Here is a 55,206-nt window from a genome sequence, read left to right as displayed (position 1 = left end):
ACACCGACCCGCCGACCCGGCCCCGGCGCGAATTCGGTCAGCCGCTCGGCCAGATTGTCCAAACCCTCGAGATGTTCGACCACCACGCCCTCGACCCGCAGATCGTGCCCCCAGACCCGCTCCACCAATGCGGCGTCGTGCACACCCTCCACCCAGATCCGGCTGGTCTTGGCGACCTGGGCGCGCAGTCCCTGCACTCGCGTCGAGCCCGATGCCGACCGGGTTTGCTTCTTGGGCGCCGCGGCTTTGGGGCGGACCAGTGTCACCGGCTCACCGTCGATCAGGAACGCGGCCTCGCGCAATGCGAACAACCGCACCGCACCGTGCGCGTCCTCCAGTTTGACGAACTCGCCGTCGTAGCTGCGATCGAATCCGACAACGGCGCCGCAGAATCCGCTCGCCGCATCCTCCACTACGAGGTCGCGTTCTGCCGACACTGTCGGCACCGCTGGCCTCTTCGCTCGCGAATGTCCGGAGAAGATATCGCCGCCATACATGTCACGCCCGCTCACCCGCCGAAACTAGCACTGCCGCTTCGGTTGATCTCGGTTTGTCGCGCCACAGAAGTGCCACGGACAACTACAGTGGGCATGTGGCCGCAATCGTTTGGCTGGTCGCGGGTCTGCTGCTCGCGGCAGCGGAGATGCTCACCGGGGACCTCACACTGCTCATGTTGGGCGCCGCCGCGCTCGGCACGGCGGGCGTGAGTGCGGTGGCGGGTACGGGTCTGGTCGTCGACGCGGTGATCTTCGCGGTGCTGGCGCTGGTTCTGCTGCTCGGGGTGCGCCCAGTTCTGCGGCGCCGCTTCGGAACTCCGCCGCCGATCCCGACGAATGTGGACGCGCTGATGGGCAAACAGGCGCTGGTGCTCGAACAGGTGGCCGAGCACAGCGGCCTGGTCAAAATCGGCGGTGAGGAATGGACCGCACGGCCGTTCGATACAACGGTCGAGTATCCGAAGGGAACCACGGTGTACGTCATGAAGATCGACGGCGCGACCGCGGTCGTCTGGAAGGGGCCGTAATGGCTGTACTGATCGTTGCCGCCGTCTTGGTGCTGTTGGTTGTGGTGGTGGTCTTCAAGTCGATCGCCCTCGTCCCGCAGGCGGAGGCGGCGGTCATCGAGCGACTAGGTCGATATTCGCGCACCGTTTCCGGCCAGCTGACCTTCCTGGTGCCGTTCGCCGATCGGATCCGGGCCAAGGTGGACCTACGCGAGCGGGTGGTGTCCTTCCCGCCGCAGCCGGTGATCACCGAGGACAATCTGACCCTGCACATCGACACTGTCGTGTACTTCCAGGTGACCAGCCCGCAGGCGGCGGTGTACGAGATCAGCAACTACATCGCGGCCGTCGAACAGCTCACCGTGACCACGCTGCGCAATGTGGTCGGCGGTATGACCCTGGAGCAGACGCTGACCTCGCGCGATCAGATCAATGGACAGCTGCGCGGTGTGCTCGACGAGGCCACCGGTCGCTGGGGGCTGCGCGTCGCGCGGGTCGAGCTCAAGAGCATCGATCCGCCGCCATCGATCCAGGAGTCGATGGAGAAGCAGATGAAGGCCGACCGCGAGAAGCGCGCCATGATCCTCACCGCGGAGGGCACCCGGGAGTCGCAGATCAAGACCGCAGAGGGTGCCAAGCAGGCGCAGATCCTCTCCGCCGAGGGTGCCAAGCAGGCCTCGATCCTGGCGGCCGAAGGTGAACGGCAGAGCCGCATTCTGCGCGCCCAGGGTGAACGTGCCGCATCCTATCTGCAGGCGCAAGGTCAGGCCAAGGCCATCGAAAAGGTGTTCGCCGCAATCAAATCCGGTAAGCCGACGCCGGAACTGCTTGCCTACCAATACATGCAGACCCTGCCGCTGGTCGCACGCGGCGATGCGAACAAGGTCTGGCTGGTGCCGAGCGATTTCGGCAAGGCCCTGGAAGGTTTCGCGCAGAACTTCGCGACCAAGGGCGAGGACGGTGTATTCCGGTACGAGCCCGCTCCGGCCGACGATGTGCAGAGCAAGCCGGAGGACGATTCCGATGTGGCGGGCTGGTTCGATACGGCTCGTGACCCGGCCATCGAACAGGCGGTCCGTGCCGCGGAGGCCGATGCCCGTGCGTCGGTGGAGGGCATGGCCACCCCGGTGACCCGCCAGCCCCAGCCCGCGCCGTATCAACAGGTCGTGCCACCACAGCAGGCGATTCCGCCGCAGCAGGTGCCACCGCAGCAGCAGCCATACCATCCGGACGGGCCCGGGTCCCAGGGCCGTCCCTGGCAGCCGCCAGCACAGTAGGAAGTCGACACGAAACGCCCCGGATCCCAGTGATCCGGGGCGTTTCGTTCTGCGAGGTCCGCGCAGGTCCGGTCGGCGTCAGGGCGCGAGATCGATGGTCAGCGTCGCCAGTTGCAGTGCCATGGCGCAGGGGTCTGGTGTTGTGGTGTGCGAATGGTTTTGTACCCGCCAGACGATGGTGCCGTTATCGGCGGCGGCGACCGCGCAATCACCGGGGTCGTGCGGATTGCGGATGTAGAAGCCGGTCGCGGTGACCGTGGTGCCGAATATCTGTCTGGTGATGGTCAGATGTTCGTTCTGGAAGCCGTCGTTCTCGGCCCGCTGCCACGTCTGTTGCAGTGATTCGCGGTCGGTGTAGGTGAAGGTCAGGTCGGATTCGTCGTCGCCGCGCTGCGCCTGCCAGACGCAGACCGGCGGACGATGGTGTGCGGTGAGGGTGTCGGCCTGTGCGGTGCGGCTGATCTGCTCATCGGTCAGCGGCGTGCAGTTGGCCAGGGAGTTGGCGGCCGGGGTGGCGGTCGGACCCGCATCCGGTGTGCCATGGCCGGAACAGGCGGTCAGCAGTCCGGCGACCGCGAGAAAGGCAAGTCCGCTGCCGCGCGTGCGGAATGCGGCCACGTCCGCTCCCTTCCCAAGAATCCAGCCGGGCGAGTATGTGCCAAGGCTACCGGCGCTCGCTTGGGCGGCAGTCCGGTGGAACCGCACCCCTCTCTGATCATCGACAGGCGTCGACCTTAGGCCGGAAAATCATTCGGCACGATACGGCCGCGCTGGAATACTCACGGATCCGAACCGACAGGAGGGAACGCGCGTGGGTAATTCCGGGGTGCTGCCATTGCTGGGCCAGGCTGTTGCCGTGGTATCGGCGGCGATCGGGCGAGTCCGCCCCGAGGTGGCTGGCGCGGATCCGGTGGTGCGACGCTCCGAACGCGCGGACTTCCAGTCGAATGCGGCGCTCGCGGTGGCCAAGCGGGTCGGGATGCGGCCCGCCGAATTCGCCGCGGAGTTGGCCGGGGCATTGGCCGATCCGGGCGACGGGCTGTTCACGGCAATGGTTTCGGGGCCCGGATTCCTCAACATCACGGTGGCGGATCATGTGGTCTGGCAACAGGTTTCGGCACGACTGGGCGATGATCGGCTCGGCGTAGCGGCAGCCGAGGCCGGCCGCCGTACCGTGGTCGACTACTCGGCGCCCAATATCGCCAAGGAGATGCATGTCGGCCATCTGCGGACGACGATCATCGGCGACAGCATCGCCAGGGTGCTCGACTTCCTCGGCGCCACGGTAATTCGGCAGAATCACCTGGGGGACTGGGGAACTCAGTTCGGCATGCTCATCCAGTACTTGGACGAGCACCCAGACCTGAGCTGGCGCCACGATGAGCTGAGCGGCGATGTCTCGGCGGTATCGGCGCTGGACGGTTTGTACAAGGCGGCTCGCGGGGAATTCGACGGCGATCCGGCATTCGCGGACCGCGCCAGGGCCCGGGTGGTGGCGCTGCAGTCCGGCGATCCGGCCACCTCGCAGCGGTGGCGGGAGATCGTCGCCGAATCGGAGCGTGCGTTCGGTGATATCTACGACCGGCTCGGCGTACTACTCACCCCCGACGACTATGTCGGGGAGTCGTTCTACAACCCACTGCTGGCCGACACCATCGCCGAGTTGGTCGACAAGGGTATCGCCGTCGACAGCGACGGCGCACTCGTGGTGTTCTCCGAGGCGGTGACCGGCCCCGATGACCAGCCGGTCCCGCTGATGGTGCGCAAGCGTGACGGGGGATATGGCTATGACACAACGGATTTGGCGACCATTCGCTACCGTGTGCACACCCTGCGCGCTGAGCGGTTGCTCTATGTCACCGATTCCCGTCAGGCCCTGCACTTCCGGCTCGTCTTCGAGGCCGCGCGGCGGGCCGGATGGTTGACCGATGACATCGATGCCGAACATATCGCCTACGGCACGGTGCTCGGCCCGGACGGACGGCCGTTCAAGACCCGCGCGGGTGGCACCGTACGGTTGGCCGATCTGCTGGACGAGGCCGTCGCCAAGGCCAGAGCCGTTGTCGCCGAACGGAACCCGGACCTGCCCGCCGCCGAACTCGACGCAATCGCCGAACCCACCGGCATCGGCGCGGTCAAATACGCCGACCTGTCCACCTCCCGGGTCAAGGATTACACCTTCGACCTGGACCGCATGGTCGCGTTGCAGGGCAATACCAGTGTCTACCTCCAATACGCGCATGCGAGAATCCGGTCCATTTTGCGCAAGGCCGAAGACCGCATGTCACGCATCGATGTGAGCGTCGCGCTCGAACCCGCCGAGCGGGCGCTGGCACTGGAACTCGACGCCTACGGCACGGTCGTCGCCGAGGTGGCCGCGACCCTGGAACCGCATCGACTGTGCGGCTATCTCTACGACCTCGCCCGTGACTTCACCGGTTTCTACGAGAGCTGCCCGGTGCTCACCGCGGCCGACCCCGTCCGTGGAAACCGCCTCGCACTCTGCGAATTGACCGCAAAAACGCTCGCGCACGGACTCGGTCTCTTGGGCATCGCGGCCCCTGAGCGCATGTGAACCACCTGCACAGTGCAGACGCGAGCGCGGCTGTCCGAGCTCAGGTGCAGAGTTCGCGCACGCGCGGTACTACCTCCGCGACCCACCGGCGCAACTGGGTCTCATCCGGTGACTCCGGCCAGTACACGAAGGTATCGAATCCGGTATCGGTGGCGAGATCGGCCAGGATGCGTGACCATCCGGCCGCATCGGTGCGAATCGGCTCCTCGCCGCGCAATGTCACCGAGCCGGGCGCCTCGGTGATATCGCCGACCAGTTGCGCCATCCGCATGATGTCGCCGGGATCGCGTCCGGCATCGCGGGCGCTGGCCGAGATGATCTGTTGCGCGCCTTGCCATTTCTCGTAGGGCAGGTAGTGCGGGATCGGCGCCGCCCAGCCATCGGCGATCCGCCCGGTCAGGGCATTGGCCTTCGGTCCGACACTGCCGAACCAGATGCCGACCGGATGCACCGGCGCCGGACCGGATTGCACACCGTGCACGGCGTAATGCGCACCCGACACCGTGGCCTTCGCGCCCGGCACCCACATGGTCCGAATGATCTCGGTGGCCTCGGCGAGCGCCTGCAGCGCTTCGGGATTCGTCCGCGATGGACCACCCATCGCGCTGATGGCGGGCCAGAAGGCCCCGGCGCCCAGGGCCAGTTCGAACCGTCCGCCGCTCAGCAGATCGAGTGTCGCCGCCTGTTTGCCGAGTAGTGCCGGACCGCGCAGCGGCAGGCTGGCCACATCGGGAAAGACCCGGAGCCGCTCGGTCTCGGCGAGGACGGTCGCGATGACCGCGAAGGTATCGGCGAGCCCACCGGCGTACGGGTGGTCCTGAATCCCGAGCAGATCCAGCCCTTCCCGATCGGCGAGTCGGGCGAGTGCGCGAAGACGCGGGAGTTCGTCGGCGGTCGGCGCCAGCTGAATTCCGAAACGAAGGTTCACAGATCGCATGATGCCAGCCCGTCAGCGCGCATCCGGACGCGGCGGTCCGCTGCGCAGTTGGTGGTGGCGGAATGCGAGTCGCACGATATCGGCGATATCGGGATCGGTAATGGTGTAGATGCTGCGTCGACCGAGCTTTCGGACGTGAACCAGACCAGCGAGTTTGAGTTTGCTCAGATGCTGGCTGACCGCGGGCACGGTTTGGCCGATTTCGGCGGCTAGGGTGCCGACATCGCGTTCACTCTGGCTGAGCAGCCACAGGATCTGGAGGCGGGCGGTGGCGGCAAGCATGCCGAAAACCGCTGCCGCGTTTTGTAATCGGTCGGCCGGGATAGGGCCCGGCGGTTCGCCACGCTGAGTCACGTCTGCCTCCACCTGTTGCAAGAGTTGCACGATTGCGCATACTTGCGCAACTGATTGACGGACCGCCGCGGCAGGTTTCTAATGATTGATGGCGCAATTCGTGCGCCGGGATCAACCAACGAAGCGGGGTGCCCCGCCAATGGCGTTCGCCGGTGCATCGTGGCGAGCGCGGCCACTGCACGAACGGACGTATTGGAGCCCGCCATGGCGACGCTGTTCAACAAGGTCGAATCTCCGTACCGCACACCGAATCTCGAGCGACAGGCGATCTGGTTCACCATCGGTCTATATCTGTTGATCAGCGCCGGACTGCTGACGATGCACTATGCGCATCCGCAGCAGCCGGTCGGATCGTCGTCGGTGTCGCCAGCACATACGTCGTTCGGGCGGTAGCCGATGACGACGACTACCGCCGCTCCGAGCGACCACTTCGATACCGAAATCCTTCAGCAGCATTGGATTCCGCTCTCAGTGACCGATTCCGACACCGCCGCGGTGCTACACAACCGTTTGGGTGTGGATTTCGCGACGGCGCGGAATCGGGTCTTCGAGACCGACAAGTTCATCTATCTGCCCGTCGTCCTCAGCTATAAACGCGGCGACACCATCGAACGTGACACCATCGTCTTCGCACTGGGCAGCGATTTCCTGATCACCCTGCAACCGGACGAGCATTTCACCCCGTTCGACAAGGCCGTCGCGAAAATGCGCCGCAATCCGAACCTCACCGGATCGCCGCACGGCGTCATGTACGCGCTGCTCTGGGCGATGAACGAGGCATCGGAACGGGTTATCCACTACGCCAGCGACGCGCTGGAGGCGATGAACGAAGATATCGAGATGGCCACCAACGGCTATGACCACCGTGGCCGCGAAATCGGCGTCGCGGATATGCGCGGCACCATGTCGCGGATGAATGCGGCAGAGGAGATCGTCTCGCGGGTACAGGAGACCCAACTGCAATTGGCCCGCGCGGCCAGACATCTGATGGCCGATACACCCACGGGCGATCTGGAGGGCCTGATCGCCATCCTGATCGCCGATATCGATGGCGTGAAGCAGCACGCGGGTTTCGAACACGATAAGGTTCGCTATCTGCAACAGTCGGTGATGACCTGGCTCGATGTGAAACAGAACCAGATCGTGAAGGTCTTCACCATCATTACCGCCGTCTTCCTACCGCCGACGCTGATCGCGACCTTCTACGGCATGAACTTCACCTGGATGCCGGAATTGGAGTGGGAGCACGGCTTTCTCGCGACCACACTGATGACCCTGGTGGCGGCGGTGATTCCGCTGGTCTATATCAAACGCAAGGGCTGGTTGCGTTGAGGCGGTGACGGCGGAGCGGAACTGGCTCGGATTCCCTTGGATCCGAGCCGGTTTCGGGTCGGTGATACACGGCTCGCCGGGGTGTCCATCGAGCTGTGCGCGCGGAATCGCTCCGGCCCGGCGGAGTTGATGGAATAATCCTCGGCGACTGTCACAAGACACTGTCGGGAGAGCATGGGGACTAGACGAGCACTGCTGCAAGCGGGTTTGGTGCTGCCGTTGGCCGCCTGTGCTCCCCAGTTGCTGTGGGGTGATTCGAGCCTGGTCCGGATCGGAGTGTCCTGGAGCGGGACGGAATTGTCCGCGTTCCGAACGATTTTGGCGCGTTTGCCGTTCGCCGGGTCGGTGGAGGTGATCCCGCTGGGCGACGAAATCGGCACCGCATTCACGGCGGGCGGGAAGTCGGCGCCGGATATCGTCATGCTGCCGCAGGCGGGACAGGTCCGCACCCTCGTCGAAGACGATAAACTGCGTCCGGTCGCCGAGGGGTTCTGGGCCGATGAGAACGGGGCACGCTATTCAGAACCGTGGCGGCAGCTGCTGTACCACGGAGGAAAACCGTACGGTGTGCCGTTCAAGGCCGCTGATAAATCGCTGGTCTGGTACGACCGGCAGGCGATCGACCGCTATCGTCTCGGCGATCCGGCCAATTGGACGATCCCGGACTGGATCGACCGGATGGAGGTGCTCGCGAACACGCCGATCCGGCTGCTCGCCCTCGCCGCTGGCGACGGTTGGGTATTGACCGACGTCTTCGAGAATGTGCTGCGCGCCGAATCGCCGCGCACCTATGACGAATTGGCGGGCGCGGGCAAGGATCGGACCTGGGATCGTCCCGCCGTGCGCGCCGCCTTCGGATACCTCGCCCGGCTGTGGGGGCAGCGCCACACCTTCGCAGGCGGTGTCGCGGTGGCCCTGACCAGACAATTCCCGGATGCCATCCGGGATGTGTTCGAACGCAGTCGCGCCGCCATGGTGATCGCCCCGGATTTCGCCGAACCCATTGTGCGCGACAGCCTTCGGGCTGCCGGACGGCGTTCCGAAGACGCTGTCGGCATCGCGCAGTTCCCGTCGGTCGGTCTGGGCGGCGAGCGCCCGAAGATCGTCGGTGGCGATGTCCTGGTCGTGACCAAACACGCCGACCAGCGGGCCGACGAGGTGGTGGCGGCGCTGGCCGCACCCGAGGCGCCGCTGCCGTGGATCGAGGGTGTCGGCGGCTTCATCGCGCCGAATCTGCGGACCTCCGTACGATATTCGGCATTGCTCGAACCGATCGCGCGATCGCAGACCTCGTGGAGCGCGTTCGACCTGTCCGACCAGCTCGGGGCCGTTGGCGGCCGAAACGGCCTGTGGCGCATCCTGACCAGCTTCCTCACCGCGATCGGCGACGGTGCGAACGAGCATCCGGATGCCGCGATCGATGCCGCGATCACCGCGCTCGACGCCGCCGAGCGGAGCCGTCGATGACGGGTGTCTCCGACTTCCGGGCTAATGGTCTGCGCCTGGAACTGGCCACCCGGCGGATGCGCGGGCCGCTCGTACCCGGTGGCCGCCCACGCCGCTGGTTCGGCTGGGCGGGTCTGCTCGCGGTCGGGCTGATCGTGGTGCTGCTGGTGGCTCCCGCGCTGTGGACTGTCGCGATCGCGGTGCAGGCCCGCCCGCGAATCGTGTTCTCCTGCACCGTCGTTGCCGTCGCCGCCGTGGCGTTCACACTGATATCCCGGCATCGCCGCCGCGATGGCCTCCGACTGGCGCTGCGGTCGGCTTTCGCCCTAACCGCCGCGCTCGGGCTGTGGTCGCTCGGCGCCGCGCTGACCACGGACGGAGCCTGGGCATATGCGCGCACCCTGCTGTGGGTTGTCTACGGCCTGATGCTCCTGTTCGCCGCGCTGGTGATCGCGTGGTGGTCGCGGAACTCGCGCGCGCTGTGGGTGCCGCTGATCGTCCCGTTCGGCATCTCGGCATTCGTCTCGGGCGTCGCGTTCCGGCTGATCTTCGAATATCTCGCCGACCGGTTCGGTATGCAGAGCGTCGGCGGGTACCGGATGTGGTACGCGGTAATGCTCGGCTCGGCCTTCCTGTGGACCTGGCTCGGCTTCCTCACCGGACTGCTTCGCGCCGATATCCGAGCCATCGAGGCCGACCCGGTGCGCTCGGGCCATCTGCACGGACAGGGGCGGCGATTCCCGTTGCTGCGCCTGCTGGAGTTGGTGCGTCCGGTATTGCTGATCCTCGGTCTGGTGGTTGGGGTGGCGGCGGCTCGCGTCTTCGATGTGGTGCTGATCGGGGTGCCGGGGTCGATGCAGTATCAGCTCGATAGCGCGACCGTGCAGTGGTGGCGGCTGGTTACGGACTCCGATCTCGGCGCGGGTGTGGCGGCCGCCTACGCCCTGCCGCTGGCGGTGCTGGTGGGGTTCGTGGCCTGGCTGCTGCAGACCGGCGTGCGCAGGTATCGCACCGGATGGACGTCCGCCACGGTGGTGTCCGGGGCGGTGGGCAGGCCCCGGATCGGCCTCGTCCGCGCGACGGGTATCGCGCTGGTGTCGGTATTCGCATCGATTCCGATCTTGGTGCTGCTCGTCGTATGTTTCGACGGCCCTTCCGGATTCGACCTCGCCGCGCTCACGGGCATGTGGCAGGACCAGACATTCCGTCATGCCTGGCAGACGACATTCCTGGTGGCCGGGCTGGCCACCGTAGTTGTGGTGGCCGCGGCGCTGCCCGTGGCACATCGACTGGCCGCGGTCGGCCCGGATCGAGCGATGGCGCGGATCGCGGTGGTGGCGCTGGTCGTGCTGTCGGTGCTGCCCGCGCAGGGCTATCTCGGTTCGCTCGACGCGTTCATCGACGCATTCGGTCTGTCCGGCACCAGAATTCCGTTGATCTTCGTGCACGCCGCCGCCGGATTGCCGGTCGCGATCTTGATTCTGCGCGGTGCCATGCTGGCTCCGCTGGACGGTCCGGCCGATGATGTGCTGCACGGGCTGGCCAGTCCGGGCACCATCATTCGGCGGTTGCTGGACGCCGCGGGTCCGGCCGTGGTCGCGGTTGCGGTGCTGGAATTCATCCAGGTGTGGAACGACTTCTTCATCGGGCTGATGATGAACGGCGCTGGTGCGAGCCCGTGGTCGCTGCTGCTCTGGGGCGAGGCACGGCAATTCAATGAGAATGCCGCACAGCTCGCGGCGGGCTCCCTGCTGTCGGCCGTGCTGCCGGTGCTGCTGTTGCTCTCGACATGGCGGCGCTGGCTGGTGCCCGGACTGACGGGTGGAACGCTGCGATGACCCAGCCACGCGGGCACGAATCGCCCCAGCAGACCACACCGCGGTCGACTATCTGGGAGGGCGTGCTCGGCACCGCCGAGGTGGTGGCCTGGGCCGTGGTACTGGAGCTCGCCCGGAATATCGTGGTGAATTCGCTCGGTGACAATGATGCCGTCAAGGTGGTCAGTGGACTGCTGCGTGGACTGACTGTTGTCGGAGTGCTGGCGGTAGGGGCCTACGTCGCCTATCGGCGCATCGAGAAATTTCGCGAAAGAGTGCGCACCGAACGGGAACTCGCCCTGATCGCGGAACTGATCGAACCGGGTGAGCCGGTCCGGTTTGTCGGTGCCACCAGCTGTCCCGATGAGCCGGAAGAGCTCACCGAACTGGACCACGATCCGATCCTGGCGGCACTGCGGGACCTGCCGGTTCACGAATTCGAGACGGCCGCACTACTGGCCGTGCTGTCGGCGATTCTCGACGCGCCGACCCGGTTGCCGTCGGATTCGGCCGCGGAGCGACGCACCGCGGCATTGCTGCTCGAGGATCTCGAGGTGCGCGGGATCGTGACATATCTCGGAGCCGACCGGTACTGCCTGCGCAAGAAGCCCCGACTGCCCGCTACGGCGGAGGTCGTCGCCGGGCCACGGTGGCAGGCCGCCTTGCCCGCGCTGCTGCACCACTATGCCGACCGCGCGAGCCGGTGGGCGATCGCCCTGGAAACGGTCCGTTTCGCCAGGGGGGCGCGCCGCTGGTTCGAAGCGCAGGAACCGTATCTGCGCACGCTGTTTCCGGCACCGACGGTGCCGGTGCCGAGGGCCGCGGTGCACGAGCTCGCGCGGATCGCCGACGCCCTGGACGTGTGGTATGCCCGAAAGGGCCTGCCGGAGAATGCGTCCGGTGTGGCCGAGGCCCTGTGCCACCTGACCGAATCGGATGAGTTCCCGCTGTCCCGCGATCTGGCCCTGCTGCGCGCCGGGCGCCTGCGCGTGCGGCCGTCGAAGTATCGGCCGCGTGGCCTGTCGACGAGTCTGTCTGCGCGCTGGGCGCATTACACCGCACTGCATTCGCTCGATACCGCGCCACCGAGCCCGATCGTGCTGAGCGAGGCGGAGAATCAGCTGGAGGTCGCCTGGTGGCTGCTGCCCCGCACGGATGTGCCAGCGGAGGTCTGCGCCCTGATCAACCTGGCGGTTGTCCATCTGCATCAGGGCCGCTTGGACGCCGCCCAGGGCCACCTGGAACTGGCCGAATCCCTCACCCGCGACGGCCGCGATCCCGCGGGGCGCGCGCATACCCGCGAAACGCTCGGAATCGTCTGGTGGACACGCGGTGAACCCCGGCGCGCGCTGCGGCACTGGCAGCGCGCCCTCACCGCCTATCGCGACCTCGACGACGATCTCGGCACCGGGCGCTGCCTGCAGCATCTCGGGTCCGCCGCGATCGTCGCCCCGGAACACGGCGCCCTCCTGCTCGGCACCGACCCGCCCCTGACCCGAGCAGAGGTCCTGCGCCAGGCCGGTGGCTGGCTGGCCGCATCGCGCAGACTTCACCCGGGCGCACTGCACGCCGAACACTATGCCCAGCAAGCCGGTTCGACCCTGCATACCGTGGATCGCTGGCCCCTGCCCGCCCCTGATCCATCCTGAACCGGCCCGATGTGCACAGCTGTGACGGCTGTCTCGGTGATGGGTGCCGGACCCGTGATGTGACCAGCAGCAGACCCACGCCGGATCGGTACCGAAACTCCGCCCGACGGATTACGGTGCGCCCATGACGACTGCCGACACAGCCGCCCGCCATCTGCGGCCGCGGGCCTGGATTGCCCCGATCGCCGTGGTCACCCTGCTCATGTCGCTACTGGCCACCATGTACCTCGCGTACGTGGTCAATCCGACCAAGAATCTGCACGATTTCCGCGTCGCACTGGTCAACCAGGACGACGGCGATACCCTCGGCGGTAAGCCGACCAACGTCGGAAATCAGATCACCGAGGCGCTCATCGCTGGCATACCCGCCGACAAGATCGACCTGCAGGTCGTCGGATTCGCCGAGGCACAGCGGCAACTGCGCCAGGGCCGGGCCTATGGCGCGATCGTCATCCCCAGTGACTTCACCAAGCGGCTGGCCATTCTCGGCGCGGCGGGGGTGGTACCCGGCAAGGTCGAACAGCCGATCATCACGGTGCATACGAATCCGCGCGCGGGCAGTTTCGCCACCGGGGTGATGCAGCGCATCGCCGAACAAGCGCTGAGTCGCGTGGATGAGACCGTCGGCAGACAACTCACCGATACCGTGCAGGCCCAACTGCGCCCAGCCGGCGGCGGTGCGGCGCCCGAACTGGCCGGAGCCAGCCAATTGATGTTGGCCCACCCGATCCAGGTGGTGGTCGCACCGTATCGGCCGCTGCCCGACGGCACCGGGCAGGGCCTGTCCGCGTTCTTCTATACGATCATGGTGCTGCTCGCCGGATTCACCGGCGCGATGATCATCCATTCGATGACCGATTCCGCGCTCGGATTCGCACCGACCGAATACGGCCCGTGGTACGTGCACTATCCGCCCGCACCGATCTCCCGGTTTCGCACCCTGCTGCTGAAGTGGGCGATCCTGATCGTCACCGCGCCCATCGTCTCCGGAGTATTTCTCGGCGTCGCAGCGGCATTGGATGTGCCGCTGGATCATCCGCTCGCGCTGTTCCTCTATTGCGTGCTCGCGATCGTCGCGGTCGGGCTGACCGCGCTATCGGTGCTCGCCGCACTCGGCACCGCGGGTCTGCTGGTCAATCTCATCCTGTTCATCGTGCTCGGTTTGCCCTCCTCGGGCGGCAGCGTGCCGATCGAAGCGACGCCGAGCTACTTCGCGTGGCTGGCCACCTTCGAACCGATGCACCAGGTCTATCTCGGTGTGCGCGCCATCCTGTACTTCAATGCCAATGGTGACGCCGGGCTCGCGCGCGGTAGCTGGATGGCGGTGCTCGGTGTGGGTATCGGCCTGGTGCTCGGCGCCGTGGTGACTCTGTACTACGACCGAAAGGGTTTGCAACGCAAGCCCGCCGAGCAGGCAGCTGCGTCGGAGTGAGCGTTCGGGACATCGAAGTGAGCGGTCGGGCCATTGGAACGCTCACCTCCGGTATCTAACGTTGTGCTCATGACCTTGGAAATCGGCGTTATCCTCCCGACCTCGACACCCGATCCCGCGCAGCCGATCCTCGGCGATGTGCGGGCCAGCGCCCGGCTCGCCGAACAGCTCGGACTCGAATCGGTCTGGTCCACGGACCATCTCGTGGCGAGTGCGCCGATGTTGGACAGCACCGTGACGCTCGCGACGGCGGCGGCCGTCACCGACCGGATCCGGATCGGCTACAACGTCATGCTGCTCGCGCTGCGCCCGGTGGCCTGGGCGGCCAAGCAGATCAGCACGCTGCAGAACGTATCGGGGAACCGGTTGATGCTCGGCATCGGCACCGGGAATCCGGCGCACGGCGATATCGGTTGGCGCGCGGCCGGTATGGCCTTCGAGGATCGTGGGCGCCGCACCGATGAGGCGCTGCGGGTGCTGCCCGATCTCGTCACGGGGTCGAGTGCCGCGGTCAACGGTGTGGATGTGACCTTGTCGCCCGGATCGGAAATGCCGCCGATCCTGGTGGCGGGCAACGGGACTCGGGCGCGGCGTCGGGCCGCCGAGTACGCCGGGGGGTGGATCACCCTACAGCCCGGCCTCGCACAGCTGGCGACCGAGATCGACGAATTGCGTATGCTTGCAGCACAATTCGATCGTCCGGTGCCTGCGGTCACCGTCGTCGCGCCAGCGTTGCCCGAAGATCACGCCGCCGCCGTCGAACTGCTCGCCGCGCACCGGGATGTGGGAGTCGAACGTGTAATCCTCGCCCCGACCGGCCCGCAATGGCAGCGCGATTATGAGAATGCCGCGAAACTCAGTGCGGCACTGTAGCCGCACTACTGAGGCAGCCGCTGCTTCAGCGCGTCGGTGATCATGGCCCGGGCGGCTTCGCCATAACGTGCCTGCCGGTGCAGCGCCGCCCAGGTCTTCTCGTAATACGCGAGTTCCCGCGGCTGGGTGATGGTCAGACCCGCCGAAATCGTCTCCACCTCGGCGACGCGTTTGTCGAGCAGTACGAAACAGGTTGTGGTGTAGAGGAAATCCGCCGTCCGGGGAATGATGCCGAGTCCGAGCCGCGGCAGCGGCATCACATCGATCAGCCGCTCGAGCTGACCGGTCATCACATCGTCGTCGCCGACAGTGGTGTAGAGCGCCTGTTCGGCCAGCAGGATGCAGATGCGATGGGTGCCGCGGTGCAGAATCCGCTGGCGCGCAACGCGTGCCGCCACCGCGCGGTCGATATCGTCGATGCCGCCGACGAAGTCGATGCAGCGCTGCAGGACCGCCCTGGCATATGGTTCGGTCTGCAACAGCCCGGGGACGACCGCGTTCTCATAGTTGCGGATCGTGCTGGCGCGCGCTTCCAATTCGATGCGGCGGCGCTGCTGCTGGGCATGTCCGGTCGCGGCGATGCGCCGCCACTCCTGCCAGAGTGCCTCGATATTCGCCAGTGCCGCACGCAGATCGGGCAGCAGCAGTTCGGCGCCGCACAATCGGCACCATTCGGCCAGGTCGTTATCGCTCGGCGTCTGCTTGCCGTGCTCGATGCGCGACACCTTCGCCGAATGCCAGCCCGCATCGGCGGCCAGCTGCACACCGGTCAGATGTGCGGCTTTGCGCAGTTCACGTAATCGCGCCCCGAAGGCTTGCCGGGACTGTTCGACACCGGTCATCCACTCCGCCCGCCGGGCATATAGTCGTGGTGTGGAATTGCTTTGTTCCACAGCGTATCTCGTACTGTCGTGCATCGTGCGACCAAGACGGGGTCGGTGGTTACCGCGGCACCCGCCAGATCGCCGGACTTGGTGAAGATCGTAAAGGCGACCGTCTCGTCGAGTAGCCACCACTCGTCGTCGGTGTACTCCGAAGGATCCGCGAGATGCCTTGGCAGCCAGCGAATATCCTCGCCGTAGTGCTGATTTCGGTCGGTGAGTGCGTGTAGGAATCGAACATAGTCGGTGAGCGGTTCCGAGACCACCCGAACGCGCCGGATCGGCACGCCGCGTCCCGAGACCTCGCTGGTCAGCTTCTCCCAGGCCCGCCACGATGGCGGATAGGCCTGCTCTTCGAAGGGCGGTAGCCCCGCCAGTACCCGGCGCATCGGTTCGGTCTCGTCGGCGACCTGGGAGTGATCATCGGACACCTCTAGATGGAAAGCGTCGCTTCGGGTCTCACGAATGAGATCGTTGGTTTCCTCGATGGTGAAGTAGAGCATTGCATTACCATTCCCACGGGCTCTGTCCGACCGGGACCGCGATCGCGGTTTCGTGATCGGGAATCCGCATGTGCGCCAAGGCATCCGGATCGGTAACCGGTTGGCCGGCGAGAGTGAAGGATCCGTGCCCGGAGTCGTGCAGTGGAACGCCGATATAAGTGCCGGGTTGTAGCCAGCCCAGCAACATATGGGGTATTTCAACGTGGTTGGCGTGATGGGCCACCCGGTAGCCCTGGACTAGATACAGATGTCGATCCTCGTCGATCCACAGCCGCGGTGAGCCGGTGTTGTTGGTGGGTCCGCCGAGCAGTTGTATACGCATCAGAGTGGCCTCGTCTCGCGTGGAAAATTGCGCTGGCTATGACCAATCGTCGCCGGTCAGCGCGATGAGGGTCAACAGATTCCGCAAATCCCCGCAAAACCATGGTGTCGCGGGAGCCCGGTTTCCTACCGTTTCAGTTAGGTGCTGGCAGACAGGGTGTGCAAGATGAGCGGGTCCGAGCCATGGGAGGTTATCGCGGGATTGGGAGGCGAAACGGGGGCATGTGGCAATGGGGTGGCGACGAAACCTTGGGCGATCGGGTTCGTGCGGTGGGACATTTCCGGATCCATGGTGGACCACGACGTGCGGGGCATCCGCAACTGTGCCGCCCGGCTCGGCTACGACCTGGTCCCGATGACGGTTGGTCCGCAGGGTGATCCGGTCGCGCGGTTACTGGCGGCGATAACGCGTTGTGGTGCGCATGCGGTGCTCGTGCCGAACTGCGAGCACATCTGGGCCTCGAGGCGTGCGGTCACCGAGGTCTGCGACCTCATCGTGGTCTGCGGAGACACGGTGTGGGAGCGCGGCCATCAGTGGCCGCGCTGGTTCGCCAGGTGATTCTTACCTCGCGCGTAATCGACTCCGCGATCGGCAGCGGGCAAGGTTGGGGTATCCGCTTCGGAACTTCGACGGATGACCGAAATACCTTTCAGCAGAGGATGATTCACGATGTCGAACTATGAGGACGCGGTCGGCCGGTACTTCACCGCGTGGAATGCCACCGACGATGACGTGCGCGCGCGGGCGGTGGCCGCGGCCTGGCACGAGGACGGCTTCTACGCCGATCCGCTGGCCGACGTCGCCGGGCACGAGCAGTTGAGCGCCGCCATCGGGGGAGTGCATCAGCAGTTCCCCGGCTTCGAGTTCCGTCAGCTCGGCCCGGTGGACGGGCACCACGACACTGCCCGCTTCTCGTGGGAGCTGGTATCGGTGGCCGACGGCAGCGCGCCGGTCGCCGGGACCGATGTGATCACCTTGGCCGAAGACGGCCGCATCCTCGGTGTGCACGGCTTTCTGGATCGGGTGCCAGGGGCGTGAACACCACAACGCCATGACCGCCGCTTCACGAGCGCTTCGCGTGGCACGACTCCGGCCGCGTCGCGCGCCGATGCTCGCACCGAACGTTGGCGCGAGCATCGGGAGCGGGTGTCCGGGGAATTCGTCGATGCCGGCCTGTACCTGTGCATCTCGCCTTCGCGGCGAACTGAATCCCTATCGGTCGAAGGCGATGTGCACGCGGGGGATGCCGAGAGGGTTTGGCAGGCGAGAAATGTCAAGCCGGTGAGGGTCGGCGCTGTTGACGTGAGCACGCCAAACCGTGAGTTCAACCGCCGTTGGCACGCGAGCAGCGACCGGTCAGTGGTCGGTGGTGAGGGTGTCTCCGTAGAGTCTGGACACGTGGAGCCTGATCACTAGTCGGTTGTCGTGGACCATGTTTGCGAGGAAAGTCGCTTCGTCGGCGGGGTTGTCGAATTCGGGGAACATCGAGAGCATTTCGCGGCCCGTGGCGTCTCCGGGAGTGGTGCTGACGGGGGAGATCTCGGCCGTGCCCTCGGCGACCGCGAAGGTGAGCTGGTCGGCGCTGCTCACATAGAGTGCGGCACGCGGGTCCTGGGTGAGCTGGCGCACTTTGACGCGATCGGCGGTCGAACCGATCGAGATCATGCGCGCGGCGGGATCCCATCTATAGGCAACCGTTGATAGATGCGGGTGCCCGTCGCGCTTGACCGTTGCCAGTGCCCCCATCCGATGGTCGCCGAGGAAACGCTCCAGCCGCGGGGCGGGCAGTCGTATCGGTGCCGCTCCGCGGCCTGGTTCGTACGAGGTTTCGTGGATGTCGGTCATGAATGCCCTCCGCTGCCATGGTGCACGGCTATCGCCATCCTGCTGCTCACCACGCAGCGGCCGATGCGGTTCACCCAGCTCGAGCGTGATATCAGAGGTGTGAGTCGGCGCATGTCGACCCTGACCCTCCGTAACCTCGAGCGTGACGGTCTGGTGGTCCGGACGGTCTATCCGACGGTGCCTCCTCGGACCGAATACGAAGCGACACCGATGGCCCGAGAGCTCTACGAGACGCTGCTGGCGTTGACGGGCTGGGCCGACCGTCACCGAAACGAGATCGATTCTGCGCGTAAAACTTACGACCGTCAGTCGAGGTCCGGGGGCATGGCAGCCTCGTCATTGTCTCGGACCTGATAACTCGACCTGGCGAGAGTCGCTCGTGGTTGACCGCGACGATCGGCAGCGGGATGACACTGGCCGCGCCGATCTCACGCGGTGTCGGGCCGGTCGGCGTCGGACCGCCGTCGGCACATCGGGCAAGCAATGCGGTGGCCCTGGCCAGACGTCGACCGCCGAAACCAGTGGCCCACCCGCTTCTGCAGCACCGGATCAGTGATCTGATCGGCGAATTTGCGGACCGATCTGATGAACGACTCCTCGCCAGGCGGGAAGCCTGCCGCAAGTCCGGCGATGAAATGGCTGAAGACCATATCGCCGTCCGCGAAGTACTTGGACATGGGCTCCGGCTCGCCGAGCGGAAGGTGACTCGTCGGATATCCGGGGGTCGTGCGGCCCTGTGCCCGCACGGTCTGCTCCGTCATGCGCACCTCATTGGGCTCGGTGCCGTAGGTATGCGGTACTGCAAGTACGATACCGTCTCAGACGGTTGAGCAAAACTGTCGTGCGGATTGATACGAAGGCGCTGTTTTCGAACGCGTCGGCAGCGTTCTTCGGCGGCGGATGAATCCGGTTGCGCCTGTGGCGAACACGGTGCACGGGCGGTGGCGGCGGGGCATGCTGGAAAGGGCGCCCTCGAATCGAGTGCGCGCCCGATGAGCAGGATGGTGGTCAGCGTGGACGACGAGTCGGTCCCGTTGTCGGGCCAGGGCGACGCCGCACGACAACACAATCTCGACGAGTCCGCAATGGACGCGTATTCGCGCACCGTCATCGCGGTGGCGGCGTCGGTCACTCCGCATGTGGCGAGCGTGCGGACCCGGCGGGGGAGTGGATCCGCGGTGGTGTTCACCGATGACGGATTCCTCTTGACCAATGCGCATGTGGTCGGCTCGGCGGGCAGCGGTGATGTCGTGTTCGCCGACGGTGTGGAATCACGCATCGATATCGTCGGCGTCGACCCACTATCGGATCTCGCGGTGCTGCGGGCACGCGGCGGCGCTCCGGGCGCGGTTGTCCTCGGCGACGCGGACAAGCTCGTGGTCGGGCAGTTGGTGGTCGCGGTCGGGAGTCCGCTGGGGTTGGCGGGCTCGGTGACCGCGGGCGTGGTGAGCGCGCTGGGCCGCGCGGTTCCGGTCGCCTCCCGACGCGCCGGACGGGTGATCGAGGATGTGATCCAAACCGACGCCGCGCTGAACCCCGGCAATTCCGGTGGTGCGCTTGCAGATTCGGCGGGTCGAGTGGTCGGCGTCAATACCGCGGTCGCCGGAGTCGGTCTGGGCCTTGCGATTCCGATCAATGCCACCACCCGGCGCATCATCGGCACGTTGCTCGAGGACGGCCGGGTCCGCCGCGCCTATCTCGGCCTCGTCGGCGTCCCCGCGCCGCTTCCCGCATCCGTGGCGGAGCGCACCGGCCAGCCCGCCGGTGTCCGTATCGTCGAGGTGGTTCGCGGCGGCCCCGCCGACCACGCGGGCCTGCGCCGCGGCGATCTCGTGCTCAGCGTGGCTCGTTCCGAAGTGGCCGATGCCCAGGGGATCCAACGCCAGCTCTTCGGCGACGCCATCGGCGTCTCCATGCCAGTGACCGTCCTTCGCAACGGCGCGATGGTGGACGTGTTCGCGATTCCCATCGAACTAACCGTCGACTAGCGCATCGCTGACGCTCAGGCGAGGGGAGCGCGGTGAGCAGGCTTGTGCGGTGTCGGATGTGGTGTCGCGCGGGTATTCGATCAGTCGGTGCTCGAGGCCGGTGCCGCGGTGGTGGGTTCCTGGGCTGGCTGATGGGTTTGCGACCAGCGCGCATCGACTATCAGCCCGATGATGCCGATGGCGATCAGCGCTCCGGAGACCACGAGCATCCCTGGATGGGTGCCGCCGGTGAGGGCGTCACCGAGGATGACGGTGCCGATGGTGCCGGGGAGGATGCCGATGACGGTGGCGATCAGGTAGGGCCAGAATCGGATCGAGGAAAGCCCGCAGCTGTAGTTGATGACCGAGAACGGGGCGAAGGCGATCAGGCGCAGCGAGCCGACGGCGAGCCAGCCGCGGCGTTCGAGGCGCTCATCGATGGAGCGCACCGCCGGGTGGGTGAGGTGGGCGGCGACGCGGTCGCGGTCGAGGGCGCGAACGAGCAGGATGGCCAGTGCGGCACTGACGGTCGTCGCGCAGGCGGCCAGGACGATGCCGAGCGCCGGGCCGAACAGGACGCCCGCGCTCACCGTGAGCACCGTTCGCGGTATCGGCGCCACCGTGACCAGCGCGTGGACCACGAAGAACAGCAGCGGGAAGATGGGACCGACCGAGGTGGCCCAGTCCTGCATCTGCTGTGGCGTCGGCAGCGGGGCCAGCATCGCCGCGATGAACAGCGCCGCGCCGCCGACGAGCACTGCGACGACGCGTGGGTCACGGATCAGCCTTGTCACCCGCGAAAGGTTACCGGTTGGTAGTGGCGGCCACGGTCAACCGGCTGCCGCGCTGCCGCTAGCATCAAAAGAAACGGGACGAATGCTCGTTAACTGATGTACACGCTGAGCTGGGCGAATGCAACGGTTTCGGGCGCACGCAAGGCGTGCGTCGAGGAGAAGAGGAACAGCAGCTATGCCGATTGCTTCAGAGCCGGTGGCCGGAGCGGAGCCCGCGGAACGACCGGATGTTCCCGACTATGCCGCATGGCGCAAGGGTGTGGCCGGGGTGCTGGCGAAGGCCAGCCGGGTCGGGGTCGCCGAACTTCCCGAGGAGCCCGAGAAGCTGCTCGAGGAAAAGACCTATGACGGGCTGACCATTGCCCCGCTGTACACCCGCCGGGACGAGCGGGCCGAACTGCCGCTGCCGGGCGAATATCCATTCGTGCGTGGCCGCGACGCCACCCGAGACGTGCATCGCGGCTGGTATGTGAGCGCTTTGGTCAATGCGCGAGATGGCGCCACAGCGAATCGGGAGATCCTCGCGGGTCTGGAGAACGGGATCAGCGCACTGTGGCTTGCCGTCGGCGAGCGGGGTGTTCCGGTCGCCGAACTGCCCGCGGCGCTGTCGGGGCTGCTTTTCGAACTGGCGCCGCTGACCCTCGATGCCGGTACCGCGGCTTCCGATGCGGCCCAACAGGTTTTCGCGGTGCTCGACGGCTACCAGGTGGCCGACCGGTCCAGTATCCAGGTGGCACTCGGTGCGGCCCCGCTGACCAGTCGCTTCGCCGGAACCGCCGATGTCGAGCTGGCCGAGGCGATCGGCTTGGCCGGTGCCGCGGTGGCGCGGTCGGAAACCGTGCGCGCTATCACCGTGGACGGCACCGTCTTTCACAATGCCGGTGCCTCGGACGCACAGGAACTCGGTGCCGCGGTGGCCGCGGGTCTGGCCTATCTGCGCGCGCTCACCGCCGAACACGATATTGCGGATGCCTTCGACCAGTTGGCATTCCGCTTCGCCGCGACCGACGACCAGTTCGCCACCATCGCGAAATTCCGTGCCGCCCGCCAACTCTGGGCCCGTGTCGCGCATGTGTGTGGTGCGCCCACCTTCGGTGACGCACCCCAGTACGCGGTGACCTCCGCGGCCATGATGACCCAGCGCGACCCCTGGGTGAATATGCTGCGCACCACCCTCGCCGCATTCGGCGCCGGCGTCGGCGGCGCGGATACGGTGACCGTGCTGCCCTTCGATTCGGCATTGCCGCCGGGCGAACTCGGTGTCTCGAAGTCGTTCGCGGACCGCATGGCACGCAATACCCAGCTGCTGTTGCTCGAGGAGTCGCATCTCGGACATGTGCAGGATCCGGGTGCTGGCTCCTGGTACGTGGAGGATCTCACCGCCGCGCTCGCCGCCAAGGCATGGGAGTTCATGCAGGAGATCGAGGCGGCGGGTGGATATGCGACCGCACTGGATTCCGGCCTGCTCGCCGAGCGCATCGCCGCCACCCGGTCGGCCCGGGATGCCGATGTGGCACACCGCAAGACGGCGGTCACCGGCGTGAACGAATTCCCCAATCTGGCCGAGGCACCGCTGTCGGAAGCCGCGCGGGCGGCCGGGCAGGTGGCCCGCTACGGCGCAGCCTTCGAGGCGCTGCGCAACCGCTCGGATGCCTACCTGGCGGCCAAGGGTGCGCGCCCGCGTGCGCTGCTGGTGCCGCTCGGCACGGTGGCCGAGCACAACGTGCGGGTGACGTTCATCGCGAACCTGCTGGCCTCCGGCGGTATCGAAGCGGTGCATCCGGGCCCGTTGGAGGTAACCGGAATTGGCACGGCCGCAACGGAATCCGGTGCGACGATCGCCGTACTGTGTGGTTCGGACAAGCGCTATGGCGAACAGGCGGGTGCAGCCGTCGAACAGTTGCGCGCCGCCGGAATCGAGACGGTACTGCTGGCCGGTGCGGAAAAGGCCGTTGCCGAGCTGAGCGGTGCACAGCGTCCGGACGGCTATCTCGCGGCCCGCATCGATGCGGTAGCCGCACTGTCCGACCTGCTGGAGAAGGTGGGAGCCTGATGACACTGAGTCATATCGACAACCCGGGGCACATCGACGAACCCGGTGGTATCGAACATCGGATCGGCAGTTTCGCTGAGGTGCCGCTGTCCGAGCGTCCGGCCGAACCCGCCGAGGTGGACGCCGCGCAGGTCGATGTGTACGTGCGCGCCGCCGCCGAGGCGAACAACTACACGCCTGAACAGCTGGTGTGGTCGACGCCCGAGGGCATCGACGTGCCACCGGTTTTCACCAAGGCCGATCGCGATGCCATTGCCGCCGAGGGGTATCCGCTCGACAGCGTGCCCGGTATCGCCCCGTTCGTGCGCGGTCCGTACCCGACCATGTACGTCAACCAGCCGTGGACCATTCGCCAGTACGCGGGCTTCTCCACCGCCGCGGACTCGAATGCCTTCTACCGTCGCAACTTGCAGGCGGGCCAGAAGGGTCTTTCGGTCGCCTTCGATCTGGCGACGCACCGCGGCTACGACTCCGATCACCCGCGCGTACAGGGTGATGTCGGCATGGCCGGTGTCGCCATCGATTCCATTCTCGATATGCGTCAGCTCTTCGACCACATCCCGCTGGACCAGGTGAGTGTGTCGATGACCATGAACGGCGCGGTGCTGCCGATTCTCGCGCTCTATGTCGTCGCGGCCGAGGAGCAGGGCGTCGCGCCGGAACAGCTCGCCGGAACCATTCAGAACGACATTCTGAAGGAGTTCATGGTCCGCAATACCTACATCTATCCGCCCAAGCCCTCGATGCGGATCATCTCCGATATCTTCGCCTACACCAGCGCGAAGATGCCGAAGTTCAATTCGATCTCCATCTCCGGCTACCACATTCAAGAGGCCGGAGCCACGGCCGATCTCGAGCTGGCCTACACCCTCGCCGACGGCGTCGAGTACATCCGCGCGGGTATCGACGCTGGTATGGAGGTCGACAAGTTCGCGCCGCGGCTGTCGTTCTTCTGGGCCATCGGCATGAACTTCTTCATGGAGGTCGCCAAACTCCGTGCGGGACGGCTGCTCTGGAGCGAACTGGTCGCGAAGTTCGAACCGAAGAGTGCGAAATCGCTATCGCTGCGCACCCATTCGCAGACCTCCGGGTGGTCGCTGACCGCGCAGGACGCCTACAACAATGTGGCGCGCACCTGCATCGAGGCCATGGCCGCGACCCAGGGTCATACCCAGTCGCTGCACACCAACGCCCTCGATGAGGCGCTGGCCCTGCCCACGGACTTCTCCGCGCGCATCGCGCGCAATACCCAGCTGCTGATCCAACAGGAGTCCAACACCACGCGGCCGATCGATCCCTGGGGCGGTTCGTATTACGTCGAATGGCTCACCCACCAGCTGGCCAACCGGGCCCGCGCGCATATCGCCGAGGTGGAGGCGCACGGCGGTATGGCGCAGGCGATCGGCGAGGGCATCCCGAAGCTGCGCATCGAGGAGGCCGCCGCGCGCACCCAGGCGCGCATCGATACCGGCCAGCAGCCGGTGATCGGCGTGAACAAGTACCAGGTCGAAGAGGATCAGCAGGTCGAGGTCCTCAAGGTCGAGAATTCGCGGGTGCGGGCCGAGCAGATCGAGAAGCTGAATCGGCTTCGGGCCGAACGCGATGCGGGTGAGGTCGAGCGGGCGCTGGCCGAATTGACCCGTGCGGCAGCCTCCTCGGAGGGTGGCATGGAGAACAACCTGCTGGCGTTGGCCATCAATGCCGCTCGGGCCAAGGCCACCGTCGGCGAGATCTCCGACGCGCTGGAGCAAGTGTACGGCCGCCATCAGGCCGAGATCCGTACCCTCTCCGGTGTGTACCGCGACGAGGCCGGGAAGGTGACCAATATCAGCAAGGCGATCGAACTCGTCGAGGAGTTCGCCGATGCGGAAGGCCGTCGACCGCGCATCCTGGTCGCGAAGATGGGCCAGGACGGGCACGACCGAGGACAGAAGGTGATCGCGACGGCCTTCGCCGACCTCGGCTTCGATGTCGATGTGGGCCCGCTGTTCCAGACCCCGGAAGAGGTGGCGCAGCAGGCGGCCGATAACGACGTGCACGTCGTCGGTGTGTCCTCGCTGGCGGCTGGCCACCTCACGCTGGTGCCCGCCTTGCGGCAGGCACTGGCCGATGTCGGGCGTCCCGACATCATGGTCATCGTCGGCGGTGTCATCCCGCCCGGTGATTTCGAAGAGCTGTACGCGGCGGGTGCGGCGGCGATCTTCCCGCCCGGCACCGTGATCGCGGACGCCGCGATCGATCTGCTGAAGAAGTTGGCGGGCGAACTCGGTCACGAGATCGGCGGCGGCAGCGGCAAATGATTGCAGCATCGCGTAGCGATTCGATGAGGGGCGGTGGTCGGGCGATGGGTGGGCGTCCAGCATCGCGTAGCGATTCGATGGGGGTAGCCGGGTGACGGCCGGGTCGAAGCGCGTCATTGATATCGATGCACTCGCGCAGGCGGTCCGCTCTCAGGAGCGGGCCGCCATTGCCCGGGCCATCACCCTGGTCGAATCGACCAGGGCCGATCATCGGGAGCTCGCACAGCAATTGCTGCTGCAACTGACCCCGCCCACCGATACCGTCACCTCGAATCGTGTTGGTATCACCGGTGTTCCCGGCGTCGGCAAGTCGACCTTCATCGATGCCCTCGGCATGGATCTGATCGGCAAGGGGCATCGGGTCGCGGTGCTGGCCGTCGACCCGTCCTCCACCCGCACCGGGGGTTCCATTCTCGGTGACAAGACCCGCATGGCGCGACTGTCGTTGGAGCGCAATGCCTATATCCGTCCGTCGCCGACCGCGGGCACGCTCGGCGGGGTCGCCAAGGCGACCCGTGAAACGATCGTGCTGCTCGAGGCCGCGGGCTATGACGTGATCCTGGTGGAAACCGTCGGTGTCGGCCAGTCCGAGGTGACCGTCGCGAATATGGTCGACGTGTTCTGCTTCCTCACCCTGGCCCGCACCGGAGATCAGTTGCAGGGCATCAAGAAGGGCGTCCTCGAACTCGCCGATCTGGTCGCGGTCAATAAGGCCGATGGCAAACACGAGATCGAGGCCAAGGCCGCCGCCCGCGAACTGGCCGGGGCGCTGCGCCTTATCCATCCGCACGACGCGCTCTGGCGTCCACCGGTGCTCACCATGAGCGGGCTGGAAGGCCATGGGCTGGACAAGTTCTGGGATACGGTGCTCGAACACCGTCGCGTCCTCACCGAGGCGGGCGAATTCGCCGAAAAGCGTCGCCGCCAGTTGGTCGATTGGACCTGGACCATGGTGCACGACCAACTCCTGCGCCGTCTCGCCGAGAACCCCAACGTCAAAGCCATTCGCGCGCAAGTGGAGAAGCAGGTGCGTGACGGCACGCTGACCGCCGCATTGGCCGCGGAACAGCTTCTCGACGCCTTCGATAGCTGAGCCTGGCCCTCGGCAAGATCGGGGCCGTCTCGGCTAGGCGACAGCGAGTTGGGCGGTCAGCGCCCCGGCGAGTTCGGCTGCACCCTCGGCGTGTAGGGCGCTGGGCTGGAACAGGATTCGGTACCACAGCACACCGAAGGCCTGTTCGACGGCCAATTCGACCGGTGCGGCGGCGGGGATCTCGCCGCGCGATCTGCTCTGTTCGATGACCTCGGTCAGTGCCGTTCGGCGGCGGGCCAGGAATTCACGCAGGGCCTGTTCGAGGTTCGCGTCGTCCTGGGCGGCGATGACCGCGGCGATCAGGGCTTGGCGGTTGCGTTCGGTCTGTGCGGCGGCGAAGGTCTCGCGAAGGAAGATTTCCAGATCGCCGCGCAGGGTGCCGGTATCGGGAATCGCGACGGCCTGTTCGGCCGAGCGGACCAGCGCGTCGAGTAGGACCGCGTCCTTGGACGGCCACCAGCGGTAGATGGTCTGACGGCCGACGCCCGCGTGCGCCGCGATGCGGTCGACCGTGACACCCGAACTCCCGTATTCGGCGAGGAGTTCGGCGGCGGCGGTCAGAATCGCCGCCCGCGCCGCCGCATTGCGGCGGGATCCGGTGTGCACTCGGGTACTCGCGTTTTCGGCCATGCCCAATCCTACCTTGACGAGACTGACAGTCTCGACAACACTCGAATCATGACTTCATCGGCTGACAATTCCTGGCGACTGCGTCTCGACCACGCCTTCCACCGCCGCCTCGCCAACCCGATCACCACGCGCATGCGCGACCAGATCCTGCTGGAAACCACCGGGCGCAAATCCGGTGAACCGCGGCGCACACCGGTCGGCGGGAAGGTGGTGGGGGAGCAGTTCTGGATGGTCTCCAACCACGGCGATCACTCCGACTACGTGCGAAATATCAAGGCGGACCCCGCCGTTCGCGTACGCATCGATGGCCGCTGGCGCAACGGCATCGCCCATCCGCTCCCCGACGACGACGCAATCGCCCGCCTGGCCACCCTCCCGCGGATGAACAGCGCCATGGTCCGCGCCTTCGGCACCAACCTCCTGACCATCCGCATCGACCTGACCGACTGACGAGTTGCCGAACCGACGGCCGCGGTGGAGCGTCCCGTCGATGACGACCGCGGCTACCACGTGAATATCGTGCGCTGCTTCTATCACGAAGTGCTGGTGGCACATTCGGCACCCGAACTCACCCCGGTAATGTGCGAATTCGACGCGAACTGGATCGACGCCATCGATCCGCGGGCACATGGCTTCCGTTTCCAGCGGACTACCACTATCGGCCTCGGCGGTTCACACTGTCCGTTCCACTTCGACCGCACCTGACGGGTCGCAATCGAGACTGAGACAGCAGTTGATTCGCTGTCGTGCGCATCGTGGCCTAGCTCGCGTCGGTGTAGGTGTTGTCGCAGGCCGTACGACCGTGCTTCAGGCCCAGCTGATAGGCCTCGATGCGAGCGAATCCGCTGGGCACCGAAAGGCCGTCGACGTTGCTGGCGACCAGCCCGTCCCGCAGCAGCCCGGCCAGCGCTTCGTCCACATCACCTTGGGACAGTGCGCTTTCCGGCTGCTCGCCCCTGGCCAGGGCATCGGTGTAGACGCCGGTGTAGCACGCGACATGCAGTGCGGTGCTCTGCTCGGAAAGTGATCGGCCGGAAGCCCTTTCGGTCGCAAGCAGGACGCGAGAGACAACCAGCGCGTAAGCATCGAAGTCGCCACTGGGCACCAGGCTATCTACCTTGCGCCCGCGTTTCACCAGCCCGGGCAGGTCGATGCCGATGGTGTTGGTGGACGGGCAGTACGAGACCGGTGTGGTTTCGTGCGCATCCGGGCAGCCCCGGATCGCGCCGGTGTATTCCACCTTGGGCTTGTCCTTCAGCTTGAACAGCTGGGTGACGAAATCGATCTGGGCTTGCACCGAGTCCCGGGTGATCTCCTGTTCGCCGGTTTCGGTGGAACTGAAAATGGCGGGCAGATTACCGCGACGTGCCGCGATTTCGGCATCGTCGATCCTGCTGCAGGCGTCCGCGCCGTCGGTGATGCCGAGCTCCAGGGCGCTGGCCCGCTCGAATCCATTTCCGTGCTCGGACGGCATCGTTCCGATGTAGTAGCCGTCGCGCAACGACATTGCCGCGACGACCACCCGGTTCAGCCCGTCGGCGGTATTGAGGGCGAAGCGGGCCGACTTGCCCTCGGCGACGGATCTCAGGTAGACCCCGGCGAAGCAGTCGGCCTGCTGTTCACGCACGACGGTCGTGGTGGAATTGTTGACCAGCCTGGCCTGATCCTGGATCGCGTGTCCGTACTCGTGGGCCAGAATGTATGGGACGGTCTCCTCGCCGAGCTGGGCGTACATCGAAATCAGGCCGCGGTCCCACGCGATGAGTCTGCCCTGCTTGCAGTCGCTGGTGTAGAAGGCGTTCGGCATACCGGCAACGGATTCGCCGCAGACGCTTGCGGCCGCATCGTCGGAGTCGTAGGAGACGTGGTGGTCGACGGGTATGAACTGGCGGCCGAATATCTTGGGGTACTCGACGCGCCAGTAGTCCTCGACATCGGCGACCGCATCGGCTGCCAGCCGGTCAACCGGCGTGCCGGTGAATCCGTCCACCGTGATCGCGGGCGGCGGCACATGCTCGCGCAGGCCGCTGGGACCGTCCGCGACCGTCAGACCCGCGACCTTGGTCGCGTCGTAGCCGATGCGCGCGGGTGCGCCGGGGTCGTGGCCGCACCCGGCGACCAGGGCGAGCACGGTGGCCGCAATAAGCGTCCCCAACAGGCCCCGGCGCAAGGTTCGTGCGTTCATCGGTGTGCACTCCCGGCCTGGACCGTGTTCAGCACGGCGGAATCCACAATCAGCCACCGCCCGCCGATACGCTCGAGCTGGAAGGTCACGCGGTGGGTCACATCCGCCCGCTGAATGGTTACCGTGATACTCGCCGAATCGCCGTTGACGACGGTCCGATCGACGGAGCGGATCGCGAATCCCTGCAGCGCCGTGAAGTTCTCCGCACTGATATCCGCAATCTGTTGTGCGGCAGCGAGATTGCCGCTGCCCGACGCATCGAAAAGATTCTGGACCGTCTGCTGCACATCGGCCTCGTCCGACTGCTGGGTCCGTTTGCGTTCCGCAGCGGGATCGCTGGGCAGTTTGCTGATCCGCCATGCGCCGTCGATCCTGGTCAGTTCGATCCGCGGATGCTCGTCGCCGATATCGGCCCGCTCGCCACCGATCGAGTGGCCGGTCAGGGTGACCCGCGCGCGGTCGCCGTCGATCTCGACGTCATCGAACCAATTGACCACGAAGTGGCCGTTCTGGGTCGTCACCTGCTTGACGTAGTCGGCGAATGCGGTCGGCGGTACGTCGAATTCGGCCTTGGCCACGGCGTCGGTGACATCGGCACGGACCTTCGTCAGATCGCCGCGCTGCCAGTCGGCGTAGTAGTTGTCGATGGCGGCGCGCACCCGCACTTCGGCGGTCGGCCCGGACTGCGTCGGGCGGGTGAGCAGGTAGCTTCCGCCTGCCGCGCCGCCCGCGATCGCGACGATAACAAGGCCGCCCAGCGCGATGAGCGCCCAGCGCCGCAATTTGCGTGTGACGGGATTCCCGGGCACATCCGGCATCGGCGACGGCGGCTCCGTGAGCGTTGGAGGAGTCGACATGACGGGTCCTTTCGGCATTGCAAGGTCGGTGGGCGGCGGTGCGTCCGCGCCGGGGTGCGGGCTCATCGGCTGATCTCCGCGGAGTCGGACAACTTCCATTCGCCGAAGATCCGCTCCAGGGTCAGCTCGGCGACGTACCTGCCGTCTCGGTCCTTGCCGGTGACCGTGACCTTGGCCGAGTCGCTGCGGATCACCACCTCGTCGACGGATTCGAGCGTGCCCCAGTTGCGCAGGGTGCGCGCGAACTGATCCGGCGAGGTGTCGACGATGGTCTGAGCGACGGGGCCGTCGCTCAATGCGGCAAGCCGCTCACGATCGCGGTCCGCGACCGCGTTGTAGAACGTCGTGACGACGTCACGTACCGCTTGCTCGGCGGCCGCCTGCTCCTGCCTGGCCTTGGTCGCGGGATCGTCTTCCGGCCACTTGCACAGTCGCCAGTCGCCATTGATTCGGGTCAGCGCGAAGCTGGTGTGCTGCGCGCCGATATCGCCACGATCCATATGCCCGGACACCGAGGCGCGTGCGCGATCACCCGAAACCTCGACAGTGTCGAACGCGTCGATCGTGAATCGACCGTTCTTGTTGTTGTCCAATCGAATCAATGCGGCAAACTGTCCGGGCGAGAATTGCGACAGCTCCTCCGAATACTCGGCACAGAATGCGGAGCGCAGCCGACCGATATCGCCGTCCTGCAGTGCGGCCGTGGCGGATCGAACGGCGGCCCGGACATGATCCTCCTCGGTGGGCCGGTCCAGATGCGCCCGAACGGGGAAGTACGTGCCCGCCCCGATACCAGCGAGCACCAGCAGCGATACGGCACCGATCACAACAGTCCTGCGACCACGGCGGCTCGGCGCAGGCCGGCCCGCGTGCGCGCCGTGCTGCACTGGACCAGCTGCCGGGATACCGGGGGCTTGCAAATTGTTCTCGGACTCGGACATGCCTTTCCTCTCGATTGTGACCGTTGCCACTAAATTCTGCGGTTGGCGGTCCGCTGTTAACGGGCGCAATATGAGAAATCCGCCCGATGGGCCGACCCGGTCAGCAAGCGATCGCGCCTGTTAACGATTCCGACGTAGATTGCGAAATTTCGAAAATGTCCGCGTTACGAATAGTTGCGAAATGAATCATCCTTCGGCAATCGAGGATGAACGTCGCTGATTTGCAATTTCCTTGCGGTGGAGTGGAAGCCGACCGCAAGACGAGTTGGCTCGAGTCCGATCCTGAGCGTCAGACCGAGTCGCCGTGGGCCTCGAGCAGGGTGCGCAGTGCGGATGCGAGCTGCTTGCGTTGCGCGGGCGTCAGGGGTTCGAGCAGGCGGGCCTCGGTGGCGACGTGGTCGGGCAGTGCCGCATCGATGAGTTCGCGTCCCGCTGCGGTGAGCGTGACGTGTACGCCCCGCCCGTCGTATTCGCTGCGGGCGCGGGCGACGAGGCCGCGTTCCTCCAGGCGGTCGAGGCGCTGGGTGACCCCGCCCGAGGTGATCATGGCCGAGCGCATGAGTTCGGTGGGGGTCAGGCGGTGGGGTGGGTCGCTGCGGCGCAGGGTGGCGAGGACATCGAAGGATGCGGCGTCGAGTCCGTGCGCGGCGAAGGTCTTGCGCAGCTCGGTTCCGACGACCTGGGACAGTCTGGTCAGTCTGCCGAGTACGGCCATCGGCGAGACGTCCAGGTCGGGACGCTGCGTGCGCCATTGGTCGAGCACCCGTTCGACATGATCGGTCACGACCGCAGCCTAGCGAATACCTCAGCGGTGAGGTATCTCATAAGCGGAAATTACTTAACGCTAAGCTATGTTTCTTAGAGCTAAGTGATCTACGAGCTCGACGAAAGGCGAATCATCATGCGTATCACCGTATTCGGAGCGGCGGGCGATGTCGGAAGTCGGGTCGTGGCCGAGGCGCTGGACCGCGGCCACGAGGTCACCGCGGTGGTCCGGGACCTCGCGCGGGCCCGTGCGGTGCCCGCCGCGGCGACGCTGCGCACCGGAGACGCCGCGAATCTCGACGATGTCGTATCGCTCAGCGCGGGCCGGGATCTGGTGATCACCGCGACCCGCCCGGCACCCGGTCACGAGCAGGAACTACCCGCAATCACCTCGGTGCTCCTATCCGGTCTGGCGCGCACCGGCGTCCGCCTGCTAGTGGTCGGCGGCGCGGCCACCCTGGTCGTGCCCGGCGCGGATCCGCTGACCCTGCACGAAAGTCCGGACTTCCCGGTCGAACTGCATGCCATCGCACAGGCCTGCGCCGACCAATTGGCCATTTGCCGCGCCGAAACCGCCACCGACTGGACATATCTGAGCCCGCCCGCCGAACTGGTGCCGGGGGAGCGCACCGGCAGCTACCGGGTCGGCGCGGATGAACTGCTCACCCGCGCCGATGGCGTCTCGACCATCTCCATGGAGGATTTCGCGGTAGCACTGCTCGATGAGGCCGAGCGGCCCGCGCACCGCCGGACCAGATTCACGGTGGCAGGGGCCTAGGTGCTAATGGATCCCGAAGAGCCGGGCGGCATTTCGGTAGCAGACCTGTTGTAGCCAGGCGTCGCCCAGGTCCAGGCGTTCCAGCGAGTAGATCGAATGCCCGTAGGAATACGGGATATTCGGGAAGTCGCTGCCGAACAGAATCCGGTCACCGAAGTGGCGCAACCTGCCGTGTTCCGAGGTGGGGAAGGGGGCATCGGCCTCGGTGAAATCGGTCCACACCATCGTCGTGTCCAGATACACCCCCGGGTATTCCTCTGCCAGATCAAGGAATTCGGAGTATTCGGGTGTGCCCATATGCGCGATGATGAGTCGCAGGCGCGGAAACCGTTGCAACAGACCGGCAATGGGCTCGGGCCCGGTGAATTCGCCGGGTGCCGGGCCGGAGCCGCAGTGGATCAGCGCCGGTATCTGCGCATCCTCCAGCATGCCCCATACCGGATTCAGCAGCGGATCACCGGGATGGAAGTCGCCGACCTGCACATGGACCTTGAATATCCGGGCACCGCGTTCGATGGCCGCCTCCACGTAACTGTCGGCGTAATGTTCGGGATAGAACGTCGCGGTGTGCAGGCAATCCGGGGTGCGCTCGGCGAATTCGGCGGTCCATTCGTTGAGCCAGGCCGCCATATCGGGTCTATGGGGATAAACCAGCGAGGTGAATGCGCGAACACCGAAGCCGCGCAATGTCTTCAATCGGACCTGTTCATCGTCGCGGTAGGCGATGGGCCACTCCCGGCCGACCAGCGGACCGGCCGAATCGAAGTACGCCCACACCTTGGCCATCACCTGCTCCGGCATGAAATGCGTATGGACATCGATGATTCCGGGTAGGTCGAGTCGGGTGCGGAACTCGGCGAGATAGGTATTGTCGTCGCCTGTCATTGCGCCCCTTCCGGATAGATCGCGCGAGCGAAGTCGCCGACCCTGGTGATCAATCGCTCGAAGAACATATCGGGCTCGGTGCCGATGACAATGTCGGCGTTGGGTTCCCGGCCCCACATGCCAGCCCAGTCCGCCACCGTCGTCGCGCGCGTAAGGGTGCCGACGAGTTCCACATCCACCGTGGCCGGTCGAGTGCTGGCGAGTGTGGGGTCCAGCGCGACGGCCGCCGCGAACGGATCGTGCATATGCGCGAGATAGCCCTGGTCGTAGAGCTTGTGGAAGTCGAAATAGAACCGGACCGCATCGGTGAAATGGCGCACGATGGGATTGCTCGTCGCCGACCTGGCCTCCGGCGGATCGGTCTCCGAAACCATCTCGACGGGCAGGCTGCCCGCGCGCTCGGCGAGCTGGGCCACATGTTTGGGCCGCATTTCGATGGTCTCGGTGATATCGAGCGCGCACACAATGGGCCGTCGATCGGCGGGGGCGGCGGCGAAGGCGTCGAAGACCTCCTTGGCCGCCTCCGGGTCCACGTGCACATTCCATTCGTTGGTCGGGGTGGTATTGCCGGGATGGTTGAAGGCCCCGCCCATGATCACCAGCCGCCGCAGCAGCAGTGGCAATTGTGGTTCGAGCCGAAGGGCGAGTGCGAGATTGGTCAGTGGTCCGGTACAGAGCCCGATGATCTCGCCGGGTGCCGCACGGACCAGATCGACCCACATCTGCGCCGCGGACCGGGGCGAGAGCGATCGAGCGGACTCCGGCAGTTCCGCATAGCCGACGCCCTGCGGCCCGTGGGTGTCCTCGGTGGTGCGCAACGGGATCGCGAGCGGTGTCGCGGCACCGAGCGCGACCTCGATATCGGGTGCGCGGCACACATCGAGCCAGGCGAGATTGTTCGCCGCCACCTGCGGCGCGGGCACATTGCCCGCGGTGGCGGCGATTCCCACGATCTCGGCCTCCGGGGAGGCGAGCAGGTACAGCAGCGCGAGTGAATCATCGATACCGGTATCGACGTCCATAATGATCTTTTGCCGCACCCGTCGAGCCTAGCGAGTCGATGCCGCCGCTCAGCCGTGAGGCTCAGTAGGAGGGCAGCACATAGTCGTCGGTGTCGGTCATCATCTTCATCATCACCGGCCGGAACAGTCGCGAGGTCATCAGGCGCATGGTCACCTGCGTCATGCGCGTGCCGATCCGCGAGGTCGGCAGCATCATCTTGATGCCACCGCCGGGCAGTTCCTTGGCCTTGTCCAGGAACGGCGTGACGATCTCTGCATAGCGGGTCAGCGCCTTCGCGAGATCGTCAGGGGCGGAGGCGATTTCACCGGCCAGGACGTACGCGCCGACAATGGCCATCGCGGTACCCATGCCAGTCATCGGGGAACCGCAGAAACCGGAATCGCCGAGCAGGGTGACCCGGCCGTTGGACAGCGACGGCATATCGACGCGGGCCAGCATGTCGAAGTAGAAGTCCGGGGTGGTGGTCATCGCGTCCAGCACGGCGGGCGTCTGCCATCCCGCTTCGGCCAGCGCGTCGCGGATGAGCCGCCGCTGCGCGGCCACATCGCGGCGCAGCGCCGGATCGGCTTCGGTGCGCACGGTGATGATCGCCTTCGAGGTCGCCGGATCGGCGTCCGGTCGAATCGCGACCGCGGCGCTGGGCACCGTATGCATCTTGAACCAGCCGGGCTCGGTTCCGGCGGGTGTCGGGATGGTGAAGAAGGACATGTACCCGCCGAGGTAGGTGACGAACTGTTCCTCCGGGCCGAAGGCGAGCTGGCGGGTCGCCGAATGCACCCCGTCGGCCCCGACGACCAGATCGAAGCGCTCGGTGCGACCCGATGCGAAGGTGACATCTACCCCGGTGTCGTCCTGCCGCAGTGCCTCGATCCATTCGCCGTAGCGGTAGTCGAGTTCGCCTGCCGTGCTGGCGAGTTCGGTGAGCAGCACCTGATTCAGATCGCCCCGGGTGATCTCGATTTCGGCGACCGGCCCCTTGCCGTCGAACATCTCTGCGGGCATCCTGGCGAACTCCCGGCCCTGTTCGTCGACGTAGGCCATACCGCGCTCGTCGAGCTGGTATTTGCGGATGCCCGACATGATTCCCATCCGCTCGGCGACCTCGCGGCTCGGCCCGCGCAGGTCGACGGCCTGACCGCCGGGGCGCGGCTTGGGGGAGCGCTCGACGACGGTGGTGCGGATGCCCGCACGCAGCAACTGCAGCGCGAGCGCGTTGCCAGCGATGCCTCCGCCGCTGATGAGGATGTGGAGGGTGTTGGTGGTGCTCATGACCGCGCCAATCTGTCGGACGAATGTGTCAGACAAATGTTTAACACAGAGATGGCACGAACGTCTAGTACAAATGTCTGAGCCAAGTGTAGGCTGAGATCATGGGAAATCGGGAAGACCTGTTGGCGGGGGCGCGTAAGGCCATTATCGAACGTGGTGTGGCAAAGACGACCGCCCGTGATATCGCCGCGGCGGCGGGTGTGAGCCTGGCCGCGATCGGCTACCACTTCGGCTCCAAGGATCGGCTGATCACCGAGGCGCTGGCCCAGGCGCTCGGCACCGATATCGGTGACCGGATGGAGGCGCTGATCCACGACGGCGCCGGTCAGCCGCCGCTGGCGGCATTCATCCGCTTGTGGGACGGAATGCCGCAGGTTTTCGAGGACAACCGCGAGGGCATGCTGGCCAGTCTGGAAAATCTGGTGCGGGTCGCGCGCACACCGGAATCGAAGACCTATATGGATGACAGTCTGACCGGTGCCTACACCGACCTCGGTCGGGCGCTGCGGGAATCTCGCCCGGATCTGGATCAGGACACCGCAGAGGCGATCGCCGAACTGTATTTCGTACTGACCCAGGGCCTCGGCATCCTGTGGACCATCGCCAGTGGCAACAACCTGCCCGACGGCGCCCGATTGGCCAAGGCCATCGCGGCCCTGGCCCGCGAGTCCTGACCGGTCGGGACTGATCCGGGGGCGCTCCGGCGGGGATGTGCCGCAGCCGCGGCGCCGCGATCACCGAAAGTGCCAGTGCGGCAGGGCCGGCAATGGTCGCGGTGACGTGCACACCGTCCAGGAATGCCGCGCGCGCCGCGAGCAGAACCGCGTCGCCGAGCCGTTCGGGCAGCGCCGCCGCTTGCTGTTTCATCGGCCACCGCCGATTGACCGCAAACGAATATTCCGCGGCCCGGAGCAGGTCCGCGCAGGTGCTACCGCGTTGGCAAGGGCCAAGCGGGTCGGTCCGCACCGTAGCGCGGTGCGGGCCAGGCGTAGTCCGGATATTCGGCGAGCACCGGCGCCGCGGTGGTGATATTGCCGTGCGTGACCGCCGCCATCGGATTCGGCGCCGCGGCCTGCGGATGCCGTGGGGTGCGGCCGGAGGCGTCGAGGAGCCAGGAAGCGGTGCGCGCCAACGCGACTCGGACGTCGCGTCCGATGCCATCATGGGCGCGGGCGACGAGCGCATCGATCACACCGGCGGCGAGCAGATAGCCGGAGGCGTGGTCGAGTGCCTGCGCGGGCAGCGCCCCGGGCACCGCGGGTGCGCCTTCGATGATCGAGATACCGGCTGCGGCCTGCACAATGCTGTCGAAACCGCGGCGTTGACCCCAGGGACCGGATTCGCCCCACGCCGATATCCGCCCGTGCACCAGGCCGGGACGATGGGCGGCGGTCAGCCCGGCGTGTTCCAGCGCGCCGGGCCGATATCCGGTGATCAGCACATCGGCGGCGGCGAGCAGATCATTGACCACCGGCAGCTGCGCATGCAGATCGAGCAGCGTCGAGCGTTTCCCCTGGCAGGTGTCGTCGTACTGCCAGGGGATTTCGGGTAGTCGCGGCGGGTCGATCCGCAGCACATCGGCACCGAGCAGCGCCAGTGTTCTGGTCGCCACCGGTCCGGCGATGACGCGGGTCAGATCGAGCACCCGGACGCCACGCAATGGCTGCAACGGCGATGCGCCGACCGGCAAGCCGATCTCGCCACGATCGATCCGGGTGTCGATCGCCACCAGCGGACCCGATGCGGCGGCCTGCCCCTGTGGACTGGCCGCCCACTCCGCTTCGGTGCGCACCTGTACCGCGATCGCGCCGTGCGCGGCGGCGAGTTCCTCCAGATCGCTGGCGCGGCTCATCGCCATCTGCGCGACCGCCAGATCGACGGGCGCGTCATCGGGGAGTCCGAGCGCGGCGAGCAGTCGCGCGCGATGATGCGGGTAGTTGGCGTGGGTGCGGACCCAGCCGTCGAAGGTCGGGAAGAATCCGGATAGGTCGGCAAATGCCGACGCGGGCGCACCGCCCATGCGCAGCAGCCGCTCACTGGAGAAGGCGGCGGTGATCCGGACCGGATCGAGCCGGTGCGCCACCGGATTCAGGTGGTGTGCGTCGCGTATGCGGTTGGCCGCCGCCGTCACCGCGGCCACCGACCCGGCGGCCAGCGTCCAAACCGGCAGCGTCGCAGCCAAACAGCCGCCCGGATCGGCGGATGGGGTGGTGTCGGAGGCCGGGACACCGATTCCGGCTTCGTAGTCACGGACCAGCTGTTCGTGCGCAATCACCAGACCGAGAGTAGCTGTTGTGCGGCAGTAGTAGGGTCGGGGCCATGACGCCGCTGCAGCGTTACATAGCCGAAGAGATTGCCACCGATCACGCCGACGGATTGATCGGCCGCCGCGAAGCACTGCGCCGACTGGGAATGCTCGGGGTCGGCGCCACCGCGGCGTCCGCCCTGCTCGCCGCCTGCTCGAGCAGTGGTGATCAGGTGAACTCCGCGTCGACGGGCTCGACACCCGCGGCGTCGGTGGCCCCGCCGGGGGTGAACGGCGCGGTCGCGGTCACCGCGATCACCTTTCCCGGCCCCGGCGGTCGTCAGCTACAGGCTGCGTGGGCGGCCGCCGCGCAGCCGCGCGGAAGTGTGCTGGTCATCCATGAGAACAAGGGACTCACCGACCATATCCGTTCGGTGACAGGACGTTTCGCGGGTGCCGGATACTCGGCATTGGCCGTGGACCTGCTCTCCGAGCTGGGCGGCACCGCTGCCTTCAAAGATCCGGCGGCGGCCACCGCCGAACTCGGCAAGATCGCGCCGGAGCAGTTCACCGCCGATCTGCAGGCCGGAATCGCCGAACTGGAGCGCCGGGTGCCCGGAAAGAAGGTCGGCGCCACCGGGTTTTGCTTCGGCGGCGGTCTGGTCTGGCTGCTACTGGCCGCGGGCACCCCGACACTTGCCGCGGCGACTCCGTTTTACGGCCCCTTCCCGGAGAATGGGGACCTGACCGGCTCGAAGGCTGCGGTGCTCGGCATCTACGCCGCCAAGGACGAACGGGTGATCGCCTCGCGACCCACCGCGGAAGCGGCACTCGACCGCGCTGGCCTCACCCACGAGATCTACGTCGCCCCGAACGCGGACCACGCCTTCTTCAACGACACCGGCCCCCGCTACAACCCGACCGCCGCGGCCGAGGCCTGGCGACGGGTCCTGGATTGGTACGGAACATATCTCGGCTGAAACATCGCGGTTGGCAGACCGATATCGCGGTCGGGGAAATGTGAGGAATCTTTCAACGGAGAAGGAGATCGACGTGGGCAGAGCCATGGTCGCGACGGACTGGCTGCGGGTGCTGCGAGCGCATCCCGCGCCGCGCCACCAACTGCTGTGCCTCCCGCCGGGCGGTGGTTCGGTTACCGCATATCGCGCACTGGCCGAACGGCTCGACGACGGCGTTGCCGTCGTGGCCGTACAGTACCCGGGTCGGCAGGACCGGCTCGGTGAGCCCGCCATTGACGATCTGGACACCCTCGTCGACCGGATCGTGGAGGAGGTGCTGAATCAGGGCCCGGTGCAGCAACTTTCGCTGTTCGGTCACAGCATGGGCGCGACCGTTGCCTTCGAAGCCGCGCGCCGCCTCGAGCGCAAGGGACAACCGTTGACGACGCTGTTCGTATCCGGCCGCCCCGCCCCGACTTTCATCGAGCGGGGTCGACTGTACCTCGGCTCGAATGACGATCTGATCGGCGATCTGGAGCGCCTGGCAACCGATCCGGCGTCGGTCCGGATCCTGCGCGAGGAACCGAGCCTGGCGGAACTGGTGCTACCCGCTGTGCGCAGCGACTACCAGGCCATCGAGACCTACCGCTACCGCGAGGGCGCCCCACTATCCTGCGATGTCTCGGCCCTGGTCAGTACCGACGATCCGACCATGACACCAGAGCAGGCCCAGGACTGGCGCGAGCACACCCGCGGCTCCTTCGCGCACAACGTCTTCCCCGGCGGACACTTCTACTTGGACGACAAGGTCTCCGAGGTCGCCGACCTCATCGCCCGCACCCTCCAGACGTAGCCGACCCAGGACGCCACCACGCACACCGCGACCAACCCGCGCACCAACCCCAACGCGCTTTCCGGATAGATCACCCCGGTCAGATAGTGGTCGATGAACCCGCTCGGCGGCAGCCCGGCCACACCGGCCCGATGCCGCGCCCAATTCTCCAAATTCGTGAGCGGACAGACGAATCCGAACAGAACCGTGCTGAACCCCCACCCGAACGCGAGCAGATGCAGCCAGATGGTGCGGGGCCAGCGCCACGCCATGAACCCACCGACCACCACATACGCCACGAACACGAAATGCACCGCGGCGGTGGCATCGGCCAGCAGCCGATAAAGCATATGCCCAGCGTAGTCCCGTAATCCGTGCGATATGACGGCTCGAGTGTCCGCTGGGTCGATCGTCTGCCGAGGATCGGATCACCAGGGCGAGGGTTGATAGTCCTTGAGGAAGCAGCCGTACAGATCGTTGCCGGTCTCGCCCTGGACGATCGGGTCGTAGACGCGGGCCGCGCCGTCGACCAGGTCGAGGGGAGCATGGAAGCCCTCTTCGGCGAGGCGGATCTTGGTGTAGTGCGGGCGTTCGTCGGTGATCCAGCCGGTGTCCACGGCGGTCATGAGGATGGCGTCCTCTTCGAACATCTCCAGGGCGCTGGTGCGGGTCAGCATATTCAGCGCGGCCTTGGCCATATTGGTGTGCGGGTGGCCCGCACCCTTGTACGCGCGGGAGAACTGGCCCTCCATGGCCGAGACGTTCACCACATACTTGCGGCGGGCCGCGGCGGCCGCCATGACCGGGCGCAGCCGGGAGACCAGGATGAACGGTGCCACCGAATTGCACAGCTGGACCTCGAGCAGTTCGGTCGGATTCACCTCGCCGACGGTCTGCACCCAGCTGTTGGTATGCGCCAGATCCGGCACCAGACCACCGGCGTCGATCGCGATGCCGCGCGAAATGCGTTCCGGCGTGGCCGATCCCGCGACCAGCGCCAGTTCGGCGACATCGGCGGAGGACAGCGTCGGCGTCAGGGAGGCGGTGAGAGCGGTGGGGTGCGCCTGCATGGTCTTGCCGAAGGTGACCACATCCGGCAGCGCGCCAGCGGGCAGCGGACCGGATTCGGCATCGACCAGTGCGCTGTAGGCGCCGGGGGAGCGGCGCACGGTCTGGGCGGCATTGTTGATCAGAATGTCCAGCGGCCCCTGTGCCGCGACATCGTCGGCGAGCGCGACGACCTGGGCCGGATCCCGGAGATCGATGCCGACGATGCGCAGCCGGTGCAGCCAGTCGGCGCTGTCGTCCATGGCGGCGAAGCGGCGGATGGCGTCATTGGGGAAACGGGTGGTGATGGTGGTGTGCGCACCGTCGCGCAGTAGCCGCAGCGCGATGTACATGCCGATCTTGGCGCGACCGCCGGTCAGCAGGGCGCGTCGCCCGGTGAGATCGGTACGGGCGTCCCGTTTTGCATGGCTGCTCGCCGCGCAGTCCGGGCACAGCTGGTGGTAAAACGCGTCGACCCGGGTGTAGCGCTGTTTGCAGATATAGCAGGGCCGCGGCCGGATGAGGGTGCCCGCGCTCGCGCCCGCCGCATTCGAGGTCAGCGGAATGCCCGCGGTCTCGTCATCGATCCGGTTCGGGGAGCCGGTCGCCGTCGCGGCGACCACCGCGCGGTCCGCCTCGGCGACCGCATCCCTGGCCTCGGTCCGGCGGCGCTGCTTGAGCTTCTTGAACATATGGCCGACGGCGCGTTGCACCGCGATCGAATCCGGATCGTCCTTGTCCAACTGCCCGGCCTGTTCCAGCACCCGCAGGCAGATCGCCAGCTCATCGGGGGCGATGGCAGTGCCGCTCGGCGCTGGTTGGGTAGACGTCGACGCGGTGTACTCGGCCATCGGAATGCGGATTTGTCCTTCGTGAACATGGGGGTTGACCCACTCATTGTCGCATTCGCGGTTTCGACCGGTCGGCACGGCGGTCCCGCACCGACCGGACGCCAGCTATTTGCGCAGCTTGCTCATTGTCGAGTTCGCCGTCTTCTTCAGCAGTTCGGTGGCCTCGGCGGTACTGAGGATCTTGCCCGAGGACCTCGAAGTGCTCGACGAATACTGCGACCAGCTGATGTGGTAGGTGGTCCAGCCGTCGCGCACGGCCACGGAGACATCGGCGGTCGGATCGTCGGACTTGTGCTTGCCAGTGATCACATACGCCTCGTCGCCGAGCCCGGAGACCTTCTCGACCTTCGAGTCCTTGCCGTATTCGCTCTGCGTCCAGGTCTCGTACGATGCGGTGAATTCCGGCCCCGGGTTGGACTGCTTGTGCACTTGCGCGCTGGTATAGATCGCGGCGTAGTCGTATTTCTCACTCGATCCGGACGGGGCGAAGCGAACATCGCAGCCCATTGAATCGACCGCCGCGTGCTTGGAGCCGTCGTGCTTCGGGTAGGTCTCGCCCGAGGAATCGGACTTCGACAGGGTGAAGCCAGCGCTGGTGTACGGCGAGGTGTCGGTGATATCGCAGAGATTCTCGATGTACTTGTAGCCGCGCAGGTCGGCGTCCTTGCTGATATCGGCCTTGCCCGCGTCGAAGGCGCCGATCGCGAACATGGCGACCGCCCAGACCGCGGAGGTGAGCACGATCGCGCCGAGCGCCCAAAGCCAGCCTTTACCACCGGATTTGGGTGGCTGTGGGTATCCGGGCGCCTGCTGGGGGAATCCCGGCGCGGGCTGGAATCCGGCGCCGGGCTGTTGGAATCCCGGTGCGCTCTGCTGGAATCCGGGAGCGGGCTGCTCGAATCCTGGTGCCCCCTGCGGGAATCCGGGAGCGGGCTGCTCGAATCCTGGTGCCCCCTGCGGGAATCCGGGCGTCGGCTGCTGGAAACCCGGTGCGGCCTGCGGGAATCCGGGCGTGCTCGGCGCCTGCTGGAATCCCGGCTGCGGATATCCGGGTGTGGACTGGTGATATCCCGGCTGCTGATAGCCCGTGCCCGATTGATATCCGGCGGGCGCGGCCCCTGGCTGGTCGAACGGCTGCCGCAGCAGTGTCGGATCAGCGGGCTGCTGCTCGGCGGGGCCGGCCTGTTGCCCCGCCGCCGGAGCCACGGGCTGCGGTGGCACTTGCAAACCGGGCTGCCCGACCATCGTCGGATCCGATTGTGAATACTGCGGCGCCTGCGGTGGCTGCTCCTGCGCCCACCAGGCGTCGTTGGGCTGATTCTGCTGTTCCCCCGGTCCGGTCATGCGCGCAAAGTACCATCTCGTTCATTTGCCCGGCGATCCAGACCGACCGCCACTGGTGGGTGTGCTGGCTGCGTCGAGCATGAAGATTGCGCTCCGCTCATGGATTTCGGTGTCACTGGTGCGGAATGCTGGTATTCGCGGCGCGCAGATCCTCGACGAAGTTGGCGATGGCCTCGGCCACGAGCAGCGGTTCGGTCACCGGCAGCCAGTGATCGGCCGGAATCGGGCAGCGCCACAGCCGGTCCACCCAGCGCGCACTGCCGTAGTAGAGGAACGGTGGCACGAGTACATCGGTGGTGTCGACGACCAGTTGCACCGGCACCGCGGTGGTGCGCTCGCGCGGCCACAGCAAACGGTGTGCGAGATTGGCCGCGGCGATCCACGCGCCCGCCGCCAGATCCGCGCGCCAGGTCGGGGCGAGGGGCGCGTACGCGCGGGCGATGCCGCCGAGCTGGTCGATCAACCAGGTGCGCACCCGGGGCGGATAGGCGATCCGCTGCGCCGCGGTCCGGGCCGATCCGGCCCCGTGTCGCCGGAACTTCGGGTCGGCGATCAGTCGCAGCGCGCGACCCGGCTGCGCCGCCAACTCGCGCAGTGTCAGGCCGACGTGATCGAGATTCGGACCGGCGACCGCGGTGAACGAGGCAATGCGGGTATTGGCGCGCGGATCGCAGACCGCCTCCCAGGCCTGCACCGCACCCCAGCCGTGTCCGCAGACGTGCACCGCCCGCTTCGGGCTGACCACATCGATCAGCGCGAAGAAGTCCTCGGCCAGCGATTCGAGTCGATAGTCCTGCGGCGCACCGGGTTTCGCCGATCGACCGTGCCCGCGCACGTCATAGGCGATGACCCGGAATCCGTCGGCGAGCAGCGCCGCCACCGCCGACCACACCAGGTGTGTGTCGGACAGGCCGTGCACCAGTACCAGAGGTTCGGCGTCGACCGCGCCCCATTCGAAGACGGCAAGTGCACCGTGTGCCCCGTCCACGGTCGACTGTCGGTGTGGCTGCCGGGCGCCGGTCGGGTCGGCTGAGTCGAGCTGTTCGGTCATCTTGTTGCCTCGATCGATGCGCTGGATGCTGCCTGTGTACCGCCGGTACGTGACCCGATACTGACAGTACGAATGCACCTGAAGCAATGGGTCGAAACCTGCGTCGACTATGAAGTCGGTCACCCATACCGCGCTGTCGACCAGGGATTTGCGCGGCACAAAAGTGCGTACCGCCGGTACGTGTATGCTCCGGACCATGGCCCGTCCGGATAGATCCGTGCCGCGGACGATCACCCGCGAGGAGATCGTCGACGCGGCCATTCGGGTGATCGATCGCGACGGCCCGCACCCGAGCATGGACGACATCGCCCGCGAGGCCAGGATTACCAAGCCGCGCCTGTACCGCCAGTTCGCCGATAAGGCCGACCTCTACACCGAGATCGGCAACCGGATGGCGAAATCGGCTGGAGCCGCCGCGGGAAATGATCTGACACTGATGCTGCAACCGCCGCGGGTCGCGCTGCGTCGCGTGCTCAGCGGCTATGCCGACAGTATCCTCCAGCACCCCAACGTCTTTCGGTTTCTGGGCCAGGCGCATGTCACCCAGCATGCGGACGGTTCGGTACTGCAATTCGATCTCGGTCGCGCGGCCGCGGGCCGATTCGCCGGGCAGGCGCGCAAAGTCGCCGAGTCCATCCCGATCGATGCCGCCGGCATCGACTATCTCGCTCGCGCGGTCGTCGGTGTCGTCGTCGCGGTCACCGACCTGTGGCTCGGCGAAGCCGATTCCGAGCGTCCCGGCGGTACGGCCGAATTCGTCGAGCAGGCCTCCGAATTCGTCTGGGGCCTGATCGACGGATTCCTACGTCGGCAGGGCATTTCGGCCGATCCCGATACCCCGATCTTCACCTCGCTCGCGGTCGTCAACCAGGCGCAGCGGCCGACCGGCTGATCCGCATTCCATCCTGGTACCCCCGCCCGTACCTGTCGCGTGCCCGCTTTGTTGACATCATGCCAATAGTGCGCGAATCTGATGGCGAGACGCGGGCGAGCAGGCCTGCGCGCATGAGCAAAGGATTTATGCGATGGCACGCGCCGCATGGAGTGACGACGAGGTCGAGGCGGTCCGGGAACTAGCGAGAACCTTCTTCGAGAGGGAGGTCGTCCCGCACGAGGAGAAGTTCGTCGCGCAGGGACATCCCGACCGCGCGCTGTACAACCGGGCTGGTGAACTCGGCCTGCTGTGCACCGCCATCCCGGCCGAATATGGCGGTGGCGGTGGCACTTTCGCGCACGAGGCCGCCATTATCGAGGAACAGGCATTCGCGGGTGACGGCGCGCTCGGCATGCCGGTGCACAGCTCGATCATCGCGCCCTATATCCACCGCTTCGGCACCGCGGACCTCAAGCAGCGGGTGCTGCCCAAGGCTGCGACCGGTGAAATGGTGCTGTCCATCGGCATGACCGAACCGGGCACCGGCTCGGATCTGCAGAACATCAAGACCCGCGCGGTCCGCGAGGGCGATGAATACGTCATCACCGGCTCGAAGATCTTCATTACCAACGGCTGGCTCTGTGATGGCATCATCATCGCCGCCAAGACCGACCCCACCAAGGGCGCGGCGGGCGTATCCCTGATCTTCGCCGAGGTCGGCGACGACACCCCGGGCTTCAAGCGCGGCCGCATCCTCAACAAGATCGGCGGCAAGGCCCAGGACACCGCCGAACTGTTCTTCGACGGCTTGCGCGTGCCCGTCTCGAACCTCCTCGGCGAGGCCGAAGGCCAGGGCTTTTATCAGATGATGCAGCTGCTGGCCCAGGAGCGACTGGTGACCGGCATCATCGCGGTCGCCATGATGGAGCAGGCCGTGCGGCTGACCGTCGACTACACCAAGGGACGTGAGGCCTTCGGCAAGCCGCTGTTCGCGATGCAGAACACGAAATTCGAGATGGCCGAATGCGCGACCATCGCCAAGGTGAGCCGGATCTTCCTGGACGACTGCATCGTGCAGCATCTGCGCGGCGAACTCGATATTCCCACTGCTGCGATGTCGAAGTATTGGCTCACCGATCAACTCGGTATTGTGGTCGATCGCTGCCTGCAACTGTTCGGCGGCTACGGCTACATGACGGAGTATCCGATTTCCCAGCTCTACACCGGTGCCCGCGTACTGCGCATCCTCGCGGGCAGCAACGAGGTGATGAAGGATCTCATTGCCAGGTCACTCTGAGATCGCCGCAGGCGATCGCTTGCGGATCGCTCGAAACAACACCGAGGCGCAGCCGCGCAGACGCAGGCTGGAGCCGGACGAACGCCGCGCGCAGATCCTCGAATGCGCGATCGACATGTTCGGCGAACGGCCGTATGCGGCGGTGTCCACCGCGGAACTCGCACAACGCGCCGGGGTCGCGCGCGGTCTGATCAACCATTACTTCGGCAATAAGCGCGACCTATATCTCGCGGTGGTGCGGCGGATGGTCACGCTGCCGCGCCTCGACGATATGGTCGCGCCGACCGGTACCGATCGTGAGCGCGTCGACGCGAGTGTGCACTGGCTGCTGGATGTGATCTCCGAACACGGCAGCACCTGGGTCAAGGTGACCAGCCATGAGGGGGTCGGCGACGATCCGGAGGTGCAGCACATCCTGGATCAGGCGGATGATGCGGCCGCCGAGCGGATGCTGCTGATGGTCGGGCGCGCGGAATCGGCGCACAGTGCCGAATTGCGGGCCATGGTCCGCGCATTCGGTGGTCTGGTGAAGGTCGCGGGCCGGGAATGGATCACCCGCGGCACGCTCACCCGCGAACAGGTGCACGTCTTACTGGCGGACATGTTGATGACGCTGATGACCGAAACAATGCCGAAGGTGGACGGCGGGCGCTGAGCCGCGATCAGCCTTCGGCATCGGGTGTGGTTTCGAATGACTCCGCGAGCGGTCGCTACTGCCGACTCGTCAACTCGGACTTGGTTTCACCCGCCGAGATCCTGCGCTCGGTGCCGCTGTAGCGCAGCGGCCGCACATGTCCTGGCGCGTGCCCGCGCCGTCCGTACTTCAACTCGATGACTTGCTCCCGGTGATGTTCCACCAGTAACGCGCCGATGCCCGTGATCCACAAACTCGCCGTTGCTATCGCGCCGATCTGCGTCCATCCGGTGAAGCCGTAACCGGCCGCGGTGAGGGTGCACGCCATGGCGACGACACCCAGGGCACAAAGAATGATGCCGGGAACGTTGTAGTCGTCACCGAGTAGATCGCCCGCGTGGGAATGCCACGGCCGGGTTCGGTCTCTGGTCGAATCCGTTTCACCGCGCATGGATCCTCCTGAACTGGAATTCACAGCATGTCGCTCGCCGTGTAACCAGGATCCACCTCATTTCGCCATTCGCGAGTGGTGTTTGCCGGTTTGTTACTCCGGCTGACGGGCGGGCCATGTCGAATCCGACCTCCCGGGTGGGAGTACGGTCCGGTTTGACATGGCGGCATTCGCGATTACGGTTTGATGACGATTGATGGGCCGTTTCGGATGATGCTGCGGCCAATGGCCCCTATCCTTTGTCGGTATCGGGGCGGGTCCGGGCAGTTCGTGGTTCCTGCGCGGTTTGGTGGTGTGGAAGAGGGACCTGAATGGCACGGACGGACAACCGTGAGCGCGAGCGCTGGCCGGAGGCGCAGCCGGAGGAGTACGAGCCGGAGATGGGGCCGGTCGGCCGGTGGCCGGACCCGGACCCCACCGAGCGCTGGCCCGAGACCGAGCCGGCGAACCGGAGCCGCCGGGCCGGTCGGCTACGGGTCGAGGTTCCGCCCATCGTCAATCCGTACGCGGTCGTCGCGTTGGTTGCCGCCCTGCTCGGCCTGTTTCCGGTCGCGATCGTCTTCGGATTCATCGCCTTCAGCCATCCGCGCGGCAAGACGATGGCGGTCTGTGCGCTGCTGCTGGGTGTGATCGAGGTGGTCGGCATCGCGGGATATGTCGTGCTGTCCGGCGGCAACTTCTCCGATGCGCTGTCCGGGGTGGACCGTACTCCTACCGTGTCGAGTGTCGCGCTGCCCTCGACCATCGCCCAGACCGCCGTCCCGCAGCCCACGGTGGCGCCGACCGTGGTCGCGCCCCCGGTCACGACGACCGCCCCGTCGACGGCGACTCCGAAGAAGGGCACGGTGTGCACCGAGCCGGGCCGCATCGGCACCGGTGCGGACGGCTCCACCCTGCTATGCCTGGCCAGCGGCGGTGTCTACCAATGGAACGGTCCGTACACCATCGGGGGCACCGTCGCGGAGGCCGGAACGAAATGCGATGGATCAACGAAGAGTGCCCGCACGGCGGACGGACGCGCACTCACCTGTGAGAGCAAGGTGTGGGTGCTCTGGACCGAATAGCCCTTCGGTAACTAGCCTTCCGGATCGACCTTCTTGGCCCGGCTGGGCTGCACCCGCGGCGGCTCATTGGGCATCTTCGGATATTGCGGCGGCCATGGCGCGTCCATGAGCCCGGAGGCCATATCCCGCTCCGACATTTTCAGCAGCGGCTCGATGGATTGCGTCGGGCGGTCCGCCCACGGGTCACCGAATTCGGCCAGCCGCGCAGGCACCGTGGCGATGGTCAATTCCTCGGGGACGACGGTATCCAGATCGGACCAGGAGATCGGGGTGGACACCTGCGCACCGACCTTCGGCCGCACACACCACGCACCGAAAACCGTTTTGTGCGGGGCATTCTGGTTGAAGTCGATGAAGACGCGGGCGCCGCGCTCCTCCTTCCACCACTGCGCGGTGATCCGGTCCGGATGCCGCCGCTCCAGTTCCCTGGCCAGCGCGACCGCCGCGGCGCGCACCTGATAGCCGTCCCATTTCGGTTCCAGCGCAACGTAAATATGCAGTCCACGCGAGCCGGAGGTTTTGATCCGGGAATCGATGCCGAGTTCGGTGAACAGCTCACGGGTCAGCACCGCGGCGTATTTGAGATCGTCGAAGGTGATGCCGGGGGAGGGATCCAGATCGATGCGCAGTTCATCGGCGATATTCAGATCGCCGATGTGATTGGGCCAGACGTGGAAGCCGAGGCAGCCCTGATTGACCGCCCACAGAATATGTGCGAGATCGTGTGCCACCAGGGCATCGCTGGTGGTGCCATTGGGCGTGGCGACTTCGACCGTGTGCAGCCAATCCGGCGCGGATTTCGGCACCCGCTTCTGAAACCACGACTTACCCGAGGCCCCGTCGGGATACCGCTCGAGCAGTAACGGCCGATCGCGGACCACTTTCAGAAACGGCTCGGCGACGGCCTGGTAGTACCGGACGAGATCGAGTTTCGTCTCACCGCGTTTGGTGAAATAGACCTTGCCGGGATTGCTGATGGCGACGGATCTGCCATCCACCTCGATATCGATCGATTCACCCATCACTGCCCCCGGGCTGCGCTGAAAATGGAACTCAACTCGGCCGGTGCGACCTCGTCGAGCTGGGCGTAGGTACACGATTCAGGGGTGCGGTCGGTGCGGAAGCGAACGAGCCTGCCGCCGTGGCGCAATCGGCCCGACTGCACATGTTCGTAGCGAACCTCGGCGACCAGTTCCGGGCGCAGTGCTTCCCAGGACAGATCCTTGCCGCCGGTCCACCGGCTCACCCCGCCGGGCATCTTGCCGTCGGCCTTGGCCTGCGCCGCCGCATCCGCCCATTCGCGCCACGGGTGGTTCGCCAATGCGTTGTCCCGCAACGGTTTCAGCTCTTCCACCAGTGACTTGCGCTTGGCCGCCGTGAAACTGCTCGCCACCCCGACGTGGTGCAGATTGCCCTCATCGTCGAACAGTCCGAGCAGCAGCGATCCGATGCCTTCGCCATCCTTGTGCCAGCGGAAACCGGCCACCACACAGTCCGCGGTTCGCTCGTGCTTGACCTTGAGCATCACCCGCTTGTCCTGCAGATACGCCAGATCGTCGGCCTTGACCATGACGCCGTCGAATCCGGCGCCCTCGAAGCGGGTGAACCAGTCCTCGGCGATATCGGGATCCTGGGTGATCGGGGTCAGATGCACCCGGGCGAGCTCGGTACCGAGAATGGTCTCGAGCAACCGCCGGCGTTCGACGAACGGTTCGCCGGTCAGATCCTTATCGCCGAGGGCGAGCAGATCGAAGGCGACAAAGCTGGCCGGTGTTTCCTTGGCCAGCTTGTTGACGCGTGAGGCCGCCGGATGCAGCCGGTTCTGCAGGGTATCGAAATCGAGTCCCTGGTCGGTGACCACCACGATTTCCCCGTCCACCACGCATTTATCCGGCAGCGCCGCCTTCAGGAGTTCGGCGACCTCCGGAAAATAGCGGGTCAGTGGCCGGTCATTGCGTGAACCGAGTTCCACCTCATCGCCGTCACGGAACACGACGCAGCGAAAACCATCCCATTTCGGTTCATAACTCAGGCCCGGCTCTCGTGGCACCGAGGGCGCCGTTTTCGCCAGCATCGGCCGCACAGGTGGCATGACCGGTAGGTCCACGCGATCCTCCTCGGTTCGGTCCCCACCTCTATCGACGTCGCCGGCGACGCAGATTCATCGGTGCGGGCTCGAGCTCGATCGTAAGTCGCCGGTCCGACAAGGTCGTGAACTTCGCGGTGCGCCGAGGAAGGTGGCGTCCGATGCGGGCTACCAGCCCCTTCGGACCGCCGAGCCGGGCGAGCATGCGGCGGGGCGGCCGCCGTGTCCGCTGTGCGGGGAGCCGCTGTCGGCGCGTGGGCATAGCATCACCGACCCCTTGCAATCTCTGCCCTCGTGTGATTAACATCCCAGAACCAGGGTAAGAATGGAGACCTCCTGTTGGAGGCTTCAGTCTGCCCTTTTTTGCGGTATAGCCTGCGACAGAGCGGTCTCCCGGCAGAGAGGCCGGGCATCGTGTCCAACAAAGTACTTCGTGGCGTTCACGACGTCGTGTCCTATATCGACGAACAACCTCGGATCGCGGGCCGCGCAGGCGTCATCTGGTGGCTGGCCCTCGGCGGGCTGTTCCTCGATGCGTTCGCCAACTCGGCGCTGAGCGCGGGACTCGGCCCCATGACGCGGGACATGCACCTCGGCGCCACCCAGGTAGCGGTTCTGACGTCATTCGCATCGTGGGTTGCCGTCGCCTTCAATCCTCTCGGTGGCTGGATGGCGGATCGGTCGGGCCGAGTGCGGCCGCTGATCCTGGCGAAGTTCCTGTCGGTCATCGGCGCGGCCTGTTGCGCCTTTGCACCCAGCTTCGAGGTTGTGCTCATAGGGCGGTTCTTCGTCGGCGCCGCCTATGGGATCGACTTCGCGATTGCGATGGCGCTGCTGGCCGAATTCACTCCGGCGCGCTTCAAGAGTCGGTTGAACACGTGGCAGGGCATCTGGTACACCGCGGTCTGCAGCAACCTGATTCTGACGATCGGGTTCTACAATCTCGGTGTCGGCGACGCGATCTGGCGGTACGCGGTCGGCTCGGCGGGTGTGGTGGCGCTGGCGCTGCTGGTTGCGCAGGCGCGGTACATGGTCGAGAGCCCCATGTGGGCGGCCCGTAAGGGTCGCCTGGAACAGGCGGCCGAGTCGATGACCAAGATCTACGGCGAGGAATTCACGGCGGCGCCGGCGCGCGATCGGACCCCGATTCGCAACCGGGCCGATCGGGGATTGGCGAACGTGGCCCTGATATTCCGGGGGATCTACCTGCGCCGCACGATCTTGGCGGGCACCGTGCAGATGGGGCAGTCCATTCAGTATTTTGCCGTCGGATGGTACTTGCCGATTATCGGCCTTGCGCTCTTCGGGCAGAGCTTTACCGTGGCGACCATCGGTGCGCTCGTCTTCAATGTGTTCGGAATTGTCGGCGGTTTCCTGTCCCCGAAGATCGGCGAGCGGCTCGGGTTGCGTCGAGCGTCCGCGCTGGGGTTCGGCGCGGTATTCGTCATGCTGGTGGTCTTGGGTATCTGGCATGCGCATCTTCCGCTGGTGCTCGGCTTCCTCATCCCGTCGTTGTTCATCCTGTTCCACTCAGCAGGCCCCGGGGCCAATGGCAAGACACTGTCCTCACTGTCGTTCCGCTCTGAACTGCGCGCTGGGGCCAACGGAGTGATCGGCGCGATCGGAAGCGCCAGCGCCGCACTCGGACTGCTGATCTTCCCGATCCTGCGGTCGCACCTGGGGCTCGGACCGACGTTCCTGATCCTCTCCGTGGCTCCGCTGCTCGCGTGCATCGTGTGCTGCGTGATCACGTGGGATCCGACCCGAGCCGCAGTCAGCCCTGACGAAGAGCAGGATGCACCCAGGTTCGCCCGATCCGAGGACTACGAGCCGGGCGCCGACGGCGCGGCCGTGCAGAACGGGGTTCGAGTATGAGTTCGACCGCCATTCTCGCAATCGACGAGGGGACGACGGGAACCCGCGCGGCCTGGGTCACCGCCGACGGTATCGTGCACGATCTGGAATACCGTCGGCTCGCGGTATCGACACCGCGATTCGGTGTGGTCGAACAGGACGCCGGCGAGATTCTGGAAAAGACATTCGAGGTGTGCAGAGCTGCGGCCGCCCGCGCAGCGGCGGCCGGTGTGAGTATCGCAGCGGTGGCGCTGGCCACTCAGCGGGCGACGGCGGTGCTGTGGGACACCGCTACCGGGCGCGCTCTGGCTCCCGCGATGGTCTGGCAGGACTGCCGACACGCGGACGAACTCGCGGCACTTGGCCCGGAGTGGGACCGCGCGTTGATGGCCGAGGTGGGCCGCCCGACCGGCGTGCGGTCGCCCTACCTGTGGGCCGCGCACAAGGTGCGCGAAGACCCTGGGGTGGCACAAGCCCATCGGGCGGGTCGGCTCGGATTCGGAACCATCGAGACCTGGCTGCTGTGGAATCTCGCGGTCGAGCGCACCTACGCGGCCACCGCCACCAATGTCACCTCGGCCGGGGGATACGTGCTGGCCGAGCACGCCTACCACCGGGACTGGATCGCCGCGCTCGGATTCCCGCTCGAGCTCTTGCCGGAGCTGCGGCAGGACGCGGACTTCCTGGGGCACACCGACCCGGCCAAAATCGGGGTCTCGGCCCCCATCCTCGCGGCCATGGGCGACCAGCACGCCGGTGCGATCGGCCTCGGCTGTCTGGAGCAGGGGCAGGCGATGTGCGTGCACGGCACGGGCAGCTTCGTGGACCTGATCACCGGAACCGAGCCGCCCGTCCGGTCCGCTCTCCGTCCCGGGACGCTCACGGTGACCGGGTGGCGCAGAAAACAGGAGACCGTCTATGCGGTCGAGACGTTCACCGCCACCTCGGGGTCCGCCCTCGACTGGGTGTGCAACACGCTGGGCTGGTTCGATTCCGCGCAGTCGATCAGCAAGCTCGCGGCCTCGACCACCACGTCGAATGGGATCGTATTTGTTCCCGCGTTGGCGGGGATTCGGACACCGGTGGTGGAATCACGGGTCAGGGCGTCGCTGACCGGGTTCTCCATGTCGAGCACGCGCGCGGAGGTGGCGTACGCGGTTCTGGAGGGTATCGCGCAATCCGTGGCTGACTCCGCGGAGGCCAACGCGGAGGTCGCGGGGCTCGACGTAACGCACATCGTGGTCGGCGGCGGCTTGTCGTCGAGCGATCCGCTCATCCAGATGCAGGCCGACCTGACCGGGATTGCGATGCGACGCCTGCCGGACTCCGGCGTGGCCAGTCTTCGGGGGGCCGCGTTCATGGCCGGCGCCGACGGACTGCTGTGGAATTCGCTGGCCGAGGCGGCGTCCACGCTCGCCGCCGCGGAGGTCTTCGAACCGAGGGTCGCCGACGACTGTCGACGCAGCCGACGGGCCGCGTGGAAGGCGCGGATAGCCGCAGAACTCGAGCTCGTCGAATCCGGGGGCGCACCGCCGCAATCTGCCAACGACCCTGTCCACAAACAACTTTCGGAGGGATGAACACCATGGTTTCGCTACGCTCGGTAGCTATGCCCGCGCGCCGGCCGGCGTCGGCGCGGGCGCGGATGGTCTCGGATTCGCCGTTGCGGCTCGATCGCGCCGAACAGCTTGCCCGCCTCGATGGCGGGGACTTCGACATCATCGTCGTCGGTGGCGGGGTCACCGGCGCCTACGCGGCGATGGATGCGGCGCTGCGTGGATTTCGGGTGGCGCTGCTGGAGAAGGACGACTTCGCCTCGGGCACGTCATCGAAGTCCTCCAAGATGATCCACGGCGGACTGCGCTACATCGAGCAGGGCAACCTGTCGTTGGTGCGGCATTCACTGCTCGAGCGGCAGCGCCTGCGGAAGAACGCGCGACACCTGGTGCAGCGACTGCCGTTCCTGTTCCCGGTGCTCTCGCACAACGGGGTGTTCGACCGCCGCCTCGCCGCGGGTTTCGAGAGCCTGTTGTGGACCTACGACCTGGCCGGTGGCTGGCGCGAGGGGATCTTGCACCAGAAACTGACCAAGAACGAAGTGCTGTCGCACTGCCCAACTTTCAAGGCCGAGCACCTCGACAGCGGCTTTCTGTACTACGACGCGCGCGCCGATGACGCGCGGCTGACGCTGGCCCTGGCCCGCACTGCGGCGTTCCATGGCGCCACCGTCCTCAACGGAGCCCGGGTCGCCGAGGTGACCCGCCGCGGCGGCAAGGTCAGCGGCGTCGTCGCCGAGGTGGGCAGCAGACAGGTCCGGGCCCGCGCCGGCGTCGTCGTGCTCGCGACCGGCGTGTGGCTGCGTGATTGGAGCGCGGCGGGCCCGGATGTCGAGGTCCCCAACATTCGCCCGGCCAAGGGGGTGCACATCGCGGTGCCCTGGTCGAAGATCCGCAACGACTGCACCGTGACCATCCCGGTCCCGGGCCGCAGCCGTCGCGCCACCATCACCCGTTGGGGCAACACGGCTTACCTCGGGACCACGGACGAGGACTACCGCGGCGACCTCGACGACGTCAACTGCACCCGCGAGGAACGCGACTTTCTGCTCGACGGCGCGCGGACCGCCCTCAACATCGACATCGAGCCGGAGGACGTGCTGGGCAGTATCGCCGGGTGCCGGCCGCTGGTGGCGCCACCGGGCGGAAAGACGGTGGAACTCAAGCGAAACCACGAGATCCGCACCGATCCCGACGGCCTGGTCACGGTGGTGGGCGGGAAGCTGACCACCGCTCGCCACATGGCAGAGCAGGCCGTCGACGCGGCACAGGCCG

The 55,206-nt window shown here is 66.3% G+C and carries 56 protein-coding genes (2 of these 56 only partly in view); 30 read left to right on the top strand and 26 right to left on the bottom strand.

Going from position 1 to position 55,206, the window contains the following annotated elements; genetic code table 11:
- Positions 1-512 carry the 5' portion of a DUF3097 domain-containing protein gene (locus ACWEO2_RS23620; RefSeq protein WP_452407287.1) on the bottom strand. Its footprint begins 316 nt before the window's first position, so only the first 512 of its 828 coding nucleotides appear in the window; it begins with the start codon at positions 510-512; its stop codon lies beyond the left edge, outside the window.
- Positions 513-592: 80 nt separating this feature from the next.
- Here ACWEO2_RS23620 and ACWEO2_RS23615 point away from each other — a divergent pair, with 80 nt between their 5' ends.
- Complete coding sequence (locus tag ACWEO2_RS23615; protein ID WP_452407286.1) at positions 593-1,024, top strand: NfeD family protein; 432 nt, start codon at positions 593-595, stop codon at positions 1,022-1,024.
- A complete protein-coding gene (locus ACWEO2_RS23610) occupies positions 1,024-2,280 on the top strand; it encodes an SPFH domain-containing protein (RefSeq protein ID WP_452407285.1) in 1,257 nt (418 codons plus the stop codon). Before ACWEO2_RS23615 ends, ACWEO2_RS23610 begins: the two co-directional genes overlap by 1 nt.
- 78 nt (positions 2,281-2,358) lie before the next feature.
- On the opposite strand, the gene ACWEO2_RS23605 is transcribed toward ACWEO2_RS23610, so the two are convergent.
- Positions 2,359-2,898 (bottom strand): DUF3558 family protein, encoded by a 540-nt coding sequence (locus tag ACWEO2_RS23605; RefSeq protein WP_452407284.1) that lies wholly within the window; start codon positions 2,896-2,898, stop codon positions 2,359-2,361.
- 193 nt (positions 2,899-3,091) lie between these two features.
- Here ACWEO2_RS23605 and argS point away from each other — a divergent pair, with 193 nt between their 5' ends.
- Positions 3,092-4,855, top strand: a complete 1,764-nt coding sequence (gene argS, locus ACWEO2_RS23600) for an arginine--tRNA ligase (RefSeq protein WP_452407283.1) — start codon at positions 3,092-3,094, stop codon at positions 4,853-4,855.
- A 40-nt stretch (positions 4,856-4,895) separates the two neighbouring features.
- Here argS and ACWEO2_RS23595 read toward each other — a convergent pair whose 3' ends face one another.
- Together ACWEO2_RS23595 and ACWEO2_RS23590 are read right to left on the bottom strand one after the other, a co-directional pair.
- Positions 4,896-5,783, bottom strand: a complete 888-nt coding sequence (locus ACWEO2_RS23595) for an LLM class flavin-dependent oxidoreductase (RefSeq protein ID WP_452407282.1) — start codon at positions 5,781-5,783, stop codon at positions 4,896-4,898.
- Between the two features lie 21 nt (positions 5,784-5,804).
- Positions 5,805-6,146, bottom strand: coding sequence for an ArsR/SmtB family transcription factor (locus tag ACWEO2_RS23590; RefSeq protein ID WP_355186192.1), 342 nt, complete (start codon positions 6,144-6,146; stop codon positions 5,805-5,807).
- 204 nt (positions 6,147-6,350) lie between these two features.
- Between ACWEO2_RS23590 and ACWEO2_RS23585 the strand changes: the two genes are divergently transcribed.
- From ACWEO2_RS23585 to ACWEO2_RS23555, 7 genes are all read left to right on the top strand, one after another.
- Positions 6,351-6,539: a hypothetical protein gene (locus ACWEO2_RS23585; protein WP_452407281.1), complete on the top strand. Its 189-nt coding sequence runs from the start codon at positions 6,351-6,353 to the stop codon at positions 6,537-6,539.
- 3 nt (positions 6,540-6,542) lie between these two features.
- Complete coding sequence (locus ACWEO2_RS23580; protein ID WP_452407280.1) at positions 6,543-7,478, top strand: CorA family divalent cation transporter; 936 nt, start codon at positions 6,543-6,545, stop codon at positions 7,476-7,478.
- Between the two features lie 174 nt (positions 7,479-7,652).
- The gene (locus tag ACWEO2_RS23575; protein WP_452407279.1) at positions 7,653-8,945 is read left to right on the top strand and encodes an ABC transporter substrate-binding protein; all 1,293 of its coding nucleotides are present in this window, start codon (positions 7,653-7,655) and stop codon (positions 8,943-8,945) included.
- The gene (locus ACWEO2_RS23570; RefSeq protein ID WP_452407278.1) at positions 8,942-10,762 is read left to right on the top strand and encodes a hypothetical protein; all 1,821 of its coding nucleotides are present in this window, start codon (positions 8,942-8,944) and stop codon (positions 10,760-10,762) included. Before ACWEO2_RS23575 ends, ACWEO2_RS23570 begins: the two co-directional genes overlap by 4 nt.
- On the top strand, positions 10,759-12,390 hold the full coding sequence (locus ACWEO2_RS23565) for a tetratricopeptide repeat protein (RefSeq protein ID WP_452407277.1): 1,632 nt from the start codon (positions 10,759-10,761) through the stop codon (positions 12,388-12,390). Before ACWEO2_RS23570 ends, ACWEO2_RS23565 begins: the two co-directional genes overlap by 4 nt.
- Positions 12,391-12,514: 124 nt before the next feature.
- Positions 12,515-13,822, top strand: a complete 1,308-nt coding sequence (locus ACWEO2_RS23560; protein WP_452407276.1) for a YhgE/Pip domain-containing protein — start codon at positions 12,515-12,517, stop codon at positions 13,820-13,822.
- 69 nt (positions 13,823-13,891) lie between these two features.
- Positions 13,892-14,695 (top strand): LLM class flavin-dependent oxidoreductase, encoded by an 804-nt coding sequence (locus ACWEO2_RS23555; protein WP_452407275.1) that lies wholly within the window; start codon positions 13,892-13,894, stop codon positions 14,693-14,695.
- 5 nt (positions 14,696-14,700) lie between these two features.
- On the opposite strand, the gene ACWEO2_RS23550 is transcribed toward ACWEO2_RS23555, so the two are convergent.
- From ACWEO2_RS23550 to ACWEO2_RS23540, 3 genes are read right to left on the bottom strand one after another with little or no spacing between them, the layout of a single operon-like run.
- Positions 14,701-15,537, bottom strand: coding sequence for a helix-turn-helix domain-containing protein (locus ACWEO2_RS23550; RefSeq protein WP_452407274.1), 837 nt, complete (start codon positions 15,535-15,537; stop codon positions 14,701-14,703).
- Positions 15,534-16,079, bottom strand: a complete 546-nt coding sequence (locus ACWEO2_RS23545; RefSeq protein WP_452407273.1) for a DUF6879 family protein — start codon at positions 16,077-16,079, stop codon at positions 15,534-15,536. Before ACWEO2_RS23545 ends, ACWEO2_RS23550 begins: the two co-directional genes overlap by 4 nt.
- A gap of 4 nt (positions 16,080-16,083) precedes the next feature.
- Complete coding sequence (locus tag ACWEO2_RS23540; protein ID WP_354957274.1) at positions 16,084-16,401, bottom strand: hypothetical protein; 318 nt, start codon at positions 16,399-16,401, stop codon at positions 16,084-16,086.
- Between the two features lie 165 nt (positions 16,402-16,566).
- Here ACWEO2_RS23540 and ACWEO2_RS23535 point away from each other — a divergent pair, with 165 nt between their 5' ends.
- Positions 16,567-16,959 carry a hypothetical protein gene (locus tag ACWEO2_RS23535; protein WP_452407272.1) on the top strand — a complete coding sequence of 131 codons (393 nt, stop codon included), beginning with the start codon at positions 16,567-16,569 and terminating at the stop codon, positions 16,957-16,959.
- A gap of 111 nt (positions 16,960-17,070) precedes the next feature.
- Positions 17,071-17,439 carry a nuclear transport factor 2 family protein gene (locus ACWEO2_RS23530; protein ID WP_452407271.1) on the top strand — a complete coding sequence of 123 codons (369 nt, stop codon included), beginning with the start codon at positions 17,071-17,073 and terminating at the stop codon, positions 17,437-17,439.
- A 318-nt stretch (positions 17,440-17,757) separates the two neighbouring features.
- On the opposite strand, the gene ACWEO2_RS23525 is transcribed toward ACWEO2_RS23530, so the two are convergent.
- Complete coding sequence (locus ACWEO2_RS23525) at positions 17,758-18,246, bottom strand: pyridoxamine 5'-phosphate oxidase family protein (RefSeq protein WP_452407270.1); 489 nt, start codon at positions 18,244-18,246, stop codon at positions 17,758-17,760.
- Here ACWEO2_RS23525 and ACWEO2_RS23520 point away from each other — a divergent pair.
- Positions 18,151-18,600: a winged helix-turn-helix transcriptional regulator gene (locus tag ACWEO2_RS23520; protein WP_452407269.1), complete on the top strand. Its 450-nt coding sequence runs from the start codon at positions 18,151-18,153 to the stop codon at positions 18,598-18,600. The genes ACWEO2_RS23525 and ACWEO2_RS23520 overlap by 96 nt on opposite strands.
- Before the next feature lie 74 nt (positions 18,601-18,674).
- Here ACWEO2_RS23520 and ACWEO2_RS23515 read toward each other — a convergent pair whose 3' ends face one another.
- A complete protein-coding gene (locus ACWEO2_RS23515) occupies positions 18,675-19,007 on the bottom strand; it encodes a metal-dependent hydrolase (RefSeq protein ID WP_452407268.1) in 333 nt (110 codons plus the stop codon).
- A gap of 324 nt (positions 19,008-19,331) precedes the next feature.
- On the opposite strand from ACWEO2_RS23515, the gene ACWEO2_RS23510 reads away from it, so the two are divergent.
- Positions 19,332-20,234 (top strand): S1C family serine protease, encoded by a 903-nt coding sequence (locus ACWEO2_RS23510; protein WP_452407318.1) that lies wholly within the window; start codon positions 19,332-19,334, stop codon positions 20,232-20,234.
- 80 nt (positions 20,235-20,314) lie between these two features.
- Here ACWEO2_RS23510 and ACWEO2_RS23505 read toward each other — a convergent pair whose 3' ends face one another.
- On the bottom strand, positions 20,315-21,007 hold the full coding sequence (locus tag ACWEO2_RS23505) for a TVP38/TMEM64 family protein (RefSeq protein ID WP_452407267.1): 693 nt from the start codon (positions 21,005-21,007) through the stop codon (positions 20,315-20,317).
- A 175-nt stretch (positions 21,008-21,182) separates the two neighbouring features.
- On the opposite strand from ACWEO2_RS23505, the gene ACWEO2_RS23500 reads away from it, so the two are divergent.
- From ACWEO2_RS23500 to meaB, 3 genes are all read left to right on the top strand, one after another.
- Positions 21,183-23,060, top strand: coding sequence for a methylmalonyl-CoA mutase family protein (locus ACWEO2_RS23500; RefSeq protein ID WP_452407266.1), 1,878 nt, complete (start codon positions 21,183-21,185; stop codon positions 23,058-23,060).
- Complete coding sequence (gene scpA, locus ACWEO2_RS23495) at positions 23,060-25,360, top strand: methylmalonyl-CoA mutase (protein WP_452407265.1); 2,301 nt, start codon at positions 23,060-23,062, stop codon at positions 25,358-25,360. The genes ACWEO2_RS23500 and scpA overlap by 1 nt, the downstream gene beginning before the upstream one ends.
- 91 nt (positions 25,361-25,451) lie before the next feature.
- Entirely contained in the window at positions 25,452-26,453 is a 1,002-nt protein-coding gene (meaB, locus tag ACWEO2_RS23490; protein ID WP_354957281.1) for a methylmalonyl Co-A mutase-associated GTPase MeaB, read from the top strand.
- A gap of 33 nt (positions 26,454-26,486) precedes the next feature.
- On the opposite strand, the gene ACWEO2_RS23485 is transcribed toward meaB, so the two are convergent.
- Positions 26,487-27,083: a TetR/AcrR family transcriptional regulator gene (locus ACWEO2_RS23485; RefSeq protein ID WP_452407264.1), complete on the bottom strand. Its 597-nt coding sequence runs from the start codon at positions 27,081-27,083 to the stop codon at positions 26,487-26,489.
- Between the two features lie 48 nt (positions 27,084-27,131).
- Here ACWEO2_RS23485 and ACWEO2_RS23480 point away from each other — a divergent pair, with 48 nt between their 5' ends.
- Positions 27,132-27,533, top strand: a complete 402-nt coding sequence (locus ACWEO2_RS23480; RefSeq protein ID WP_355186160.1) for a nitroreductase/quinone reductase family protein — start codon at positions 27,132-27,134, stop codon at positions 27,531-27,533.
- 24 nt (positions 27,534-27,557) lie between these two features.
- A complete protein-coding gene (locus ACWEO2_RS23475; protein WP_452407263.1) occupies positions 27,558-27,788 on the top strand; it encodes an L-2-amino-thiazoline-4-carboxylic acid hydrolase in 231 nt (76 codons plus the stop codon).
- 55 nt (positions 27,789-27,843) lie between these two features.
- Here the strand turns inward: ACWEO2_RS23475 and ACWEO2_RS23470 are convergent, their stop codons facing one another.
- The 4 genes from ACWEO2_RS23470 to ACWEO2_RS23455 form a co-directional block, all read right to left on the bottom strand.
- Positions 27,844-29,268 carry a neutral zinc metallopeptidase gene (locus tag ACWEO2_RS23470; protein WP_452407262.1) on the bottom strand — a complete coding sequence of 475 codons (1,425 nt, stop codon included), beginning with the start codon at positions 29,266-29,268 and terminating at the stop codon, positions 27,844-27,846.
- Positions 29,265-30,125: an Rv0361 family membrane protein gene (locus ACWEO2_RS23465; protein ID WP_452407261.1), complete on the bottom strand. Its 861-nt coding sequence runs from the start codon at positions 30,123-30,125 to the stop codon at positions 29,265-29,267. Before ACWEO2_RS23465 ends, ACWEO2_RS23470 begins: the two co-directional genes overlap by 4 nt.
- Positions 30,126-30,187: 62 nt before the next feature.
- Positions 30,188-30,952, bottom strand: coding sequence for an Rv0361 family membrane protein (locus tag ACWEO2_RS23460; protein ID WP_452407260.1), 765 nt, complete (start codon positions 30,950-30,952; stop codon positions 30,188-30,190).
- Between the two features lie 403 nt (positions 30,953-31,355).
- Positions 31,356-31,850, bottom strand: a complete 495-nt coding sequence (locus ACWEO2_RS23455; RefSeq protein ID WP_452407259.1) for a MarR family winged helix-turn-helix transcriptional regulator — start codon at positions 31,848-31,850, stop codon at positions 31,356-31,358.
- 117 nt (positions 31,851-31,967) lie between these two features.
- Between ACWEO2_RS23455 and ACWEO2_RS23450 the strand changes: the two genes are divergently transcribed.
- Positions 31,968-32,609 (top strand): NAD(P)-dependent oxidoreductase, encoded by a 642-nt coding sequence (locus ACWEO2_RS23450; protein WP_452407258.1) that lies wholly within the window; start codon positions 31,968-31,970, stop codon positions 32,607-32,609.
- A gap of 3 nt (positions 32,610-32,612) precedes the next feature.
- On the opposite strand, the gene ACWEO2_RS23445 is transcribed toward ACWEO2_RS23450, so the two are convergent.
- The 3 genes from ACWEO2_RS23445 to ACWEO2_RS23435 form a co-directional block, all read right to left on the bottom strand.
- Positions 32,613-33,494 (bottom strand): amidohydrolase family protein, encoded by an 882-nt coding sequence (locus ACWEO2_RS23445; protein WP_354957289.1) that lies wholly within the window; start codon positions 33,492-33,494, stop codon positions 32,613-32,615.
- On the bottom strand, positions 33,491-34,516 hold the full coding sequence (locus ACWEO2_RS23440; protein WP_452407317.1) for a nucleoside hydrolase: 1,026 nt from the start codon (positions 34,514-34,516) through the stop codon (positions 33,491-33,493). Before ACWEO2_RS23440 ends, ACWEO2_RS23445 begins: the two co-directional genes overlap by 4 nt.
- A gap of 61 nt (positions 34,517-34,577) precedes the next feature.
- Positions 34,578-35,786 carry an FAD-dependent monooxygenase gene (locus ACWEO2_RS23435; RefSeq protein WP_452407257.1) on the bottom strand — a complete coding sequence of 403 codons (1,209 nt, stop codon included), beginning with the start codon at positions 35,784-35,786 and terminating at the stop codon, positions 34,578-34,580.
- A gap of 101 nt (positions 35,787-35,887) precedes the next feature.
- On the opposite strand from ACWEO2_RS23435, the gene ACWEO2_RS23430 reads away from it, so the two are divergent.
- Positions 35,888-36,460, top strand: coding sequence for a TetR/AcrR family transcriptional regulator (locus tag ACWEO2_RS23430; protein WP_452407256.1), 573 nt, complete (start codon positions 35,888-35,890; stop codon positions 36,458-36,460).
- 254 nt (positions 36,461-36,714) lie between these two features.
- Here ACWEO2_RS23430 and ACWEO2_RS23425 read toward each other — a convergent pair whose 3' ends face one another.
- Positions 36,715-38,061: a CoA transferase gene (locus tag ACWEO2_RS23425; protein ID WP_452407255.1), complete on the bottom strand. Its 1,347-nt coding sequence runs from the start codon at positions 38,059-38,061 to the stop codon at positions 36,715-36,717.
- Positions 38,062-38,105: 44 nt separating this feature from the next.
- On the opposite strand from ACWEO2_RS23425, the gene ACWEO2_RS23420 reads away from it, so the two are divergent.
- Positions 38,106-39,011, top strand: a complete 906-nt coding sequence (locus ACWEO2_RS23420) for a dienelactone hydrolase family protein (RefSeq protein WP_452407254.1) — start codon at positions 38,106-38,108, stop codon at positions 39,009-39,011.
- A gap of 73 nt (positions 39,012-39,084) precedes the next feature.
- Positions 39,085-39,843 carry a thioesterase II family protein gene (locus ACWEO2_RS23415; RefSeq protein ID WP_452407253.1) on the top strand — a complete coding sequence of 253 codons (759 nt, stop codon included), beginning with the start codon at positions 39,085-39,087 and terminating at the stop codon, positions 39,841-39,843.
- Here the strand turns inward: ACWEO2_RS23415 and ACWEO2_RS23410 are convergent.
- From ACWEO2_RS23410 to ACWEO2_RS23395, 4 genes are all read right to left on the bottom strand, one after another.
- Positions 39,783-40,172 carry a DUF2784 domain-containing protein gene (locus ACWEO2_RS23410; protein ID WP_452407252.1) on the bottom strand — a complete coding sequence of 130 codons (390 nt, stop codon included), beginning with the start codon at positions 40,170-40,172 and terminating at the stop codon, positions 39,783-39,785. The two genes, ACWEO2_RS23415 and ACWEO2_RS23410, sit on opposite strands and share 61 nt — an antisense overlap.
- A 78-nt stretch (positions 40,173-40,250) precedes the next feature.
- The gene (locus tag ACWEO2_RS23405) at positions 40,251-41,720 is read right to left on the bottom strand and encodes an SDR family NAD(P)-dependent oxidoreductase (protein ID WP_452407251.1); all 1,470 of its coding nucleotides are present in this window, start codon (positions 41,718-41,720) and stop codon (positions 40,251-40,253) included.
- A 105-nt stretch (positions 41,721-41,825) separates the two neighbouring features.
- Complete coding sequence (locus ACWEO2_RS23400; protein ID WP_452407250.1) at positions 41,826-43,064, bottom strand: hypothetical protein; 1,239 nt, start codon at positions 43,062-43,064, stop codon at positions 41,826-41,828.
- Between the two features lie 112 nt (positions 43,065-43,176).
- Positions 43,177-44,115: an alpha/beta fold hydrolase gene (locus tag ACWEO2_RS23395; RefSeq protein ID WP_452407249.1), complete on the bottom strand. Its 939-nt coding sequence runs from the start codon at positions 44,113-44,115 to the stop codon at positions 43,177-43,179.
- Positions 44,116-44,311: 196 nt separating this feature from the next.
- Here ACWEO2_RS23395 and ACWEO2_RS23390 point away from each other — a divergent pair, with 196 nt between their 5' ends.
- From ACWEO2_RS23390 to ACWEO2_RS23380, 3 genes are all read left to right on the top strand, one after another.
- A complete protein-coding gene (locus ACWEO2_RS23390; protein WP_452407248.1) occupies positions 44,312-45,007 on the top strand; it encodes a TetR/AcrR family transcriptional regulator in 696 nt (231 codons plus the stop codon).
- A 133-nt stretch (positions 45,008-45,140) separates the two neighbouring features.
- Entirely contained in the window at positions 45,141-46,286 is a 1,146-nt protein-coding gene (locus ACWEO2_RS23385; protein WP_355186124.1) for an acyl-CoA dehydrogenase family protein, read from the top strand.
- 19 nt (positions 46,287-46,305) lie between these two features.
- Entirely contained in the window at positions 46,306-46,941 is a 636-nt protein-coding gene (locus tag ACWEO2_RS23380) for a TetR/AcrR family transcriptional regulator (protein ID WP_354956929.1), read from the top strand.
- Positions 46,942-46,996: 55 nt separating this feature from the next.
- On the opposite strand, the gene ACWEO2_RS23375 is transcribed toward ACWEO2_RS23380, so the two are convergent.
- Positions 46,997-47,371, bottom strand: coding sequence for a hypothetical protein (locus ACWEO2_RS23375; RefSeq protein ID WP_452407247.1), 375 nt, complete (start codon positions 47,369-47,371; stop codon positions 46,997-46,999).
- Positions 47,372-47,682: 311 nt separating this feature from the next.
- Between ACWEO2_RS23375 and ACWEO2_RS23370 the strand changes: the two genes are divergently transcribed.
- Complete coding sequence (locus ACWEO2_RS23370; RefSeq protein ID WP_452407246.1) at positions 47,683-48,435, top strand: hypothetical protein; 753 nt, start codon at positions 47,683-47,685, stop codon at positions 48,433-48,435.
- 11 nt (positions 48,436-48,446) lie between these two features.
- Here the strand turns inward: ACWEO2_RS23370 and ligD are convergent, their stop codons facing one another.
- Positions 48,447-49,457, bottom strand: coding sequence for a non-homologous end-joining DNA ligase (gene ligD / locus ACWEO2_RS23365; protein ID WP_452407245.1), 1,011 nt, complete (start codon positions 49,455-49,457; stop codon positions 48,447-48,449).
- Positions 49,457-50,542, bottom strand: a complete 1,086-nt coding sequence (locus tag ACWEO2_RS23360; RefSeq protein ID WP_452407244.1) for an ATP-dependent DNA ligase — start codon at positions 50,540-50,542, stop codon at positions 49,457-49,459. The genes ligD and ACWEO2_RS23360 overlap by 1 nt, the downstream gene beginning before the upstream one ends.
- A 393-nt stretch (positions 50,543-50,935) precedes the next feature.
- Here ACWEO2_RS23360 and ACWEO2_RS23355 point away from each other — a divergent pair, with 393 nt between their 5' ends.
- The 3 genes in view from ACWEO2_RS23355 to ACWEO2_RS23345 are tightly spaced (at most 29 nt apart) and all read left to right on the top strand, a layout consistent with a single transcriptional unit that may run on beyond the window.
- Entirely contained in the window at positions 50,936-52,396 is a 1,461-nt protein-coding gene (locus ACWEO2_RS23355; RefSeq protein WP_452407243.1) for an MFS transporter, read from the top strand.
- Entirely contained in the window at positions 52,393-53,955 is a 1,563-nt protein-coding gene (locus ACWEO2_RS23350) for an FGGY-family carbohydrate kinase (protein ID WP_452407242.1), read from the top strand. Before ACWEO2_RS23355 ends, ACWEO2_RS23350 begins: the two co-directional genes overlap by 4 nt.
- A gap of 29 nt (positions 53,956-53,984) precedes the next feature.
- On the top strand, positions 53,985-55,206 hold the 5' portion of the coding sequence (locus ACWEO2_RS23345) for an FAD-dependent oxidoreductase (protein ID WP_452407241.1). Its footprint extends 440 nt past the window's final position; the window shows 1,222 of its 1,662 coding nt (coding positions 1-1,222); it begins with the start codon at positions 53,985-53,987; its stop codon lies off the right edge, out of view.

The organism is Nocardia sp. NPDC004278 (genome assembly GCF_053602975.1).
Note: the sequence above shows the minus strand (reverse complement) of the source record. Positions and strands in the feature narration are given on the sequence as shown.

What these genes read in the sequence shown, in the direction of transcription:
- ACWEO2_RS23610 (WP_452407285.1), top strand. Translation starts at nt 1,024, where the DNA reads ATGGCTGTACTGATCGTTGCCGCCGTCTTGGTGCTGTTGGTTGTGGTG.
- ACWEO2_RS23585 (WP_452407281.1), top strand. Translation starts at nt 6,351, where the DNA reads ATGGCGACGCTGTTCAACAAGGTCGAATCTCCGTACCGCACACCGAAT.
- ACWEO2_RS23580 (WP_452407280.1), top strand. Translation starts at nt 6,543, where the DNA reads ATGACGACGACTACCGCCGCTCCGAGCGACCACTTCGATACCGAAATC.
- ACWEO2_RS23575 (WP_452407279.1), top strand. Translation starts at nt 7,653, where the DNA reads ATGGGGACTAGACGAGCACTGCTGCAAGCGGGTTTGGTGCTGCCGTTG.
- ACWEO2_RS23570 (WP_452407278.1), top strand. Translation starts at nt 8,942, where the DNA reads ATGACGGGTGTCTCCGACTTCCGGGCTAATGGTCTGCGCCTGGAACTG.
- ACWEO2_RS23565 (WP_452407277.1), top strand. Translation starts at nt 10,759, where the DNA reads ATGACCCAGCCACGCGGGCACGAATCGCCCCAGCAGACCACACCGCGG.
- ACWEO2_RS23560 (WP_452407276.1), top strand. Translation starts at nt 12,515, where the DNA reads ATGACGACTGCCGACACAGCCGCCCGCCATCTGCGGCCGCGGGCCTGG.
- ACWEO2_RS23555 (WP_452407275.1), top strand. Translation starts at nt 13,892, where the DNA reads ATGACCTTGGAAATCGGCGTTATCCTCCCGACCTCGACACCCGATCCC.
- ACWEO2_RS23550 (WP_452407274.1), bottom strand. Translation starts at nt 15,537, where the DNA reads ATGACCGGTGTCGAACAGTCCCGGCAAGCCTTCGGGGCGCGATTACGT.
- ACWEO2_RS23545 (WP_452407273.1), bottom strand. Translation starts at nt 16,079, where the DNA reads ATGCTCTACTTCACCATCGAGGAAACCAACGATCTCATTCGTGAGACC.
- ACWEO2_RS23540 (WP_354957274.1), bottom strand. Translation starts at nt 16,401, where the DNA reads ATGCGTATACAACTGCTCGGCGGACCCACCAACAACACCGGCTCACCG.
- ACWEO2_RS23535 (WP_452407272.1), top strand. Translation starts at nt 16,567, where the DNA reads ATGAGCGGGTCCGAGCCATGGGAGGTTATCGCGGGATTGGGAGGCGAA.
- ACWEO2_RS23530 (WP_452407271.1), top strand. Translation starts at nt 17,071, where the DNA reads ATGTCGAACTATGAGGACGCGGTCGGCCGGTACTTCACCGCGTGGAAT.
- ACWEO2_RS23520 (WP_452407269.1), top strand. Translation starts at nt 18,151, where the DNA reads ATGGTCGCCGAGGAAACGCTCCAGCCGCGGGGCGGGCAGTCGTATCGG.
- ACWEO2_RS23525 (WP_452407270.1), bottom strand. Translation starts at nt 18,246, where the DNA reads ATGACCGACATCCACGAAACCTCGTACGAACCAGGCCGCGGAGCGGCA.
- ACWEO2_RS23515 (WP_452407268.1), bottom strand. Translation starts at nt 19,007, where the DNA reads ATGACGGAGCAGACCGTGCGGGCACAGGGCCGCACGACCCCCGGATAT.
- ACWEO2_RS23510 (WP_452407318.1), top strand. Translation starts at nt 19,332, where the DNA reads ATGGACGCGTATTCGCGCACCGTCATCGCGGTGGCGGCGTCGGTCACT.
- ACWEO2_RS23500 (WP_452407266.1), top strand. Translation starts at nt 21,183, where the DNA reads ATGCCGATTGCTTCAGAGCCGGTGGCCGGAGCGGAGCCCGCGGAACGA.
- scpA (WP_452407265.1), top strand. Translation starts at nt 23,060, where the DNA reads ATGACACTGAGTCATATCGACAACCCGGGGCACATCGACGAACCCGGT.
- ACWEO2_RS23485 (WP_452407264.1), bottom strand. Translation starts at nt 27,083, where the DNA reads ATGGCCGAAAACGCGAGTACCCGAGTGCACACCGGATCCCGCCGCAAT.
- ACWEO2_RS23480 (WP_355186160.1), top strand. Translation starts at nt 27,132, where the DNA reads ATGACTTCATCGGCTGACAATTCCTGGCGACTGCGTCTCGACCACGCC.
- ACWEO2_RS23470 (WP_452407262.1), bottom strand. Translation starts at nt 29,268, where the DNA reads ATGAACGCACGAACCTTGCGCCGGGGCCTGTTGGGGACGCTTATTGCG.
- ACWEO2_RS23465 (WP_452407261.1), bottom strand. Translation starts at nt 30,125, where the DNA reads ATGTCGACTCCTCCAACGCTCACGGAGCCGCCGTCGCCGATGCCGGAT.
- ACWEO2_RS23450 (WP_452407258.1), top strand. Translation starts at nt 31,968, where the DNA reads ATGCGTATCACCGTATTCGGAGCGGCGGGCGATGTCGGAAGTCGGGTC.
- ACWEO2_RS23445 (WP_354957289.1), bottom strand. Translation starts at nt 33,494, where the DNA reads ATGACAGGCGACGACAATACCTATCTCGCCGAGTTCCGCACCCGACTC.
- ACWEO2_RS23440 (WP_452407317.1), bottom strand. Translation starts at nt 34,516, where the DNA reads ATGGACGTCGATACCGGTATCGATGATTCACTCGCGCTGCTGTACCTG.
- ACWEO2_RS23435 (WP_452407257.1), bottom strand. Translation starts at nt 35,786, where the DNA reads ATGAGCACCACCAACACCCTCCACATCCTCATCAGCGGCGGAGGCATC.
- ACWEO2_RS23430 (WP_452407256.1), top strand. Translation starts at nt 35,888, where the DNA reads ATGGGAAATCGGGAAGACCTGTTGGCGGGGGCGCGTAAGGCCATTATC.
- ACWEO2_RS23420 (WP_452407254.1), top strand. Translation starts at nt 38,106, where the DNA reads ATGACGCCGCTGCAGCGTTACATAGCCGAAGAGATTGCCACCGATCAC.
- ACWEO2_RS23410 (WP_452407252.1), bottom strand. Translation starts at nt 40,172, where the DNA reads ATGCTTTATCGGCTGCTGGCCGATGCCACCGCCGCGGTGCATTTCGTG.
- ACWEO2_RS23405 (WP_452407251.1), bottom strand. Translation starts at nt 41,720, where the DNA reads ATGGCCGAGTACACCGCGTCGACGTCTACCCAACCAGCGCCGAGCGGC.
- ACWEO2_RS23400 (WP_452407250.1), bottom strand. Translation starts at nt 43,064, where the DNA reads ATGACCGGACCGGGGGAACAGCAGAATCAGCCCAACGACGCCTGGTGG.
- ACWEO2_RS23395 (WP_452407249.1), bottom strand. Translation starts at nt 44,115, where the DNA reads ATGACCGAACAGCTCGACTCAGCCGACCCGACCGGCGCCCGGCAGCCA.
- ACWEO2_RS23390 (WP_452407248.1), top strand. Translation starts at nt 44,312, where the DNA reads ATGGCCCGTCCGGATAGATCCGTGCCGCGGACGATCACCCGCGAGGAG.
- ACWEO2_RS23385 (WP_355186124.1), top strand. Translation starts at nt 45,141, where the DNA reads ATGGCACGCGCCGCATGGAGTGACGACGAGGTCGAGGCGGTCCGGGAA.
- ACWEO2_RS23375 (WP_452407247.1), bottom strand. Translation starts at nt 47,371, where the DNA reads ATGCGCGGTGAAACGGATTCGACCAGAGACCGAACCCGGCCGTGGCAT.
- ACWEO2_RS23370 (WP_452407246.1), top strand. Translation starts at nt 47,683, where the DNA reads ATGGCACGGACGGACAACCGTGAGCGCGAGCGCTGGCCGGAGGCGCAG.
- ligD (WP_452407245.1), bottom strand. Translation starts at nt 49,457, where the DNA reads ATGGGTGAATCGATCGATATCGAGGTGGATGGCAGATCCGTCGCCATC.
- ACWEO2_RS23350 (WP_452407242.1), top strand. Translation starts at nt 52,393, where the DNA reads ATGAGTTCGACCGCCATTCTCGCAATCGACGAGGGGACGACGGGAACC.